We start from the raw sequence: 57,671 nt of genomic DNA, 5'->3' as shown, positions 1-57,671 counted from the left end.
CCGATGCCGATGGCGGCACCAAGAAGCAGGTGTTCCTCGAGTTCCTCAACTGGGCGAACTACACCGTCGACATCAGCGGCGCGCCCGGCAGCCCCGGAACGATCAGCTACACCACCGACGTGCTCGGCAATCCCGCAGCCTTCCGGACCGATCCGGGCTGGAGCGGCAACCTCGTCGAGAAGCCGACCAGCGACAAGGAGCGCTATGGCCAGGCCGATCTGACCTTCAAGTTCGACGGCAGCCTCAAGAGCCTGCAGGTCGGCTATAAATATCGTCGCCACGAGACCGGGCAGCGCTATGCCGGTGTCACCGTCGCGGGCGTCAACGTGCCGGCCGGGCAGTTCAACACGAGTCAGGTCAGCGACAACTATCTGCGCGGCTTCAACGGCGTGAACGACCAGATGACCGGCCGCTTCAAGATCGACGGCAATTCGATGGTCGATTATGTCGAGGGCGGCAGCTGGGTGCCCGGCGGTGGCGCAGTGCCGACGCCGTCGCAGTTCGCCGCGGTCGAGTTCGCGGCGGGCAACTGGGATGTCACCGAGGACATTCACGCCGCCTATGCGCAGATCAACTTCGAGCAGGGCGCGCTGCGCGGCAATATCGGTGCGCGCTACGTCAACACCTCGAGCGAGAGCGCCGGTTTCGTCTGCACCTCGGGCACTTGCGCCGCGGCGACGGACTGGGTGTGGCAGGCGACGAACAAGACCTATGAGAACGTCCTGCCGTCGATCAACATCGCGATCGATCTCAAGAAGGATCTGATCTTCCGCGCAGCGGCGACGCAGGTGATCGCGCGGCCCAACTATGCCGACATGACCAACTCCTTCTGGCTGGCGGATTCGATCCTCACCGGCGGCGGCGGCAACCCCGATCTCGATCCCTATGAATCGGACAATTTCAACGCGTCGCTCGAATGGTATTTCGCGCCGCGCGCGATCCTTGCCGGCGAGATTTTCTACAAGAACATCACCAACTACATCCTCTCGCGGACGGTGCCCGAGCAGCATTTCAACACCTCGCGTAACACGATCTCGACCTATAATGTCAGCCGGCCGTTCAATGCCGGCTCGGCGCAGGTGAAGGGCTTCGCGATCGCCTATCAGCAGAGCCTGCCCTATGGGTTCGGCGTGCTGGCCAACTACACTTATTCGGATGGCAAGGGTCAGAACGACGCGGATCTGCCGTTCAACTCGCGGCACCAGGTGAGCCTGAGCCCGTTCTTCGAGAGCGGCCCGATCGCGATCCGGGGGACCTACACCTGGCGGTCGAAATACTTCACCGGGATCGATCGCGGCGACAACATGTTCGTCCGCGACACGGCGAACGTCGATCTCTCGGCGACCTACAACATCACCGAGAATATCGGCCTCACCATCTCGGGCATGAACCTCACCGACAGCGAATATTACGCCTATGCCAACACGCCGCGTCTGCCGCGTGGCGTCTACCGCACCGGGCGCCGGGCACTCGCCTCGGTGAACGTCAACTTCTAACCGGGCGGAAGGGCATGGCCGGGCGGCGGAGATCCACGATGTTTCTCCGCCGCCCGATTTTTTTCTGCTCGGTCGGCGCCGCAGCGCGCCGATTGAGCGACGCGCGAAACCGCCTAAGTTCGACGCGCATCATCGTCGGGAGCCGTGCTTGATCTTCTTGTCTCGATCGTTGGTGGCGCTCGGCGCCCTGCTGGCGGCAACGCCGGCGCTGGCGCAGGTCCCGAAGCTGTTGCCGCTCCCCGCTGAACTACATGCGGGGCAGGGGCGCCTCGCCGTTACCGGCGCAACTGGCATCACGGTGCCCGCCGGCGATGCCGGGGCGCGGAATGCCGCCGAGCGCCTCTCGGTGCTGCTCGATGAATCGCGCGGGCTTCGGCTGGCGATCGGAACCGCCGGCAAGGGCGCTTCGATCCGCTTCGTCCGCGCCGCGACCGGCAAGCCAGAAAGCTATCGGCTCGACGTGACGCCCCGCGGCGCGACGATCACCGCAGGCGACGATGCCGGGCTGCTCTACGGCGCGGTGACTTTGTGGCAGGCGCTGACGCAGACGCCGGGCCGCGGCCCGGTGACGGTTTCGGCATTCGACGTCGCCGATGCGCCGCGCTTCGGCTGGCGCGGGCTGATGCTCGACAGCGCGCGGCATTTCCAGTCGCCCGACTATGTGCGGCATCTGATCGACTGGATGGCGGTCAACAAGCTCAACACGCTGCACTGGCATCTGGTCGACGATCAGGGCTGGCGGATCGAGATCAAGAAATATCCGAAGCTCACCGAGATTTCGGGCTGGCGCCATCCTGCCACCGCGCCGGGCGCGCCGCAACTCCCGAAGATCGGCGGCTTCTACACCCAGGACGAGATCCGCAGCATCCTTGCTTATGCTGCGCAGCGCAACATCACGATCGTCCCCGAGATCGAGATGCCGGGGCACGCGCTCGCCGCGATCCGCGCCTATCCCGAGCTCGGCACCGGCGTGCCGATCCCGCCGGGCACCGAGAGCGATTGGGGCGTGTTCCCGTGGCTCTACAATCTCGACGACAGCACCTTCGGCTTCCTCGAGGACGTGCTCGACGAGGTCATCGCGCTGTTTCCCTCGAAATTCATCCATGTCGGCGGCGACGAGGCGACCAAGGAGCAGTGGAAGGGCTCGGCGCGGATCCAGGCGCAGATGAAGGCGCTCGGCATCAAGGACGAGACGGCGCTGCAGGCCGCCTTCATGCATCGCATCGCCGGGCATCTGACGAAGCGCGGCCGCAAGCTGATCGGCTGGGACGAGATCCTCGAGGGTAATGAAGTGCCGCCCGACGCGACGATCACCTCGTGGCGCGGGATCGAAGGCGCGATCACCGCGGCCAAGGCCGGGCACGACGCCGTTCTGAGCCCGGCGCCGACGCTCTATTTCGACAACCGCCAAGGCTTCAGCGACACCGAGCCCCCCGGGCGCGGCAATCTGATCGACCTCAAGACCGTCTATGCCTTCGATCCGGTCCCCGACGCGATCCCGGCGGCGCAGCAGCATCATGTGCTCGGCGTGCAGGCCAATCTGTGGACCGAGCATGTCCGCACCGAGGCGCGCGCGGCATGGCAGACTTTCCCGCGCGCGTCCGCGGTGGCCGAGAAGGGCTGGTCGGCGAAGGGGGCGAGCGATTTCGGCGGCTTTGTCGACCGCGTGATCCCGCAGATGACGCGGATGCGCGACCTCGGGCTCAACGCCTCGTTCAGTGCCTTCGAGGTGCAGCCCAGCTATGATTATGCGCCGGGCAGCGACAGCGTGACCGTCACGCTCGCCAATCAGGCCGGCCTCGCCATGCGCTACACCGTCGATGGTGGTGCGGTGACCGCGAACTCGCCGGCCTATGCCGGGCCGTTCAAGGCGACGCTGCCGGTGGCGCTCAAGGCGGCCGCGTTCAAGGGCGACCGCGCGGTGCCCGGCGAGATCACGCGCACGATCACGCTGCAGAGCCTGCGCTGGCGCAGCGACGAGGCGCTCAAGACCTGCACCAGCCGCGTCGTGCTCGCGCTCGAGGACGATTATCCCGCCACCGGCAAGCGGGCGACGTTCGTCAGCGATATCTTCAACCCGTGCTGGCTGTGGGAGAAGGCGCCGGTCGGCGGCGCACGGCAGATCGCGATCACCGTCGGGCAGGTCCCGTTCAACTTCCAGGTCGGCAAGGACCGCGACGGCATCAAGTTCGAGGCACCGACGACGCCCGAGGGCGAGTTCGTCGTTCACGCGGGGACCTGCGAGGGGCCGCGGGTGGCGGTCCTCCCGCTCGCTCCGGCCGTCGGCAATCCGGGGCTGACCCGGCTGGTCGGTACGCTCGCGCCGCGCGCGGGCAACGAGACCTTGTGCATCCGCTACACGGCCAGGGGCGTGGAGCCGATATGGGCAATCGACGCGGTCGAGCTGGTACAGTGAGTGGTATGATCGGCGATAGTGTAACTCTGGTCGCGCCCTTTGCGGGCTGGCTCGCGCCGCTGGACAGCGTGCCCGACGCGGTATTTGCCGAGCGGATGATGGGCGATGGCTTCGCGATCGATCCGGTCGAAGGCCTGCTGCGCGCGCCCGCGGCGGGCGAAGTGCTGTCGGTGCCCGCGACGGCGCATGCGGTTACGCTGCGCCTCGACAATGGCGCCGAACTGTTGCTGCACATCGGGCTCGAGACCGTCGCGCTCGGCGGCAAGGGCTTCGACGCCCGGGTCGAGGCCGGCCAGCGCGTCGCCGCGGGCGATCCGCTGATCGCCTTCGATCTCGATGCGGTCGCCGAAGCGGCCAAGGCGCTGATCACCCCGGTGGTGCTCGCCAGCGAAGGCTATGTGCTGACGCTCGACGCGACCGGCCGGCTGGTCGAGGCCGGGGCGAGCGTCGCGCGGATCGCGCGCGCCGAGCCGCGCGAGGCAGCGCGCGCTGCCTCGGTCGACGAGCGGTTCGAGCGTGAGGTGATCGTCGCCGCCACGCACGGCATCCATGCGCGGCCGGCGGCGCGGATCGCCGCGGCGCTCCGGCCGTTCGTCGCCGAAGTCGCGCTGGTCGCAGGCGACAGGCGCGCCAATGCGCGCAGCACCGTGGCGCTGCTCGGGCTGGGCGTGACTTCGGGCAGCTGCGTGCGGATCGTCGGCGCCGGCGCGGATGCGCGTGCCGCGGTGGAGGCGGTTGCGGAACTGATCCTGTCGGGGCTGGGCGAGGAAGGCGCGGCAGCGCCCGCGGCGCCTGCGATCGTGACTCAGGGTCCGGTCTGCGCCTCGCCGGGTTTGGCGATCGGCCAGGCGTTGCAACTGCATGCCGCCGATCAGGCGGTTCCCGAATTTGGCAAGGATGCCGCAGCCGAGCGCGCTGCGCTCGACACCGCGCTTGCCGGGATCAGCGCACGGCTGGCCGGCGCGCGCGGTGCCGCGGCCGAGATCGCCGAGGCGCATCGCGCGCTGCTCGACGATCCCGAGCTGCTCGCCGCCGCGAACGCGCAGATCGCCACGGGCCGCAGCGCCGGCTTCGCGTGGCGCGCGGCGACCGTCGAGGCTTCGGCGGCGATCCGGGCGACCGGCGACGCGCTGCTGATGGAGCGTGTCGCCGACCTCAAGGACCTCGAACGCCAGGTGATCGCGGCGCTGCTCGGTACGGCGGAGGCGAGCATTCCGGCGCTGCGTCCGCACACGATCCTGATCGCCGAGGATCTGCTGCCGTCGCAGTTCCTCGCGCTGGACACCGTCAATCTCGCGGGTATCGCCACGGCCGCAGGCGGACCGACCTCGCACGTCGCGATCCTCGCCGCTTCCGCCGGTATCCCGATGCTGGTCGCGGCAGGCGAGGGCGTGCTTGCGGTCGCCGACGGTACCCCGCTGATCCTCGACGCCGATGCCGCGACGCTCACGATCGAGCCGGGCCCCGAGGCGCTCGCCGAAACCAGCGAACGGCTGTCCGCCGTCCGCGAGCGGCGTGCGCGCGAGGCGGCGGAGGCGCACGCGCCCTGCCGCATGGCCGATGGCAAGCGGATCGAGATCTTTGCCAATCTCGGCTCGGTGACCGACGCCGCCGCGGCGGTGGCAGCGGGCGCCGAAGGCTGCGGATTGCTGCGTACCGAATTCCTGTTCCTCGATCGCGCCACCGCGCCCGACGAGGACGAGCAGCGCGAGACCTATTCGCGGATCGCGGCGACGCTTGGCGAGCGCCCGCTGATCGTCCGCACGCTCGACATCGGCGGCGACAAGCCGGTGCCCTATCTGCCGATGGCCGGCGAGGAGAACCCCGCGCTCGGGCTGCGTGGCGTGCGCCTCAGCCTCGCCCGGCCTGATCTGATGCGGCTCCAGCTCCGCGCGATCCTGCGCGGCGTGCCCGCGGGCCAGTGCCGGATCATGCTGCCGATGGTCGCCGATCTTGGCGACTATCGCCCGGTGCGCACGCTGCTCGACGAGGTTCGCGCCGAGCTGGGCATCGCCGAACCGGTGCAACTCGGGGTGATGATCGAGACCCCCGCGGCGGCGATGCTGGCCGGCCAGATCGCCCGCGAAGCCGACTTCCTGTCGATCGGCACCAACGACCTCACCCAATACACGCTCGCCGCCGATCGCGGGAACGCGGCGGTCTCGCAGCGCGTCGACGCGATGCATCCGGCGGTGCTGCGGCTGGTTCGCGAAGTTGGCAAAGGTGCCGCGGCGGCGGGGCGCTGGGCAGGCATGTGCGGGGGGCTCGCCTCCGATCCGCTCGCCGCGCCGATCCTGATCGGGCTCGGCATCACCGAGCTTTCGGCGACCCCCGCGTCGATCCCCGGCCTCAAGGCGGTGGTCCGCAAACTCGATATGAACGCGTGCGTGGCGCTGGCGGAGAAGGCGTGCGACGCCGCGTCTCCCGCCGAAGTGCGCGCGCTCGCCCGTGAGGCACTGGCATGAGCTTTCGACCCGCCACCCTGCTCGCCAAGGCGCAGCCGCTCGGCCGCGCGCTGATGCTGCCGATCGCGGTGCTGCCGATTGCTGCGCTTTTGCTGCGGCTCGGCCAGGCCGACATGCTGAACATCCCGTTCGTCGCGGCGGCGGGTGAAGCGATCTTCTCCAATCTCGGACTGCTCTTCGCCGCCGGCGTGTCAGTCGGGTTGGCGCGCGAGAACCACGGTGCCGCGTCTTTGGCGGGCGTGGTCGCCTATCTGGTCGCGGTCGAGGGCGCCAAGGTGCTGCTGCGGCTTCCGCCCGATATCGCCGCGGCACCCGCGCTCGAACAGGCCGCGTGGCGGGCCAAGGAGATCAGCAAGCTGAGCGTCGCCGCGGGCATCCTGTCGGGGATCGTCGCCGGCGTGCTCTACAACCGTTTCTCGAACATCAAGCTGCCCGACTATCTCGCCTTCTTCGCCGGACGGCGTTTCGTGCCGATCGTCGCGGGGCTGGCGGGCCTCTTCGGCGCGGCACTGTTCGGGCTCGGCTTTCCATGGTTCGAGGCGGGTGTCGACACGCTCAGCAAATGGGTGCTCGGTGCCGGATCGGTCGGGCTGTTCCTGTTCGGGCTCCTCAACCGTCTGTTGTTGATCACCGGCCTCCACCACATCCTCAACAACATCCCGTGGTTCCTGCTCGGCGACTTCAACGGCGCGACCGGGGATATCAAGCGCTTCTTTGCGGGCGATCCGACCGCGGGCGCGTTCATGTCGGGCTTCTTCCCGGTGATGATGTTCGGGCTGCCCGCGGCATGCCTCGCCATGTACCGCAACGCGCTGCCCGAGCGGCGCAAGGCCGTCGGTGGCCTGCTGCTCAGCCTCGCGCTGACGTCGTTCCTTACCGGCGTGACCGAGCCGATCGAGTTCACCTTCATCTTCCTCGCGCCAGTGCTCTACGCCATCCATGCGGTGCTCACCGGCATCGCGATGGTGGTGATGAACGCGCTCGGGGTGAAGCTGGGTTTCGGCTTCTCGGCGGGTCTGATCGACTATGTGCTCAACTTCGGGCTTGCCACGAAGCCGTTGCTGTTGCTGCCCGTCGGCGCGGTCTATTTCTGGATCTATTATGCCGCGTTCAGCTGGTCGATCCGGCGCTGGGATCTGAAGACCCCGGGCCGCGAGACCGACGCGCCGGCGCCGGGACCGCAGCCGGTATCCGGCGAACGCGGGCCGGCGATCCTCGCCGCGCTGGGCGGCAGCGCCAATGTCCGCAGCGTCGACGCCTGCACCACCCGGCTGCGGCTCGTGGTGGGCGATTTCGCGGCCATCGACGAAGCCGGCCTGCGTGGCCTCGGCGCGCGCGGCGTGCTCAAGCTCGACAATGGCGCGCTGCAGGTGGTGTTCGGGCCGATGGCCGACCAGATCGCCGGCGAGGTGCGCGCGGCGATCGCCGAGGGACCCGTGGTGGCGCCTGTCGCGCCTGCCCTGGGCGTGGCGCCGGGCGCCGCACAATCGATCGCTGCACCGACCATTCAGGATTTCGATGCTGCGGCGATCGCGCGTGCGCTGGGCGAAGGCAATGTGCGGTCGGTGCGTGCGCGAGGCACGCGATTGCTGGTCGAGCTGGGCGATGTATCGAAGGTCGATCGCGCCGCACTGGCGCGCGGCGGGGTTCAGGCGCTGGTGATCCCGGCCGATGCCGGGCGGCCGCTGCACCTGATCGCAGGCGACGCCACGGCGGCGCTGGCCGCGGCGCTGCAGCCGGTCAGGTAGCGCGCTGGATCAGCCCGGCGCGATCGGCGGCGACCAGATCGGCATAGGAGACGCGGCCGGTCTCGCTCTCGATCCAGCATTCGGCCTCGCCATAGCCGCCCTGGCGCACCAGCACGACGGCGCAATCGCCGAACGGGCCGAACAGCGCCGTCACCGGTCCGCCGCGCGCGGAGGGCCGGTTCACATAGACTTCGGCAAAGGCGTTCATTGGCGGCAGATTCACGGCGGCGCCGTACATACTGTCCATAACCCCTCCCAGGTCCCCGTTTTTTCGCCACCGATCTGCGGCTCTGGGGCCGCTCGTTTTGGAATCGGTTGGACAGGTTTGGAGTATGCCGCACCCAATCGGCAGGTCAATGGACAAATTGGCCCGAAAAGGTCACGATCTGTCTAACCAATCTGTCGGACCCGGGGCTGGCGCGCCTGGCACGGGACCGCTAGGTTGCTGCGGGGGAAGGGGAGCGCCATTGGCACCAGGCATATCGCAGGCGGGCGAGGGACGGTTGGCCGACCGCGCCTATTCGCGGATCGTCGAGATCATCAACGGCGGCGATCTCGGCATCGGCGATCGGCTGCCCTCCGAGCCGCGGCTGGCCGAGATGTTCGGCATGTCGCGCACGGTGGTGCGCGAGGCGCTGGTCCGGCTCGCGGCCGACGGAATCACCGAAGCCCGGCGCGGCGCCGGATCCTATATCCTGCGCCGGCCCTCGGAACGGCTCGGCGCGCATATGCCGATGGCCGAGCTGTCGGCGACGCTCGGCACCTATGAAGTGCGCTTCGTGCTCGAGGCCGAGGCGTGCCGGCTCGCGGCGATGCGGCGCTCGCCCGAGCAGATGGAGACGATCCAGCGGGCGATGGACGCGCTGCGCGCGGCGCTGCTGTCGAACGGACCCGCGCACGAGGAGGATTGGGTGCTCCACCGCTCGATCTTCGAGGCGACCGCCAACCCCGCCTTCGTCGCTGCGTTCGACCATCTCGAAGAGGGGATCTACCGCATCCTCCGTGCCGGGGTGGACATCTCGCGCGCGCGGCCGGTCGAGGCGATCGGCGCGATGATCATCGAGCATGAAATGGTGGTCGAAGCGATCCGCGCGCAGGATGCCGACGGGGCGGCGCTGGCGATGCGCTGGCATCTCTCGCAGGGGCGGAAGCGGCTGATGCCCTGATAGGATAATCCTCCCTCGCGCAGCGGGGGAGGTGGCGCCGAAGGCGACGGAGGGGGCCTTTCCGCAAAGTCGTCGATCGAGGAGGGCCCCCTCCGTCAGCTTCGCTGACACCTCCCCCGCTGCGCGAGGGAGGATTTTGATTTAGCGCCAGCCGCCGCCGAGCGCCTTGTACAGCGCCACGGCCGCCTGGCCCTTGGCGGCGCGTGCCTGATCCGCACGCCGCTCCGACGCCAGCAGTGACTCGCGGGCGCGGAGCAGGGTGAGGCGGTCGTCCTCGCCTCTGGCCTGGCGCTTCTCCGCCAAAGCATAGGCGGCGCGCTCGCGCTCGAGCGCGGCGCCGGCCTCGGCTTCGGCGGCGCCCGCGTTGAGGAAGCGGTTGATCGCCGCCTCGCTGTCGCCCAGCGCGCCGAGCACGGCCTTTTCGTAGCGCGCGGCGGCACCCTGCGCGCGGGCGTCGGCAGCGCGAATCTGGGCGCGGATCGTCCCGCCCGAGAAGATCGGCCATGAGAAGCTCGGGCCGATCTGCAGCCGGGTGCTTTCCCCCGCGAACAGGTCGCCGGGCGTGCGCGCCTGCTGGCCGATGCTGCCGAACAGGCTGAAGCGCGGGAACAGATCGGCGGTGGCGACGCCGATATCCGCAGTCGCGGCGGCAAGCTCGCGCTCGGCGCGGCGGATGTCGGGGCGGCGCTCGAGCAGGTCGGAGCGGATTCCGACAAGGATCCGGTCGGGGCTGGCGGGCAACGGCGCGGGCTGGCGCAAGCGGGGCGCGACTTCCTCGGGCGCGGCGCCGACGAGGGTCGCGATCCGATAGGCCGCGGCGGCGGCGCGCGCCTCGACATCGGGCATCGCGGCGGCACTCGTCCGCGCGGCTGCTTCGGCGCGTTCGAGCTCGAGCTGCGAAGATTCGCCCACGGTGACGCGGAGGCGCGTGAGCCGGGCGAGCTCGGCGTCGGCGGTGGCGAGGGCCTGCGCGCTGGCGGCATCCGCCTGCGCCGCCCGCAGATCGAAATAGCTCCGTGCGACTTCGCCGATCAGGGTGAGCATCACGTCGCGCTGGCCGAACAGCGCCGCCTCGGCGCGCGCGTTCGCGGCTTCGATCTGGCGGGTGCGGCGGCCCCAGAAATCGAGCTCCCAACTCGCGTCGAATCCGAGATCGAACAGCCGGAACTCGCGATCGACGCCGGGGATGTTGCCGATCGGCAGCTGGCCGTTCTCGCTGAGCCGGTTCTCGGTTGCCGAGCCCTTGGCCTCGACGCCCGGCAGTCGCCCGCCCGCCACGGCGTCGCGATTGGCGCGCGCTTCGGCGAGCCGCGCCTCCGCTTCCTTCAAATCGGGCGCGCTCGTCAGCGCGCGGTGCACGAGCGCCGAGAGCTCGGGGTCGCCGAAGCTGTCCCACCAGGCGAGGTCGACCGCGCCGGGCGCGCCGGGTTCGAGCCACGGCGACTGGCTTGCCGCCGTGGGCGCGGGGCGCTGGTAATCGGGGCCGACGGTGCAGCCGGCGGCCAGCAGGGGCAGAGCGAGGAGAGACAGGCGGGGCATCGGTTACTCCATGCGCGCGCGGAACAGCCATGCCGACGCGGAGAGCGTCGCGCAGGCGATCAGCACGAGCGGCCAGAGCTGGTGGAACACGGCGGTGGCGGGCATCGCCTTGAGGAACAGCCCCTGGACGATGATCAGGAAATAGCGCGCCGGATCGATATAGGTGACGGTCTGGAGCCAGCCCGGCATGTTGTCGATCGGGCTCGCATAGCCCGACAGCAGGATCAGCGGCGTCATGATCAGGAACACGCCGAGGAATGCTTGCTGCATCGTCTTGGACGCCGCCGAGATCAGCATGCCCAGCCCGATCAAGGCGAGCATGTAGACGCTGAGCGAGAGGAAGAAGAGCGCGAGCGAGCCCTTGAACGGCACCCCGAACACGAGGGGCGCGAGGATCAGATAGAGGCTGCCGTTGAACATGCCGAGCAGATAGGGCGGCACCATCTTGCCGATCAGAATCTCGTGCACCCTGAGCGGCGAGACCATCAGCTGGTCGAACGTGCCCATCTCGCGCTCGCGCGCCACCGATTGCGAGGTGATCGCGAGGCCGGCAACCGAGGTGATGATCGCCACCAGCGAGGGCAGCGTGAACCAGATATAGTCGAGCGAAGGATTGTACCAGTTGGTCACGACGCTGCCGCCACCCGCAGCGCCGCGCGGCTGGAGATCGGCGCCGAGCCCGCCGACGATGTTGGTGAGATAGCCCGAGACGATCTGCGCCGCGTTCGAGCGACGGCCGTCGAGCACCAGCCCGATCGTCGCCGGCTGGCCCGAGGCGAGCTTGCGATCGAAATCCTCGTCGATCACCATCGCGGCGATCACCTTCTGGTTGTCGATCGCCGCGCGCAGCTCGTCGGTCGAGCGAAAGGTGCGGATGTCGCGGAAATTGGGGCTGCCCGAGATGCGCTGGACCAGCTCGACCGAATGCGCGCCCGAGCTGCGATCGAGCAGGCCGATATCGACATTGGTGACGTCGAGCGTCGTCGCATAAGTGAAGATGAAGAGCTGGAGGATCGGCGGGACGACCAGCACGACGCGCGACTTGGGATCGCGCAGCACCGCCAGCATCTCCTTGACGATCATCGCCCAGAGGCGGCTCAGCCCGCGTCCCATCAGTCGAGGCTCCTGCGGGTGACCCGGAAGGACAGCGTGAAGAAGAACAGCCCGAAGCCCAGCATCACGCCAATATTGGGGAGGATCAGCCCCCATTGATCGCCGGCGAGGAACACCGTCTGGAGCGAGGGGATCAGATAGCGCGCGGGGACGATATAAGTGATCGCCTGGATCGGCCACGGCATCGACGCGATCTCGAAGATGAAGCCCGAAAGCAGGAAGGTCGGCAGGAAGCCGGCGAGCGTGGCGATCTGGCTGGCGACGAACTGGTTCTTGGTCGCCGAGGAGATGAACAGGCCGAGGCCCAATGCAGGCATCAGGAAGGCCGAGGCGATCGCGAACAGGGTGAGCAGTGATCCGCGGAAGGGCACCCCGAACGCCCAGATGCCGATCGCGGTGCACATCGCCATCGAGCAGAGCGCGAGGAGGTAATAGGGCAAAAGCTTACTGACGATGAACTCGACCATCGTGATCGGCGTTGCCATCATCGCTTCCATCGTGCCGCGTTCCCATTCGCGCGCGACGACCAGGGCGGTGAGCAAGGTGCCGATCATCGTCATCACGATCGCTATCGATCCTGGGACGAGGAAATAGCGGCTCTTGAGCTCGGGATTATACCAGAAGCGCGCCGACAGGCTGACCGGCGGGCCGGCGGCGCCGGGATTGCGCTCGAGCCCCTCGGCGGCCGCCCATTGCGCGCGCACGCCTTCGCCATAGGCTGCGGCGAAATTGGCGGTGTTGGGCTGCGAGCCATCGGTGATGATCTGGATCGCAGGCGGGCGGCCGCGCTTCACGCCCGCGCCGAAATCGGACGGGATGACGATGATCGCGCGCAAGTCGCCGCCGACCATCTTCTCGCGCATCGGCTGGATCGTCCGCGCCATCGTCACTTCGAAATAGGGCGAGGTCTGATAGGCCTGCGCCAGCCGCAGCGCGGGGGCGCTCGAATCCTGGAGCACCAGACCGATCCGCGTCCGGCTGGTGTCGAGCGACACCGCATAGCCGAACAGGAAGAGCAGGATCATCGGCAGCACGAAGGCGATCAGGAAGGTGGAAGGGTCGCGCAGGATCTGCGCGCCTTCCTTGCGGACGAGCGCGGCGAGGCGGCGAGGGGAGAAGCCGCTCATGCTGCTTCCTTCGCTTCGCGCTTGCGGTCGAATTCCTCGATCAGCGCGATGAAGGCGTCTTCCATCGTCGGGTCGTCGAGCCCGGCGAGCTTGCCCGCCTGTGCCTTCAATTCATCGGGGGTGCCGGTGGCGATCTGCTCGGCGCGGTAGATCAGGGTGACGCGGTCGCAATATTCGGCCTCGTCCATGAAATGGGTCGTGACCAGCACGGTCACGCCTTTCTCGACCAGCCCGTTGATATGCGTCCAGAATTCGCGGCGCGTCACCGGATCGACCCCCGAGGTCGGCTCGTCGAGGAACAGCACCGGCGGCTCGTGCATCACCGCGCAGGCGAGCGCGAGCCGCTGCTTGAAGCCGAGCGGGAGGGTGCCGGCATTGACGTCGAGCTTTCCCTTCAACTCGAAGATCTCGATCATCGCCGCGATCGCACGTTCGGCGGTCTTGCGGTCGAGATCATAGGCGCCGGCGAAGAAATCCAGATTCTGGCGGACGCTGAGATCGCCGTAGAGCGAGAATTTCTGCGCCATATAGCCGAGCGATGCCCGGGCATCGGCGCGCGAGCGGCGCAGGTCGTGACCGGCGACTGCGCCGCTGCCGCTGGTCGGGGTGAGCAACCCGCACAGCATCTTGAAGGTGGTCGATTTGCCCGCGCCATTGGGCCCGAGCAGCCCGAAGATCTGCCCGCGCGGGATCTCGAAATGCATGTCGCTCGCCGCGACGAAATCGCCGAAGCGCTTGGTCAGTCCTTCGGCCGTGATCGCGCACTGGTCGTTCTCGGGGATGTCGCGATAGCGTTCGGCGAGCGCGCTGGTGCCCTTGGGGCCGCCGCCGAGCCGCTCGATGAAGCCATCCTCGAAGCGGGGCGGGGTGGGTTCGACCGTACCGCCTGCGGCATCGAGCGATTCCGGGGTGGGGGCAGGCGCGTCCTCGGCCATCAGCAGCCGCACCGATCGGCCCTGGATCGTCCCGTCGATCACTTCATCGCGGTCGAGCGTGCGGGTGAGGAAATGGCGGCGGCGGTCCTTGAAGCCGGTGACGCGGAACACCCGGTCGCCGACCTTGCCGGTCAGATCGCCTGGCGGCCCGTCGAACAGCAACTTGCCTTCGTTGAGCAGATAGACCGCGTCGCACTTCTCGGCCTCGTCGAGATAGGCGGTCGACCAGAGCACCCCGATCCCCTGATCGGTCAGGTCGCCGACCATCGCCCAGAGCTCGCGGCGCGAGATCGGATCGACGCCGACGCCGGGCTCGTCGAGCAGCAGCACCCTGGGCGCCTTGACCAGCGCGCAGGCGAGCCCGAGCTTCTGCTTCATGCCCCCCGAGAGCTTGCCCGCCAGCCGATCCTGGAAGCGCGCGAGATCGGTGAAGTCGAGCAGCCGGTCGAAGCTCTCCTTGTGCTCGGCCCTGGGCAGCCCGCGCACCTCGGCATAGAGAGTGAGGTTCTCGATCACCGACAGGTCCTCGTAGAGCCCGAAGCGCTGCGGCATATAGCCGAGATCGTCGAGCTTTTGCCCCGCCGGCGCGCCCAGCACCTCGACCTCGCCCCCGCTCGGCGCCATCAGCCCGGCGAGGATGCGGATCAGGGTGGTCTTGCCGGCGCCGTCGGGGCCGACCAGCCCGGTGACCTTGCCCGGTTCGATCGCCATCGACACGCCGTCGAGCGCGGTCAGCGCGTCGAAGCGCTTGACCAGATCGGTGGTGCGGGCGACGGGCCCGTCCATCCTGCTCAGTCCTCGTGGCGCGGGCGGGCGCCGACGACGCGGATGGTGACCGGCTGGCCCTGGCGCAGCGCATCGTCGGGATCGTCGACGATCACGCGCACCTGATAGACGAGGTCGGTCCGCAGATTCTCGGTCTCGACCGACTTGGGAGTGAATTCCGCGCGCGGCGCGATGTAGCCGATCGTCCCGCGATAGGTTTTCGGATTGCCGTCGGCGGTGACCTGCACCTTCATGCCCGGGCTGACCCGGCTGAGATCGGTCTCGGCGACATAGGCGCGCACGCGCATCGGCCGATCGATCGACAGGGTCAGCACGGTCTCGCCCGGCTGGACGATCGCGCCGGGTTCGCGCGCCCGCGTGACCACCGTGCCCGCGCTCGCCGCGACGAGCCGCGTGTCCGAGCGATCGGTGGTGACGCTGGTCCGTGCCGCCTGCGCGGATTTGAGCTCGGCGGCCGCGGCCTCGATGTCCTCGCGCCGCGTACCCGCCTGCAGTAGCGACAGCGCCTGACGGGCCTCGGCGAGCTGGGCAGCGGCGCGGTCGCGGTCGGCGCGGGTCTGCTCCCAGAGTCCCCGGCTGATCGCGCCGGGCTCGACCAGCGCCTGCCGCCGGGCATAGTCGCGCTGGGCGTTGTCATAGACCGCCTGCGCTGCGGCGACGCGAGCGCGTGCCTGCCCGATATCCTGCGCCCGGGCGCCGTTGCGCGCCTTGTCGTAGCCCGCCTGCGCCTGCGCGACCCGCGCATCGGCCTCGGCGACCCGACTCTCGATCGTCGCGGTGTCGAGCGTCGCGAGCAGCTGGCCGCTCGTCACCCGCGCGCCTTCGTCGACTCCGATCGCGGCGATCCGGCCGCCGACGCGGAAGCCCATATCGACTTCGCGAATATCGACATTGCCGAACAGGCTGAGCTCGGTCTCGGGACGCCCGGGCATCAGCCCGAAGCCGCGGGTGAAGATCCCGACGAGCAGGAGCACCACGACGACGGCGAGCACGATCAGGCGGCGTCGGTTCATTGCGGCTTCTCCGAAAGAATGCAGAGCATGTTGGCGCGCAGGCGCGCACGCAACAATCGGGATGTTTCCTCGTCGATCTGCTCGACCTGCAGCGCCCGGCACACCGCGGCGCGGCCCGCGCGCAACACCATCGCCTGGCCGAAAAGCAGGATCGCCATCGCCACTGCCTCGCGCGGGGCGAGATCGGGGCGCGCGCGTGCGATCAGCTCGATGAACGCGTCGAGCACCGGCTGCATCACCCGGCTGAACAGCCGATCGAATGCCTCGGTGGGGAATTGCTGCTCGCGGATGATGAAGCGTGACCAGGCCTCGGTCTCGGGACGCAGCATCATCTGGGCGTACCCGTCCAGAATCGTCGCAAGCGCCTCGATCGCCGCCGTGCGCGATTCCCGCCCCGCGGCGACGGCGCGCGCGACATTCTCACTCTGCAACGCGCGAATCGATGCGGCAATATGCTCCGCCGCGGCGAGATACAGGCCCTGCTTGCCGCCGAAGTGATAGGTGATCGAGGACATCGCCGTGCCCGAGGCGCGCGCGATCTCGCGCGTGCTCGCGCCATCGAATCCGTAGCGTCCGAACTGGTCGATCGCGGTGTCGAGAAGCATCGTCGAGACCATGTTTGCCCCGTCGTTCGTTCGAACGAACAGTGCATAGGCTTGCATATTTCCAGCTGCAACCCCTTTTAACGCTGGCGGTTCGCACCCGTTTGTCCGACTACGCGTTAATACTAGTGATTTTTCCACACTTTGTGATTATATACCGATCATTATGAAACTTGCTATCTGCTCCGCTCCGAAAGGGCGCCCGCGCGAATTCTGCGTCGACGAGGCGCTCGCCCAGGCGCTGCGCGTCTTTTGGAGCAAGGGATATGAAGGTGCGTCGCTCACCGATCTGACCGACGCGATGGGGATCACCCGTCCCAGCCTCTACGCCGCGTTCGGCAACAAGGAGGCGCTCTTCCGCAAGGCGCTCGACCTCTATGAGCGCGAGAAGCTCTGCTACATGTCGCAGGCGCTCGACGCGCCGACCGCGCGCGACGTTGCCGAACGGCTGCTGCGCGGCGCGCTCGAGATGCAGGCGAGCGATTGCGAGCCGCGCGGCTGCCTGCGGGTGATCAGCTCGGTCGCCTGCGGGGTCGAGGCCGAATCGATCCGCGACGAAGTGATCGCCCGGCGCAAATCGTCGATGGAGGCGTTGATCAAACGCTTCGAGCAGGCCGAGGAAGCGGGCGAGCTGCCCGATCACATGGATGCCGAGGGGCTCGCGGCCTATCTCGGGGCACTGCTCCAGGGCCTGTCGCTGCAGGCCGGGGCGGGGGCCAGCCGCGAGGAGCTCGAACGGCTGGTCGAGACCAGCCTCGCCGTCTGGCCGACGCGCTAGGCGCGCACCGGCCGCTGCGCCGCGCGGGCGGGCTTCGGCCGCTTGAACCAGAAGCTCCACACCGCGAGCGAGCCGAGCAGCATCAGCGTAAGGCCCGAGACCGTCATCACCAGTCGCCAGCCGAGCCCGCCCACCTTTGCCGCGTGGAGCGGATAGGCGCCGTTGAAGACCTGCGCGCCCCTGGGCAGCGCGAGCGCGTCGCGCGCGGCGAGGACATGGCCGTCCTGCGCGTCGATCCACAGGGTGGTGCGGCCATTGGGCAGCCATTCGCCGGCGCGCTTCATCCGGATGGTGATCGGCTCGCCGGGCTTGCGCGGCAGCGCGAGGATGCGGATCGTTGCGTCGGGAAAGCGTGCGTGGGCGCTGCGCAGGATCGGAGCCCAGTCGAGGCGCGGCGCGAGCGGCCCGCTCTTGACCTTGGGCGCCTTCAGTGACGTCGTCACGATGCCATAGCCGCTGAACGGCGCGACCACGGTTTCGGCCACCGGGCGGAAGATCATCATCGTGCCGGTGAGCGCCGAGAGAAGCAGCAAGGGCGCGACGACGATGCCGAGATCGCGATGGTGCATCACGATCGCCGGGCGGCTCAGCCGCTTCGGGAGCAGGCGGAACTTGAAGGTCCGGCGGGTGCGCCACCAGAGGATCGCACCGGTGATCACGAAGAGCAGCGCCGCGAGGCCGGCGATCCCGATCACCGTCTCGCCGGCATCACCGGAGAAGAGATGGTGGTGGAAGTCGAACAGCCAGAGCTCGGGCCGCTGCCATTGACTGGACCAGCGGGTGACGATCTCGCCCGTCTGATCGGCGTATAGACCGGCGCCTTCGCCGGTGCGCAACTGGTGCAGACCGAAGCGGTCACCCGCATAGACGATGCTCTGCGCGCCCGGCTCGGCGAGCAGCTTCGCGGTGGCGCGCGCGATCGCATCGGGATCGCGGACCAGCGCATCCCCGGCGTGCGGCAGCGCGATCCAGCTCTCCTTGTGGACTAGGATCGCGCCGCTCAAGCCGAGCAGCGCCAGCACGAGACCGATCAGCCCGCCGGTCCAGCGATGGAGAAGGTCGAGAAGCCGGATCAGAAGCGATAGTCCCAGCCGAGCGTGATGGTGCGGCCGCGGCCGGCGAAATAGCTGAGATTGTCGGTCGGCAGCCGGGTGTCGCTCGAATAGTCGATGTAGAATTTGTCGAAGAGATTCTGCGCGCTCAGGCTGATCGCGCCGATCCCGGTCTCATAGCGGACCGTCGCGTCGGTGATCGCATAGCCGCCGAAATCGTTGCGCGGATCGACCTTCGGGCCATCGAATTTGCGCGAGAGGAAGAATTGCGTCTGGAGGCGCGCCGAGAGCGGGCCGCGGACATAGCTTGCCGCGAGGTTGAGCCGATCCGGCGAGATGTTGGTGCCGTCGAGATCGGTGTCGACCTTGCCGTCGGGCACCGTGTCGCTGTCGTAGCGCCCGTCGAGATGGGCATAGCCGATCGAGACGCGGGCACCCGGGATCGGCAGCGCCACCCCCAGATTGATCTCGAGCCCCTCGATCTCGGTGCGCAGCCGCTGGACGTCGAAGATCCGGTCGGGGCGGGCGATGAGCAGCTGGCCCTTGTCGCTCGACGACCAGAAATAGGCGACGCTGGCATCGAGCGGGCCGCGCTTCACCTCGAGGCCAATCTCGCGGTTGTTCGAGACGATCGGGCTGATGTCGAGATAATTATCGAGGCTGATGCCCTGATCCCGGATCGCGCGGGTGATGCGGCCGACATCGGGCATGGTGAAGCCCTCGGCATAGCTGACATAGGCGCGGATGCCCGGCATCGGCTCGACGATCACGCCGCCATTGAGCAGGGCGTCCTGGAAGGTCGGCCTGCCGCCGGCGACCGCGACGCCGCCGAAGGTCGCCGGATTACGACCGTCATAGGTAGTCGAGGCGAGCGTGTGGAAATCGTCGATCCGGATCGCGACATTTTCCCAGCGCACGCCGCCGGCGAGGCGGAGCTTCTTGTCGAACAATGCGAGGTTGAGCTGGCCGAACGGGGCGAGGCTGCGGAAATCGGCGGGTGGCACCCAGATGCGGTCGGTGGCGATCAGCCGTTGCTCGGTCGAGTCCCAGAGCGCGTCGAAGCCGATGATCGCAGTGAGCGCCTCGAAGCCGGGGACCCCGCGCTCATAGCTGATCTTGCCGCCATATTTACGCGAGCGGTTCTCCGATTGGTCGAACAACGTGCCGACCGGCGCGATTACCGGATCCTGGAAGGTGGCGATCGGCGCGAGCTCGCCGCCGAAGGTGTCGTGGGTGCGATTCCAGAAGATCTGGCTGACGAAATTGCCGCCCCACAGGCTGGTGTCGGTGAGCGACAGCGCGAGGCTCTCGGTGCGGCTGGCGGCGGGCTCGCCCGGAGGCGTGCCCTTGACGGCGCTGGTGGGAATGCCGAGCGCGCGGTTGCCGGGAAGCGCGACGAAATCCCCGTCGCCGTCGAGCTGGAAGCGGCTGGCGATCAAGTCGATCCGCGCGGTCTCGCCGAGTTCGTAGCCGAAGCGGCCGAACAGCGACCAGCTGCGCGAATCCTGCGTCTCGCCCTGCGTGAGGTTGAGGCCGATGCGGCGGCCCTCGCCGTCGAAGAACACACCGCGCCGGTCATAGGCGGCGCCGACGCTCGCGTCGAAACGGCCGGCCTTGTACTGGACCAGCCCCGCGGCCTTGCCGCCCAGCCCATCCTTGTGGAAGTCGCTGTCGGCGGTGCCCTGGAGCAGGACGCGGCCGGTGAGCCCTTCGGTCCTGGGCGCGCCGACGGTAACCTGATTGACGATGCCCCCGGTGCCGCCGATGCCCTGCAGCGCGTTCGAGCCGTAGATCAGCTCGACCCGGTCGACGAAGAAGCCGTCGATCGTGAAGCCGTCGCGGCTGCCGTCGCGCAGCGGAGTCGATTGCGGGATGCCGTTGATCGCATAGAGCGGCGAGCGGCCGCGCAGCGTCTCGCCCGCGCCCGACAGCTTCTGACGGGTAGGGGAGAAGCTGGGGGTGAGAGTCGACACCGCGTCGGTGACCGAGCCCGAGATCGCGATCTGCTGGTCGAGCGTCGCCTTGTCGATGATGTCGATGGTTAGCGGCAGCGCGCTGGGCGGCAGCACCGAGCGCGCCGCGGTGACGACCACTTCGTCGCCGGCTCCGGAATCCTGTGCCGGGTCTTCCCCGGGCGGCTCCGTCTGTGCCCAGGCGGGCTGGATCATCAGCAGCAGCGCGACACCCGCGAGCAGCGGTCGCCGGTAATCTTTCGAACGCATCTTTACCCTTTCGCTCACGCGCAGCCCGGTAGGCGTGGCGCGGGGTTATTGCAAGTCAGTTGCAATTGCGATGCGAGAAGGTGCGAAACGTTCGCAATGGGATGGGCCTGAGCGGCGGTCTTTACGCTTTGCTTATGCCGTGCCCGATCTTCCCCGTGGAAGCTTAACCCGCCTCGGCACCATGTCGCTCGCCATCGGCAGCCGGAGCGAAGCGAGTGCGTGCGAGTCTGCATCGTCTGGAAGCGGGGGAGCGCTGCTGGGGCGCGGAATGCCTGTTGCACGGGTTCGGCGCGGCGCTGCTCGGGCTGTGCGGGACGGCTTCCTGGTGGCTGCACCGCGCGCTCGGCGGCGCGCACGGACCCGGGCCGCTCGAATTCGCGGTCGCCGCGCTGGCGGTCGCCGCGCTCGGTCTCGGGCTCGCTTTCGCGTTCGAGGGACCGGCGCTGTTCCGGCTGCTTCCGGTGCCGGGCCGACATTTCGATTTCACGCCATGACAGGGGACAAAGATCGTGACCGACTTCATCTGGCTCGCGGGGGTGGCGGGGCTCTTCCTGCTGACGCTCGCCTTCATCCGCCTCTGCGACAATGCGTGAGGCGGCGGCGATGACTCTCCACCTCGCGCTCGCCGGGCTCACTGCACTGGGCCTGCTCCTCTATCTCGTGGCCGTGCTCGTCCGGCCCGAGCGTTTCTGAAAGCACCTGCCATGACGCTCCAGGGCTGGACGCTGATCCTCGTCTTCACTGCCATCCTCGTCGCGCTCGCCAAGCCGATGGGGCTGTGGCTGTTCGCACTTTACGAAGGGCGGCGGACGCCGCTGCATGTCGTGCTCGGGCCCATCGAGCGCGGTTTCTACAAGCTCGCCGGGATCGATCCCGCCGCCGAGATGGGCTGGCGCCGCTACGCGCTGCACCTGCTGTTCTTCAACCTCGCGTTGCTGTTGTTCACCTATGCGGTGCTGCGGCTGCAGGGCGTGCTGCCGATGAACTCGCGCGGGCTGACCGGGCTGGGCGCGGACGGCGCGTTCAACACCGCGATCAGCTTCACCACCAACACCAACTGGCAATGGTATTCGGGCGAGGTCGTGCTTTCGAACCTCAGCCAGATGCTCGGGCTGACGATCCACAATTTCCTCAGCGCCGCGACGGGCATCGCCGTCGCCTTCGCGCTGTTCCGCGGGTTCGCCCGGCGCAGCACGGGGACGCTCGGCAATTTCTGGGCGGATGTGACACGCGTCACGCTCTATCTGCTGCTGCCGATCTGCTGCGTCTATGCGCTGTGGCTGATCGCGAGCGGGGTGCCGCAAACCTTTCTCAGCACGGTCGACGCGACCACGCTCGAGGGCGTGAAGCAGACGATCATCCTGGGCCCGGTCGCCTCGCAGGAAGCGATCAAGATGCTCGGGACCAATGGCGGCGGATTCTTCAACGCCAACAGCGCGCATCCGTTCGAGAACCCGAGCGCGCTCACCAACCTTGTCGAGATGCTGTCGATCTTCGCGATCGGCGTCGGGCTGACCTGGACCTTCGGCAAGGCGGTCGGCAATCCGCGGCAAGGCTGGGCGATCCTCGCGGCGATGCTGATCCTGTTCGTCGCCGGCGCAGGCGTGACCTATTGGCAGGAAGCGGCGGGCAATCCGATGCTCCACCAGCTCGGCGCCGCGGGCGGCAATATGGAGGGCAAGGAAGTCCGCTTCGGCATCGCCGCGAGCGCCCTGTTCTCGGTCGTCACCACCGCGGCCTCGTGCGGCGCGGTCAATGCGATGCACGACAGTTTCACTGCGCTCGGCGGGATGATCCCGCTGTTCAACATGCAATTGGGCGAGATCGTCATCGGCGGCGTCGGCGCGGGGATCTACGGCTTCCTGCTCTATGCTCTGCTCGCCGTGTTCGTCGCCGGGCTGATGGTCGGCCGCACGCCCGAATATGTCGGCAAGAAGATCGAGAGCCGCGAAGTGAAGCTGGCGGTGCTGGCGATCGCGGTGCTGCCGCTGTCGATCCTCGGCTTCACCGCGCTCGCCGCGGTGCTGCCGCAGGGGCTGGCCGGGCCGCTCAACAAGGGACCGCACGGCTTCACCGAGATCCTCTACGCGTTCAGTTCGGCGACCGCGAACAATGGCTCGGCCTTTGCCGGGTTGAGCGCGGGTACGCCCTTCTACAACGCGCTGCTCGGCATCGCGATGTGGATCGGGCGGTTCTTCGTGATCGTCCCCGTCCTCGCCATCGCCGGGTCGCTCGCCGCGAAGAAGCACACGCCGGAGACCGCGGGCTCGTTCCCGACCACCGGCGCGCTGTGGATCGGCCTGCTCGTCGGGATCATCCTCATCGTCGGCGGGCTGACCTTCCTGCCCAGCCTCGCACTCGGACCCGTCGCCGATCATCTCGCGATGATCCACGGCCAGCTCTTCTGAAGGCATCTCCCATGACCACTCCAACCTCGATGTTCTCGGCGATGCTTATCGGCCCGGCGATCGGCGACGCGTTCCGCAAGCTCAACCCCGCCGAGCTGGTGAAGAACCCGGTGCTGTTCACCACCGCGGTGGTGGCGCTGCTGCTCACGGTGCTGCTGGCGATCGGCGGCGACGCATTGTCGGTGCCGTTCCAGCTCCAGCTGATCGTCTGGCTGTGGCTGACGGTGCTGTTTGGCACCTTCGCCGAGGCGCTGGCCGAGGGGCGCGGACGCGCCCAGGCCGCTTCGCTGCGCGCCGCCAAGTCCGAGCTCACCGCGAAGCTGGCCGACGGCAAGACCATTCCCGCCGCGCAGCTCCACAAGGGCCAGATCGTCCTCGTCGACACCGGCGATCTGATCCCCGCCGATGGCGAGGTTGTTGAGGGCGTCGCCAGCGTCAACGAAGCCGCGATCACCGGCGAGAGCGCGCCGGTGATCCGCGAGGCAGGCGGCGATCGCTCGGCGGTCACCGCCGGCACGCGGGTGATCTCGGATCGGATCAAGGTGCGCGTGACGCAGGAGCCCGGGCAGGGATTCCTCGATCGGATGATCGCGCTGGTCGAGGGCGCCGAGCGGCAGAAGACGCCCAACGAGATCGCGCTGACCGTTCTGCTGGTCGGCCTCACGATCATCTTCCTGATCGCCGTCGCCACGATTCCGGGCTTCGCCAGCTATGCCGGGGGCAACATCCCGGTGGCGATCCTCGCGGCGCTGCTGATCACCCTGATCCCGACGACGATCGCGGCGCTGCTATCGGCGATCGGCATCGCCGGGATGGACCGGCTGGTGCGCTTCAACGTGCTCGCCAAATCGGGCCGCGCGGTCGAGGCGGCGGGCGATGTCGACGTGCTGCTGCTGGACAAGACGGGGACGATCACGATCGGCGACCGCGCCGCGAGCGAGTTTCGCCCGCTCGCCGGCGTGCCGATCGATACGCTCGCCGGCGCCGCGCTGCTCGCGAGCTTCGCCGACGAGACGCCGGAGGGCCGCTCGATCGTGGCGCTGAGCCATGGCAAATATGGCCAGTCGCGAGACGCACTGCCCGCCGATGCCGAGATCATTGCGTTCACCGCACAGACGCGCATTTCGGGGATACGCACGGCCGGGAGCCTGATCCAGAAGGGCGCGGTCGATGCGGTGCTGCGCGCCAATCCCGGCGTGGGCGAGACCGCGGCGGCGACCGAGCTTCGCCGGATCACCGACGAAGTCGCACGTTCGGGCCAGACCCCGCTCGCCGTGGCGCAGGACGGCCGGCTGCTCGGCATCGTGGCGCTCAAGGACGTGGTCAAGGCTGGGGTGCGCGAGCGCTTCGCCGAGCTGCGTCGGATGGGCATCCGCACGGTGATGATCACCGGCGATAATCCGCTTACCGCCGCGGCGATCGCCGCCGAGGCCGGCGTCGATGATTTCCTTGCCGAAGCCACGCCCGAGGACAAGCTCGCGCTGATCCGCAAGGAGCAGCAGGGCGGCAAGCTCGTCGCGATGTGCGGTGACGGCACCAACGACGCACCCGCGCTCGCCCAGGCCGATGTCGGCGTCGCGATGAACACGGGAACGCAGGCCGCGCGCGAGGCGGGCAACATGGTCGATCTCGACAGCGATCCGACCAAGCTCATCGAAGTGGTGGGGCTCGGCAAGCAGCTGCTGATGACCCGCGGGGCGCTGACCACCTTCTCAGTGGCCAATGACGTGGCGAAGTATTTCGCGATCATCCCGGCGATGTTCGTGGGGCTGTATCCGGGGCTCGGGGTGCTCAACGTGATGGGGCTGGCCTCACCGCAATCGGCGATCCTCTCGGCGATCATCTTCAACGCGCTGATCATCCCGTGCCTCGTCCCGCTGGCGCTGCGCGGCGTGACCTACAAGCCGATGGCGGCGGGGCCGCTGCTCGCCCGCAATCTCGCGATCTACGGCCTTGGCGGCCTGATCGCCCCGTTCGTCGGCATCAAGGCGATCGATCTGATCGTCGCCGGTCTCAACCTCGCCTGAGGACAGGAACATGCTCAAGGATTTCACCACCGCGCTGCGCCCGGCGATCGTGCTGACGCTGCTGTTCGCCGCCTTGCTCGGGCTCGCTTATCCGGCGCTGCTCACCGGCATCGGGCAGACGGTCTTTCCGGCACAGGCCAATGGCAGCCTGATCGAGGACGATGGCCGCATCATCGGTTCGGCACTGATCGGACAGGGCTTCGCCGCCCCGGGCTATTTCCACGGCCGCCCCTCCGCGGCGGGCAGCGGCTATGACGCTTCGGCCTCGGCCGGGTCGAACCTCGGCCCGACCAGCCAGGCCCTGGCCGACCGTGTCCGCGCGGACGCTGCAACCCTCGCGAAAACACCAGGAGCATCGGTCCCCGCCGATCTGGTGACTGCCTCCGCCTCGGGGCTCGACCCCCATATCAGCCCCGAGGCGGCCTTTTCGCAGGTGGCGCGCGTCGCGGCCGCGCGGGGGCTCGCGGCGGGCCGCGTCGAGGCGCTGGTGCGGCAGCAGGTCGAGGGGCGGCTGCTCGGCTTCCTCGGCGAACCGCGCGTCAATGTGCTCGCGCTCAATCGGGCGCTCGACAGGCTGGCAGCGGAAGGGGCAAAAGCCACCCGGTGAGCGACACGCCATCACCCGACGGCCGCCCCGACCCCGAGGCCCTTCTGCGCGCCGCCGCGCAGGAGGGCCGCGGGCGTTTGAAGGTGTTCCTCGGCGCGGCGCCGGGGGTGGGCAAGACCTATGAGATGCTGAGCGAAGGCGCGGCGCGCAAGCGCGCGGGCGTCGATGTGGTGATCGGCATCGTCGAGACGCACGGGCGCACCGAGACCGAAGCGCTGCTCCACGGCCATGAGATCCTGCCGCGCCGGCAGATCCCCTATCAGGGCCGGATGCTCGACGAACTCGACATCGACGCGATCCGCGCGCGCGCGCCGCAACTGGTGCTGGTCGACGAGCTGGCGCACAGCAATGCGCCCGGGAGCCGCCACGACAAGCGCTATCAGGATGTCGAGGAGCTGCTCGCGGCCGGGATCGACGTCTACTCGACAGTCAACATCCAGCACCTCGAAAGCCTGAACGACGTCGTCGCGTCGTTCACCAAGGTCCGCGTGCGCGAGACGCTGCCCGATCGGGTGCTCGAGAATGCCGAGATCGAAGTCGTCGACATCCCGCCCGACGAGCTGATCGAGCGGCTCAAGGAGGGCAAGGTCTATGTGCCCGAGGAAGCGAGCCGGGCGCTCGGGCATTTCTTCTCCAAATCGAACCTGTCGGCGCTGCGCGAGCTCGCGCTGCGGCGCGCGGCGCAGGCAGTCGACGCGCAGATGCTCGACTATTTGCGCGCGCATGCGCTGGCGGGCAATTGGGCGGTGGGCGAGCGGCTGGTGGTCGCGGTGAGCGAGCTTCCCGGCGCGCCCGAGCTGGTGCGCGCGGCCAAGCGCACCGCCGATGCCCTGCGCGCGCCATGGACCGCCGTCCATATCGAGACGCCGCGCGCCACCCGCTTCAGCGATGCCGAGAACGGGCGGGTCGCGGCGACTTTGCATCTCGCGACCCAGCTCGGCGGCCAGGTCGCCTCGGTGCCCGCCGAATCGGTGCTGGAGGGATTGAAGTGCTTCACCAGCGAGGCACGCGCCACCCAGTTGATCGTCGGCAAGTCGCTGCGCTCGCGCTGGTTCGAACTGCTCCACGGATCGGTGGTCGACCGGCTCGTGCGCGAGACGCCCGGCGTCGCGGTGCATGTGCTGCCGATGGCGGAGAGTGCGCCGCGGGCGGCCGGCGCAGCGCCGCGGCGCGCCGGACGCGGCTGGGGCAAGCCGGCGGGATATGGGGTGGCGCTGGGGCTGGTGCTGCTGGTCACGCTGCTCGGCGTCAGCATTCTCACTGCCGGCAACATCACCAATATCGGCTTGCTCTATCTGCTGCCGGTGATGGTCGCCGCCACGCGCTACGGGGTGCGGACCGGCGTCGTGACCGGGCTGGTCTCCTCGCTGGCCTATAATTTCTTCTTCATCCCGCCGACCCGCACTTTCACCATCCAGGATCCGCAGAACATCATCACCGTGCTGGTGCTGCTGACGGTGGCGGTGGTCAGCAGCCAGCTCGCCGCGCGGGTGCGCGATCAGGCGATGCTCGCCCAGCGCAGCGCCGCGCAGAACAGCTCGCTCACGGGTTTCGCGCGGCAGCTCACCGGAGTGAGCGAGCGCGACGCGCTCGGCCAGCTGCTCTGCGCCGAGGTCGGGCGACTGGTCGATGCCGATGCGGTGCTGCTGCTTCCGGTCGACGGCACGCTCGAGCTCAGCGCCGCGGTTCCGCCCGAGAACCGGCTCGAGATGATCGAGCAGGCGGCGGCACGCTGGGCATTCGAGCATAATGTGCCGGCGGGGCGAGGCTCCGATACGCTGACTGCGTCGGAATGGCTATTCCATCCGCTCGCGGCGGGCGGGCGCGTGCTCGGGGTGATGGGGCTCGCGCGCTCCGATGCGGGCACGCCGATCCGCTCGGACCAGCTGCCGCTGCTGCTCAGCCTGCTCGACCAGGCGTCGCTCGCGCTCGAGCGGATCGCCTTCGAGGCCGAGATGGCGACGGTCACCCAGCTCAAGGAGCGCGACCGGCTCCGCGCGGCCTTGCTCTCCTCGGTGAGCCATGATCTGCGCACTCCGCTCACCACCATCCTCGGCATGCTGGCCGAGATGCGGCCCGCCTCCGACGAGCAGGCCGGCCAGCTCACCGCAGCGCGCGGCGAGGCCGAACGCCTGCGCCGCTTCGTCGCGAACCTGCTCGACATGGTGCGCATCGAATCGGGGGCACTGCGCCAGGCGGTCGAGCCGGTCGACCTTGCCGATGCGGTCGCGGCCGCGGTGCACGATCTGCGCCGCACGCTCGAAGGTCATGCCATCCAGCTCGATATCTCGCCCGAGCTGCCCTTCGTCACGGTCGACCCGCAGCTGTTTCACCACTGCCTGATCAACCTGCTCGAGAACGCCGCCAAATATGGCGATCCGGAATCGCCGATCCTCGTCGCGGCGCGGCGTTTGCCCGACGCGCTGACGCTGAGCGTGCTCGATGAGGGGCCTGGCCTGCCTGCCGGCGAGGAGGCGCGGATCTTCGAGACCTTCGCCCGGATCGAGGGATCGGACCGCAAGGGCGGCACCGGGCTCGGCCTCGCCATCGTCAAGGGTTTCGCCGAGGCGATGGGGCTTTCGGTCAGTGCCGCAAACCGGAGCGACCGGCGCGGCGCCGTGTTCACGCTGCACATCCCCGCGAGCCACCTCAAGAAAGGCGTGGCGGGCGAATGAGCCAGCAGCCCAAGATCCTGGTGGTCGACGACGAGCCCGCGATCCGGCGGCTGCTCGGCGCGAGCCTCAAGCGCGCCGGCTATCGCGTCGTCGAGGCGGGCAATGCGCGGGAGGCACTCACCGGACTGCAGATCGACAAGCCCGAGGCGGTGTTGCTCGATCTCGGCCTGCCCGATCGCGACGGGCTCGAGCTGGTGCCGCTGGTCAAGGCCATGGGGGCGGCGCTGCTGGTCGTCTCCGCGCGCGACGCGACCGGGGAGAAGGTGACTGCGCTCGATCTCGGCGCCGACGATTACATCACCAAGCCGTTCGATACCGAGGAGGTGCTCGCGCGCGTCCGCACCGCGCTGCGCCACCGGCTTTCGGCGGAGACCGCGGCGCCGGTGCTCAGAGTGGGCGACATCAAGATCGATCTCGCCGCGCGGCTGATCCGCAGGGGCGGCGAGGAAGTCCATCTCACGCCCAAGGAGTTCGGCTTCCTCGCGGAGCTCGCCAAGCATCCCGGCCGGGTGGTTACGCATGCCCAGCTGCTCCGCAACGTGTGGGGGCCGGGGCACGAAGGCGACGTCGAATATCTACGCGTCGCCGCGCGCGGGGTCCGCCGCAAGCTCGAGGGGGAGACGCCGTCCGGGCTGATCCGCAACGAACCGGGGGTCGGGTACCGGTTGATGGCCTGAGCGGGCGGCGATCAGCGCGCCTCGATCGGGACCGCGTACAAGGCGTGATGCGTCAGGACGAAGAGCGTCCGCCGATCCTCGCCGCCGATCACCAGCTGTAGCGGCCGCTCGGGCAGGTCGATCCGGCGGATCGGCTTGCCGTCGGGACCGTAGACGAACACCTGCCCGTTCGCGACATAGAGGTTGCCGGCCGCATCTCGCGCGACGCTCTCGCCGCCACGATCGGCGGCGATGCGCAGATCGGTGACGGTGCCCGCGCGACCGACCAGCCCGCTATAGGTGCGGTTCTCCGACGCATTGGTCAGGAAGATGCGCTCGCCCGGTCGCGCGGTGACGAGGCCATGGGCGTCGAGCGAGTCCGACCAACGCCAGCCCTGATGGTCGTCGGGCCCCTGGTTCCACACCCGGAACGCAGGGAGCACCAGCGATCCGTCGGGCGAGACATATTCCCTGGCCTTGGGCGTGCCCATCGCGTCGGTGAAGAACGCTGCAATCGGCGGGAACTCGTAGCTGACCGGATCGATGCGGTCGGCGAACTCGCCATTGGCCCACAGGTTCACCGGCAGCGCGGTGGCCGCGTCGGGGCGCATCTTCACCGGCGTCGGCGCGATCACCCGCACCTCTGCCGGTTTCGCCGGATCGATGCTGTAGACGCTGGCATCATGGCCGGCCGAGGAGAGCACCATCAGGTCGCCCGAACGATCGATCGCGAGGTTCACCGGGTCGAGCGGCGCATCGGCGACAATCGTCAGCCCCTCGCCGCGCGACCAGCCATGGATGCGGTGGTAGAAGCGGTCGACGAAGTAGAGCTTCCCCTTCGCATCGACCGCGGCGCCGGCGATCGAATAGAAGCCGTCGGCGAGCTTCTCGACCCCCGGCGACACCGGAACCCCCGAGACGGCAGCGGCGGTCACTGGCCCTGCCGGCACGTCGAGCCGGGCGAACTCGCGCTCGCGCACCTCCAACTGGCGCGTCACGTCCTTGATCGCGTTCTCGAACGGAAATTTGCTGGCGCGGAGATAGGTGCCGCAGCCCTTGTCGTCGCAGCTGGCGAAGGCGCTCTCGGCGTTCACATGGACGTTGCGGAAGCGGATGTCGCGCGAGTTGATCAGGCGGATCGCGGTGTCCATCGGCTTGATCGAGCGGGTGACGCGATAGCCGTGATAATTGGCGAACAGGATGTTGCGCGAGTTGCGGAACTCGGTGGAGATCGCATTGACCCCGTCGCGGACCTCCTGCTCGGTCTGCGGCGCGAGGAACTCCCAATTCTCGACATTGTCGAGCACGATCTCGGCGCGATAATGATGCTCGGCCGAGAGCTCGTAGACGAAGCCGGGGGTCTTCGTGTTCGAGACCTGGAAGCCGGCCGAGGCGAGGGTGTTGGGCGACCATATAGCCGCGAAGGTGCCGCCGCCGCCATCCGTCACCCAGATGCTGGGATGCTGGCCGTCGAAGCGTGCCCTGGGATCGCCGAACCCGATCGGACTGCCCTTGGTCAGCACGGTACCGCCGCCGCCCTGGATCTTGACGTCGTTGACCATCGAAGCGGCGCCGGCCTTCCACAGCAACGCGGTCGCGCGGGGATTGACCCCGCCGGTCCACAGGCCGAGCCCTGAGACGATCGCGTCGCCGCCCTTTGCGCTCTGGAGCAGCGCCCTTGCGCCGCCGACACCGGCATAAGCCGGCGTTTCGTCGGGCAGATAGAGATGGGTGAGGCTGGGATGGAGCGCGATCAGCACGCTGTCCGGTCGCAGCTTGAGCGTGTCGGTGACGCGGTAGCGGCCCATCGGCAGATAGAGCACCCGGTGGCTGTCGATCGCGCGTTGCAGCGCCGCGGTGTCGTCGGTCTCGTCGTCGCCTTTCACCCCGAGATCGCGAACATTGGTCCAGTCGCGTACCGGCGGCAGCGCGCGGATCGCCGGCGCCCGGCGCGCAGGCATGCGGGACAGCGGGGTGATCGTGACGTCGGTGGCAAATTCGCCCATCATCCCGAGTGCCGGCAGCTTGAGGCCATGGCTGAAGTCGCCGACGCGATAGTGCCGGCCTTGCCCCGGCACCGTCTTTCCGCTGTCGCGGAAGCGGGCGAACACCGGCGTGTTCGCTGCGATCGCATTGTCGAAGCCGATCTGGGTGAACACGCTGTCCTCGTTCGAGATCAGCACGCCGGCGTTCGAGACATTCTCGAACCGGACGTCCTTGCCCCACAGCGAATCCGAATAGCCGCGGTCGATCTCGATCCCCACGGGCGTGTTGCGGATCGCGACGTTGACGAGCGTCAGATCGACTTCGTGCTCGCGGATCGCGGCGTCGCGCTGGCCGTCGAACTCGGAATCGATCAGCGTGAACTGCCAGGCGGGCGAGGTCTTCTCGGTCAGGATCCCGTACCGGCCGCCGTAGAAGCGCAAATTCTCGCATTCGTTGCCGGCCTGATAGATGCCCGCCAGCCCCGAGCTGAGATGGAAGTCGATATGGCGGAGGAAGCCGTGCTGGGCGACGCGAAAGCGCACGGCGACCGCGCCGGAATTGCCGCGTCCGATCTCGAAATCGACGTTCGACAAGGCCGAATAGAAGGTGCTCGAGGTCGCGTCATAGATTGCGGGATTGGCCGGCACGCTGGTGGGCGGCGGCACCGGGACCTTGCCGACGCGATACTGGTCCTCGCCGGTGAAGCTGATCATCGCGGCCACGCCCGCGCCGAAGCCGGGCGTGCTGTCGCCGAGCAGGATCACCGGCCGGGTGGCGCCGACGCCGAACACGCGCACCGCCGAGCGTACGAACACCGTGCGGCTGATCCGGTAGCGGCCCGAAGGCAGGAAGACGATTCCGCCATGACCACCGGCAGCCGCAGCATCGATCGCCTGCTGGAGCGCGGCGCTGTCGTCGGCGCGACCATCGCCGACGCCCTTGACCGTGATCGCGCGCGGATCGTCGGGCGCGCTCAGATAGACCGAGGTCGATTTGGCGAAGGCTGCGGGCGCAAGCAGCAACGCCACGCAGAAGAGGCCGAATGCCTTCATCGTCTTCCCTCCGGATCGACTGATATCGTGATGTGAAGCGCCTGCGCCGGACGTCGCGCCGCGAGCTTGTCGCCTGCCGGCCCCTGCGGGCCGGGAAATCAGAGGATGTGCGGTGCGAGCGTCTGCGCGGCGATCGCGACCTGCGTGCGGTTGCGCACGTTCAGCTTACGCATCAGCGCGGTCATATGGGCCTTCACCGTCGCCTCGGCGATGCCGAGCTCGTACGCGATCTGCTTGTTCAGCTGACCCGAATGAACGCCGCGCATTACCTTGATCTGGGTGGGCGTCAGCTGGACCGCCGTCGTGGCGTTGGCGGGAGTCGCCGGGTCCGCGCCGTCTTGCTGGAAGTTCCCCTTCATCTGATCCTCGCTCCCTTGGCTCATTGGCCGGTCATCTTGCGGAACCTTGCCCGGGCAGCTCCGGTTGATCCGGAATCAGTCAGACAGATTTTGGTTATGTTCTGCGATTGTGCCCGGATGCAAGCGGTTTTCGCCCGAAATCGGTAAAAATCTGTCCAACAGATCGTAGAGAGTCGTCCGACAATGTTGTCAGAGAGCTGATGGCCGCAGCGGCGCGGGACGGGGCGTCAGGCGCATGATCGATGGCTTCCGCGCCGGTCGGCGCAGGCAATTTTCGGGATTCGGACGGCCCTTAGCGTTGCGCCGCGGTCGCCATGTCGCGCGCCCATGCGAGAACGGCGGCGCGGAGCTCGGTGAGCGGCTGGTAGCAATGCAGCGCCAGCGCGGGCTCATCGTCGGTCGGGCGCTCGAGCGTGGCGAACTGGCTGTCGAGCAGGTTGGGCGGCATGTAATGCCCCGTGCGCGCGCCGAGCCGCTCGGCGATCTCGGCGCGTTCGCCGTCGAGCAGCACGAACAATAGCGGCACCCCGGCCGCGGCTTCGAGCCTTTCGCGATAGCTGCGCTTGAGCGCCGAGCAGGCGGCGACTGCGACACCGTTGTCAGTGACCGCCGCGCCAATGGCCGCGCCGAGCCGATCGAGCCATGGCCAGCGATCGGCATCGTCGAGCGGCCGTCCCGCGCGCATCTTGGCGATGCTCGCCGGGGCGTGAAAATCATCGCCTTCGAAGGCGGGGCACGCCCAATGCCGCGCGAGATGCGCGACCAGGGTCGATTTGCCGCAACCGCTGACGCCCATCGCGACGATCCCACAGGGCGGCAAGCCGGGATGGTTCTGCTCTACTCGCACGCGCGTCCTCGGCTTTCCTCAAAGCGGCGCGTTTCCGCGGCCCGGCAGAGCTATTGGGCGTACCGCCGGCTTTGACCATTGCGACCTTTGTCGCAGTCGCCGCGCGGATCGCGCCCGCCTATCCCGCAGGATGACCGCGCGTCGGTTTCGGAGAGGATGCAGGATGGCGAGGGTTTCGGGCGTGATCGCCGCATGTCTGGTGGTCGCTGCGCTGCACGCCGGCTCGCCAGCCGCGGCGCAGCGCACGTCGTCGGCGTCGGTCTTCGCGGTCGCGCCGCCCGATCCGGCTGCGGTCACGGTCAAGGCCCGTGGGGATGGCGTGGCCGACGACAGCGCCGCGATCCAGGCGGCGATCGACGCGGCGGCGGAGAAGCCCGGCGGCGGCATCGTCTTCCTGCCTTCCGGTCGCCACCGCATCACCCGCACCCTCTACATGTGGCCGGGCGTGCGCCTGTTCGGCGTCGGCAAGACGCGTCCCGTGTTCCTGCTGGCGCCCGCGACGCCGGGCTTCCAGCGCGGCGTGGGCAGCATGGTCTTCTTCACCGGCAACCGGCCGGGCGCCGCACCGCCGGTCCCGGGCGGTGGCCCGTTGCGCGGCAGGGTGCCGGTGCCGCCGCCGACCAGCGTGCCCTTCGATCCGGACATCGCCGATGCCAATTCCGGGACGTTCTATTCGGCGATGGCCAATGTCGATTTCGAGATCGGCGAGGGCAATCCGGCGGCCACTGCAGTGCGCTTCCACACCGCGCAGCACAGCTATCTGAGCCATATCGATTTCCGCCTCGGCTCGGCGCTGGCGGGCATCTATCAGGTCGGCAATCTCGGAATGGGCCTGCGCTTCTTCGGCGGGCGCTACGGGATCCTTGCCGAAAAGACCTCGCCCGCCTGGCAATATACGCTGCTCGACTCGCAGTTCGAAGGCCAGCGCGACGCCGCGATCCGCGAGCACGAGGCGGGGCTGACGCTGGTCAACACGGTGTTCCGCAACGTGCCGGTCGGGATCGAGATCGACCGCGGCTATGGCGACTGGTTGTGGGGCAGGGACGTGCGCTTCGAGAATGTCGCGCGGGCAGGGGTGGTGATCAGCAACGAAGGCAATGTCTTTACCCAGATCGGGCTCGACAATGCCGTGGCGAGCGGCACGCCGGTGTTCGCGCGCTTTCGCGACAGCGGCCGGGAAGTCGCGGGCCCGGCGCCGCACTACAAGGTCAAGGAATTCACTTATGGGCTGACGTTGCCCGCGCTCGGCCAGCCGGGCAGCTACCAGACCCGCATCGACGCGGCCCCGCTGGCGAGGCTGCCGCGCCGGATCGCACCCGCGATCCGCGCCTTTCCCGCGGTCGGCGCATGGAGCAGCGTGCGCGACCTCGGGGTGAAGGGCGACAACGCCACCGACGATACCGCCGCGCTCCAGCGCGCGATCGATACGCATCGCGTGCTCTATTTCCCGACGGGCTTCTACCGGGTCAGCGACACGCTCAGGCTGCGTCCCGATACGGTGCTGATCGGCCTGCATCCGAGCCTGACCCAGATCGTGCTGGCCGAGGACAGTCCCGCCTATCGCGGGGTCGGCCCGGCAAGGGCGCTGATCGAGAGCGCCAAAGGCGGCGACGCGATCGTAACCGGGCTCGGCCTTGCCACCGGCGGGATCAATCCACGCGCGACGGCGCTGCTCTGGCGCGCCGGCGAACGCTCGCTGGTCGACGACGTCAAGTTCCAAGGCGGGCACGGCACCAACCTCGCCGATGGCAGCCGCTTCGATCCCTATAATGCCAATCACAGCGCCGATGCCGATCCGAAGAAGCGTTGGGACGGCCAATATGCCAGCCTGTGGGTGACCGATGGCGGCGGGGGAACGTTCAACGGGCTGTGGACGCCGAACACCTACGCCCAGGCCGGTTTATATGTCTCGAACACCGCGACGCCCGGCCATGTCTATCAGATGTCGGCCGAGCACCATGTCCGCGCCGAGATCGTGCTCGACGGCGTGCGCAACTGGCAGTTCCTCGCGCCGCAGACCGAGGAGGAGACAGGCGAGAGCCGCAACACCGTGGCGCTCGAGGTCCGCAATTCGCGCGATCTGCTGTTCGCCAATTTCCACGGCTACCGCGTCACGCGCTCGCTCCAGCCGGCGCCGGCAGCGGTCAAGCTCTATGGTTCGACGGGCATCCGTTTCCGCAACGTCCATGTCAACGCCGAGAGCGGCTTCGCGACCTGCGACGCCAATGGCTGCGGCACCTATTTGCGGGCGAGCAAATATCCCTACGCGAACGCGATTCAGGACGTGACTCGCGGCGCCGAGGTGCGCGAGCGCGAGTTCGCGGTGCTCGACGTGACCGACACGCCGGTCCCTGCCGCGGCGCCTGCGCTCACCCCCGTCCGGCAACTCGCCGCGGGCTTCTACGCGCTGGGTGGCGGCGCGGTGGACGCCGACGGCAAGCTCTATTTCGTCGATCGGCAGTTCCATCGCATCCATGGCTGGTCGGAGAAGGAAGGGCTTTCGGTCGTCGCCGACGCGCCGCTCGACCCGATCAATCTCGCGGTCGACCGATCGGGGAACCTGCTGGTGTTGTCGTCGGACGGGCCCGAGGCCACGGTCTACAGCATCAGGCCGGGCGCGTCCGAGGCGGTGCGGGTGATCGCGTCGACGCCGGTCGCGGCGCGCGTCGGCGCCACGGTCGCGCTCCCGGCGAGCTTCTGGAACAATGGCGAGTTCCGCGATCAATATGATCCCGCGCAGGATCGCTTCACAACGCTCGCCGAGATGTTCGCGCGCGATGTCGCGGTGCCGAAGCCGCGCGAATATGTCTCGCCCGACGGTAGCCTTGTGCTGCCCGCGTTCCGCGTCTGGCAGCAGGGCCCGTCCAACCATCTCGGCTGGCGCTTCTCCGACACGCTCGACAGCTATGGCTGGATCAGCGGCAAGGTCGGTCAGCGGATCCATGTGGTCAACGGTTCCGAGAACCGCACCTATTCGGGCGTGCTCGGCGCAGGCGGGGCGGTGACCGATCTCAGACCCTTCGCGCCGCGTGGCGGCGAGGGCGTCGCGACCGGGCCCGACGGGCGGGTCTATGTCGCGAACGGACAGGTGTTCGTCTATGCCCCCGACGGCAGCGAGCAGGGGCGGATCGACGTGCCCGAGCGGCCGCTGCAATTGCTGTTCGGCGGCGCCGACGGACGCACCCTGTTCATCCTCACTCATCACGCGCTCTACGCCGCCCAACCCTGAGCGAGCCCATATCTGCGACCATGGTCGTAGATGTTGGGACCGGTTCGATCCGATAAGACTCGCCATCGTCGCGGACCTCAGAACAAGGCGCGCGCATAAAAACGACAAGGTGGGGATGGAGATGATGGCGAATTTCTGGTTCGACCGCCGCAGGAACGCGGCGGTGCGTGGTACCGCTACCAGTCTGGCGGCGCTCGCGACGTCGCTGAGCTTCACGCCAGCGCATGCACAGACGGCGCCCGCCGCGCCCGCGGTCCAGGAGGCCGAACAGGCGCCCCCGGCCGCGCCCGCGCAGGAAGCCGAAGCGCAGCAGGGCGACATCATCATCACCGGCACGCGAATCATGTCGAGCGGGTTCACTGCGCCGACGCCGACCACGGTGATCGGCGAGGAGGAAATCGCGCGCAACGCCCAGCCCAATCTGTTCAACACGGTGATCCAGCTGCCCTCGCTGCAGGGCTCGACCGGCGCCGCCACCGGCACGTTCAGCACGTCGAGCGGCCAGCAGGGACTGAGTTCCTTCTCGCTGCGCGGCCTCGGCACGATCCGCACGCTGACTCTGCTCGATGGTCAGCGCGTCGTCGGCGCGAACGTCACCGGGGTTCCCGATATCAGCATGTTCCCGCAGCTGCTGGTCAAGCGCGTCGACGTGGTCACCGGCGGCGCCTCGGCCTCCTATGGTTCGGACGCGGTCGGCGGCGTGGTCAACTTCATCACCGACACGCGCTTCACCGGCTTCAAGGCCAACGCCCAGGCGGGCATCACCACCTATGGCGACGACAAGCAGGCGCTCGTCCAGGCGGCGTTCGGCACCGCGCTGCTCGACAACCGGCTGCACCTGATCGTCAGTGGCGAATATGATCATGAGGATGGCGTCGGCCCGGGCAATTTCGGCATCGATCTCGCCGGCGACCGCGACTGGCACCGCGCCTCGACCTTGCTCAACACCGGCATCACCAACAACGGCCTGCCGCAGTTCAACTACCGCGACTATGCGCAGCCCTATCAATATGCGCTGTACGGCCTGATCAACAACGGGCCGCTGCAGGGGATCGCGTTCGACGCGAATGGCGCGCCGTTCAACTTCAACTATGGTTCGAACGGCCAGCCGCTCGGCAATGGCCGCGTCTCGAATTGCTTCCCGGGCAACAGTTTCTGCGTCGGCGGCGACCTGAGCGGGGCGCCGGGCTCGGGCGCGTCGCTCAAATCGGCGCTCGAGCGCATCAACGGCTACGGCCGGATCGGCTTCGACTTCGCCGATAATCACGAGATCTACTTCACCGCCAACGTCGCGCAGGTGAAGACCAGCAACCAGCCGAGCCCGGGTTACAACCGGCCCAATTTGACCGTCCAGTGCGCCAATCCGTTCCTGCCGCAGCTGATCCGCGATCGCTGCGTCACCGCAGGCATCACTTCGTTCAATTTCGGGTCGAGCAACGGCAGCTTCCCCGATCCCAAGGTGCACACCGATCGGCGCCAATACCGCTTCGTCGGCGGCTTGAAGGGCCAGTTCGACTTCGCCGCGGGCGATTGGAGCTACGACGCCTATTACGCGCACGGCACCACGATCTCGGACATCAATGTCGACACGATCGTGCTGCAGAACCGCTATGTCGCCGCGACCAACGCGATCACGCTGAACGGCGCGATCGTCTGTGCCGATGCGGGCGCACGCGCGCTGGGCTGCCAGCCGATCAACATCTTCGGCGGTTTCGCTCCGTCTTCGGCAGCGCTCGCCTATGTCACCCCCGAGAACGGGCCGTTCCAGCACACCAGGCTGACCCAGGACGTCGCGAGCATCAACATCTCGGGCGATCTGATCAATCTCTGGGCGGGTCCGCTCGCGCTGGCGTTCGGCGGTGAATATCGCCGCGAATTCTACCGGGTGAACGCCGATCCCTATGGCGCAGGCGTCAGCGCGATCAGCCCCAACAGCCCCGAATATCCGGCCGATCCGCTGCTCAACGCGGCCCAGGGCAGCAACTGGGCGGCGGGCAACTACAAGAATGGCGGCGGCAAGTACGACGTCTATGAAGGCTTTGCCGAGCTCAACCTGCCACTGTTCAAGAGCGACGGGGCGGGCAGCGCCAACCTCAACGGCGCCGCCCGCGTGACCCACTACAGCACCTCGGGCACCGTCTGGGCATGGAAGATCGGCGGCACGTGGGAGACGCCGCTCGACGGCATCCGCCTGCGCGCGGTGACCTCGCGCGACGTGCGTGCGCCGAACCTCTCCGAGCTGTTCGCCGCGCCCACCGTGACGACCTTGCCCAACTTCAACGACCCCTTCCGCAACGTCGCGGTGCAGGCGTTCCAGAACACGATCGGCAACCCCGATCTCAAGCCGGAGATCGCGCGCAACACCGAAGTGGGCGTCGTGCTCTCGCGGCCGTCATGGGCGCCGGGGCTGAGCCTGTCGTTCGACTATTACAGCATCAAGCTGCGCGGCGTCGTCTCGACGCTGACCGCCGACCAGATCGTCCGCTTCTGCTTCGAGGGCAACCAGGCGTTCTGCGGCGGCTTCGTGCTCGACAGCCCGACCCAGGGCGGCAATTTCATCAACGTCCAGCCGTTCAACCTCGCGTCGTGGAAGACCAGCGGGTTCGACATCGAGGCGAGCTATCAATGGCGCCGGCCGCTGGGCCTGCCGGGCGACTTCACCATCCGGGCGCTCGGCACGCATGTCCGCGAGTTCCTCGTCAGCGCCGGCATCGCGGGCGTCGACACGGTCGATCAGGCCGGCGCCAACACCGGCAACACGCCCGACTGGAAATGGCTGGCGGTGCAGACCTACAGCAACGACAGCTTCAGCCTGACGCTCCAGCAGCGCTGGTTCAGCGACGGGGTGTTCGGCAACCAATATGTCGTGTGCACGGCGAGCTGCCCCACCTCGACCGCCAACCATCCGACGATCGACTATAACCGGATGAAGGGGGCGTTCTATTTCGACGTCGGCGGATCGGTGAACGTCACCAAGGCGATCGGGGCCTATTTCAAGGTCGACAATCTCTTCGATCACGATCCCACGCCGTCGCCGCAGACCAATACCGGTCTCGATGTGAACCCTGCGCTCTACGACACGCTCGGCCGCACCTATCGACTGGGCGTGCGCATGCGCTTCTGACCCCTTTCACGATCCTCCCTTGGCCTGGCGGACGACGGACTCCGCCAGGCCATTTTTTTAGCCATTGGCGAAGCCCGCGTCAGCGGCCGCGGTCATCCGCGGCGGATCAGAACTGGAAGTTCACCGCCAGTGCGAAGGTGCGCCCGAAATAGGCAGTGTAGAGCGGATCCTGCCGCACGGTATCGACGGTCAGGCGATTGGTCTCGTTGGTGATGTTGCTCACCTCGGCGATCAGCTTGATGTTGTCGCTGAGATTGTACGAGGCCGAAGCGTCAATGAAGACCGAGCTCGCGTTCGACGTCGAGTCCGCGTCGACCGATCCGCTGGGCACTGCAGTGAGGAACGCCGCACGGTAGTTCACGGTCGAACGGATGCTGAACTTGCTGTCTTCGTAGTAGAGCGTGCCGCTTGCCGTCTCCGGCGACAGGCCGACCAGCGGGGCGGTGCGCGAGAGCGTCGGCGAGATGACGTAATTGATGTTCGAGCGAACCCGCGTGTAGTTGGCGAGCGCGCCGAAGTTGCGCAGCGCGCCGGGCAGGAAGCGGAACGGCAGCTGCACGTTCAGCTCGAACCCGCGCAGTGGCCCGCCCGGCGTATTGTTGCTCCGCTGGACGGTGAACTGGTCGGTCGGACGCAGCTGCGTGCCGTTGAGCAGGGTGAGCGGCAGGCCGATGTCCTGGAACGCGACCTGCTGGCTCGTCGTCTGGATATAGGTCTCGATATCCTTGTAGAAATAGGCGGCCGAGATCAGCGATCCCGGTGCGAAATACCATTCGAGTGCCGCGTCGAAGGTGTTGGCGCGGATCGGCTCGAGGAACGGATTGCTGAACGACGCGGTCTGGATGACGAGGTTGGCGGAGCCGGCCGGGATCAGCTGCCCGTAAGAGGGCCGCGACATCACCCGCGCGGCAGACGCACGCGCGATCAGATTGGGCGTGATGTCGAGCGCGACGTTGACCGACGGCAGCCAGTCTTCGTAGCTACGGCCCACCTCCGAGATGACGAAACGCGAGGGGTAGGTAGATCCCGCGGGCGCGGCGGTGGTGATCGGGCCGTAGGTGTCGAGCCTGGTATGGACGTAGCGCACGCCGGCGTCGCCGCGCAGCGCGAAGGGCAAGGTCTCCTCGGTGTTGAACTTCACCATCAGATAGCCCGACTTGTACTTCTCGTCGACGCCGCCATAGGTGCCCTTGGCGCATTCGACGCTGCAATAGACATAGCTGTCAAGGCCGACGGCGGCGCGGAACTTGTCGGGATCGACCGAGACGAAATCCTGCAGCTGCCCGTCGAGATTGCTGCCGACCCCAGTGGTCACCGTGGTGAAGCTCGACAAGGCGACGCCGGCGGGCAACGCGAGCGGCGTTCCGGTGGCGAGCTGGCGCTCGCGCGCGGTGTATCGGTTGGTGCGATACTGGCCGCCGGTCTGGATCGTGAAGCCGGGTGCGACCTTCCATTCGGTGTTCAGCTCGAAGGTCTTGCTGGTGATCGTATTGCGGCGGATGAAGTTGGAGAGCTGGCCCTGCTGGTCGCCGTTCGCGAGCGGCGGGCCGTATCGGAACAGCGCGGCATTGGTGGTGTCGATGCCGTAGCCGATCTTCGGGATGTCGGGATTGTCGCGGAAATCGATCGAGAAGTTGCGGCTGTCGTTCGAATCGATCGCCACCTGCAGGCGGTTCACGTCGAGCTTCGATTCGTTGATGCCGGCGAGGCCGAAGACGCGGAAGCTGTCGGAGAAGCGGTGGTCGAGGTTGAGGTTGACCTGCCGGTAGGTCGAGGTGAACCTTTCGTCCTGCATTTCCGAGCGCAGGTCGACGCCGTCGAACAGGCCGTGGATCAGCGACCCATTGTCATCGACCTCGATCTCGCGGACCGACGTCAACGGCTGACCGTTGTTCGAGATCGCTCGGCCGAACGAACGCCCGTCGAACATCTGGTCTAGCCGGTTGACCTTGAAACGCGAATAAAGGCCGTCGATCGAGATGTCGGTGTCGTCGGTCGGCTTCCATTGCAGCGTCAACGTGCCGGCGATCCGTTCCTGATCCTGCGTGCTCTTCACCGGCCGCGGCAGGCGCGGCAGGTACACGCCGCCACCCGGGCGGCCGTTCACGCCGGTGCGGCTCATGATATAGTCATAGGCCGCCTGCGTGCCGGTGCGCGGATTGCCGGTGCTGCAATTGTTGGCGTCCGAGCCGATCGGGGTGCCGTTCGGCTGGGTATAGCCACCTACCGGGCTCGAGACCGGCGCACCGTTGTAGACATATCCGACGGGCGTGCAGAACGGGAAGATCACGCCGGCGTTGGCGCTGCCGGCGGGCTGCGCCAGACCATAGACGGTGGTCGGCACGACATCGACCGCCGAATAGGCGTATTCCTCGATATGGCGCTTCGAATAGGCGGCGCTGGCGAGCACGCCGAAGGCGTCGCCGAACTTCTTCGAGACCAGCGCCGAAAGGCGCGGATCCGCCTTCTTCGAAATGTCGTTGTAGATGCCCCGTACCGTGCCCGAAAAGACGAAGTCTTTCTTCTGATCGAACGGCTTCGGCGCGCGAAGATCGACCGTCGCGCCGAGCGAGCCTTCCTCGACATCGGCCGAAAGGGTTTTCCGCACCGCCAGCGAGGAGAAGATCTCGGTCGGGAAGGTCACGAAGTCGAATGAACGCCCGGTGGCGACGCCGCCGCGAATGTCGCTGCCGCTGACCTGCGACACGCCCTCCATCCCGTTGATGCGCACGCGGGTGAACTGCGCCCCGAGGCCGCGAACCGAGATGTTGCGGCCCTCGCCGCCGTCGCCGCGCGACAGAGCGACGCCGGGGATGCGCTGCATCGATTCGGCTAGGTTCGAATCGGGGAACTTGCCGATGTCTTCGGCAACGATGCTGTCGACCGCCGCGGTCTCCTGGCGCTTCAGATTCAAGGCATTGTCGAGCGCGGCGCGGAAGCCGACGATGACGATGTCCTGCTCCTGCGGGGGCGCATCGGCAGCGGGCGATCCGGCAGGTTGTTGGTCGCTCGACTGGACCGGTTCCGCCGTCGGCTGCGGCGCGGTCTGGCTGTGAACGGGCAACGCCATCAACAGGCTCGTCAGACCCGACGAGACCAGCAGCTGCCGCGTGAACTTATTGCGCCTCATTCCCCTCTCCCGATGGTCTGGGCGTGCGTTGACCGCCGCCCTTTAAGGTAACCGCAGACAATTCGGACATTTACTTTATTTATGGGCAGGGGCTAACACTGTCAGACAGGGTTGGCAATAGTGGCCTGACCAACATGCCGATGACATCGTGCCGGTCGTCGCAAAAAGGCCTGACAGGGCTATTGCATGTGGCCTGACCGACAATTACCGTCGGGAAAAGAAAGCCGTCGATCGAGGTCGGCTGCGAACGAACGGCGAGGATGTTATGAGAGCGGCAGCACCAGCGCGATGCGTGACACGCATTTCCGGCGACATTCCGGCCTCCCGGGCGATGGCGCTCGTGGCTTCCATGGCATTGCTGGCTGCGTCCGCCGCGATCCCGATCTCCGCAACCGCGACGATGCGGGAGGAGGCGCCGTGGCGTGATGTGACGCCCGGTGTCGGGATGGAGGGTTGGCACAAGGCTGGTGGAAACGCGCCCTACAGCATCGAGAATGGCGAGCTGGTCGGCCGCGCCGCGGCGGGATCGGCGAACAGCTGGCTCGTGTCCGACGCGCAATATGGCGACTTCATCCTCGAATTCGATGCGAAGACCGATCCCAGGCTGAATTCCGGGGTAATGATCCGCGGGCAGAGCCGACCGGATTATCGGCAGGGCGTGGTCTTTGGATACCAGGCCGAGATCGACCCGTCGAAGCGCGGCTGGAGTGGCGGCATCTATGACGAGCAGCGCCGCCAATGGCTCTACACGCTCGGTCGCAACGACGCGGCGCGGCAGGCCTTCCGCTCGGGGGACTGGAATCATTATCGCGTCGAGGCGATCGGCAATCGTCTTCGGACATGGCTGAACGGCGTGCCCGCGGCCGACGTGGTCGACGATGTCGATGCGCGCGGGTTCATCGCATTTCAGGTCCATGCCATTTCCGATGCCGAAGCCAGTCGTGCCCCCGAGGTGCGGTTCCGCAACGTCCGGATCCTGAGCGACAATGCCGCGCGTTTCGCTTCGCCGGCGACGGCGCTGGAGCCGCAATCCTGGCTGGCCAATCGCCTGTCCGACGGCGAGCGGCGCGCCGGCTGGAAGCTGTTATGGGATGGCAAGACCGGAGCGGGCTGGCGCAGCGCGAAAGGCGGCGCGTTCCCGGCCAAAGGCTGGGCGATCCGCGACGGGGTTCTCTCGGTCGAAGGCGGGGGCGGCGACATCGTGACCGAGCGCGACTATGGGGATTTCGAGCTGTCGGTCGATTTCCGCCTATCGCCCGGCGCGAACAGCGGGATCAAATATGGCCTCGAGGGCAACGGTTCCTCGATCGGGCTCGAATATCAGCTGCTCGACGACGCGCGCCATCCCGATGCGAAGATGGGCCGCGACGGCAACCGCACGCTGGGCTCGCTCTACGATCTGATCGCGGCGCAGAATCTTTCGGATCCCGATAGCCCGGGCAAGCGGATCAATCCGCCCGGCGAATGGAACCGCGCGGGGATCGTGGTGCGTGGGCAGCATGTCGAGCATTGGCTCAACGGCTTCAAGGTCGTCGAATATGACCGCGGTTCGCCCGCGTTCGGCGCGCTCGTCGCGCAGAGCAAGTTCGCCGGACGGCCCAATTTCGGCGCGGCGATGCGCGCGCCGATCCTGCTCCAGGACCATGGCGACCGAGTCGATTTTCGCTCGATCAAGCTGCGCGCATTTTGAAGGGAGTGACGATGCTCGACCGTCGAACCGTGATGAAAGGGGCCGGTGCGGCCATGGGAGTGGCGATGAGCGCTCGCAGCTATGCGCAGATCAAGGGAGCCAATGATCGATTGCGCGTCGCGATCGTCGGCGTGAATGGCCGTGGTCAGGCGCATATGAGTGCCTTCTCGAAGCTGCCCAACGTCGCCGTCACGCATTTCGTCGACGTCGATTCGCAGATATTGGCGAAGCGCGCCGCCGAGTTCGCCGCAAAGGGCCATCCCGCGCCGCGGACCGGGCACGACTACCGCCGGCTGCTGGACGGCAAGGCGGTCGACATCGTGACCGTCGCCACCCCCGATCACTGGCACGCCAAGGTCGCGATCGACGCGATGGATGCCGGCCACCATGTCTATTGCGAAAAGCCGATCGGCATCGCGCCGGCCGAGGGCGAGGCGCTGATCGCTGTGCAGAAGCGCACCGGGCGGAAGCTCCAGGTCGGCAACCAGCAGCGTTCGAGCGCCGAGACGCAGCAGCTCGTCGCGCTGGTAAAGGCCGGCGCGCTCGGCGACGTGTACGAGGCGCAAACCTGGTATGCCAACAACCGCGTGTCGATCGGGCGGGGACATGAGATGGCGCCGCCCGCGCACCTCGACTGGGATCTGTGGCAGGGTCCGCGCCCGCGCGGACCCTATCGCTCCAATCTCGTTCCCTACAACTGGCACTGGTTCTGGAAGTACGGCACCGGCGAGACCTGCAACAACGCGATGCACGAGCTCGACGTGGCGCGTTGGGCGATGGGGCTGGAATTTCCCGAGAAGGTCGTCGCGCGCGGATCGCGCCAGTTCTTCCGCGGCGACGATTGGGAGATGTACGACACGCTCGCGCTCGATCTCGCCTATCCGGACGGGCGGACGATCCGCTGGGACGGGAACAGCTGCAACGGCATGCTGCGCTACGGCCGCGGGCGGGGCGTGCTGCTGCTCGGGACCAAGGGCTCCGCGGTGGTCGACCGCAATGGCTATGAGCTGTTCGATCTGGCGGGCAAGTCGCTCCGCGAGGTCAAGGCTCCGGCGACCTCGGAAACCACCGGCACGGTGGGCGAGGGCGCGCTCGACGTCTATCATGCCGGCAATCTCGTCGACGTCATCCGCGGCCGCGCTCCGGCGCTCGCCTCGCCGATCCGCGAGGGGCATATCAGCACGACGCTCTGCCACCTCGGCAACATCGCCTATCGCACCAATTCGGTGCTCACCCTCGATCCGGCGACTGGCAAGCCGTCGAGCACCGAGGCGATGAAGCTCTGGTCGGTCGACTATGAGCCGGGCTGGGAGGTGAAGGCCTGATCCCGATTGCCGCCATGTCCGGGGTCGAGCGGTTTGCGGCGATGGGCACGCGTGTCGAGCTGCACCTGTTCGGTGCCACCGGCAGCGATGCGCTTGCCGTAGCGCGGCGAGCGATCGAGGCAGTCGATGATGCGCTCACCATCCATCGGCCTTCGGCGACGACTGCGCTCAATGCCAGTTTGATGGCGGGGCGATCGCACGCCGTCGACGATCCGTTGCTGCTCGCGGCGCTGATCGAGATCGAGGCGGCGCATGCACTGACCCTGGGCCTGTTCGATCCCGCCGCGGATGCCGCACGCCCGGGCGCCGGGTGGAACGCGATCCGCGTCGACCGCGACGCTGCGCGCATCGAAGCCGCGCGTCCGTTGGCGCTCGATTTCGGCGGATTCGGCAAGGGCTTCGCGCTCGATCAGGCGTGCGATGCGCTGCGCGCGGCCGGCGTCGCCTCGGCATTTCTGGTCGCGGGAGAGAGTTCGATCGCGGTGATGGGCGAACACCCGCTCGGCGGCGGCTGGCCGGTTGCTATACCCGATCCGCTTGCGCCGGATCAGTCGCTGGTGGAACTCGAGCTTCGCGACGCGGCACTCTCGATCTCATCGACCTTGGGCGCGGGGGCGGAGGCGCCCGGGCGCGCGCCGATGATCCGTCCGAACGACGGTAGCTGCGTCACGGCGGCGCGCACTGCCATCGCCATCGATCGCCGCGGCTCGCGCGCCGAGATGCTGAGCACGGCGCTGCTCGTCGCCGATGCGGGACAGGCCATGCGCCTGATCGCCGAAGCGCCAGCCCACCGTTTCCTATTCAATTTCAGTCGTACGGCGGCGGCCGTCGTTCAACCGCGAGAGGTAGTTGCATAATGACCGACAAGGATTTCGACTTCACGCGACGCGCGTTCCTCGACGGCGTGTTGAAGGCGACGGCGGGGGCGGGGGTGGCGGCCGCCGCGCCTTGGGCGGTCTCCGCCGCATCGGCTGCGCCCCTGAGCGGCGATCGCGTGCGGCTGGGGGTGATCGGGACGGGGGATCGCGGCCGGACGCTGATCCGCAACATCCTCAAGACCCGCAACTGCGCAGTCGCCGCGGTCTGCGACAATTTCGCGCCGCATCTGGCGAAGGCGCAGGCGATCGTCGGGGCGAACGTGCCCGCCTTCGCCGATCATCGCGCGATGCTTGACGCGCGTGGTCTCGATGCGGTCGTCATTGCGACGCCGCTCGATTTTCATGCTCCGCTCGCCTTCGACGCGTTCGGCGCGGGCCTCCACGTCTGGTGCGAGAAGGCGATGGCGCGGACGATCGCCGATTGCAGCGCGATGGTGAAGCGATCGCAGGATAGCGCGAAGGTGCTCCAGATCGGGCATCAGCGCATGTTCCATCCGACCTATCTCAACGCGCTCAAGCGGGTGAAGGCGGGCGAGATCGGCCCGGTCACCCAGATCCGGGCGAGCTGGCACCGCAACACCAGCTGGCGCCGCCCGATCCCGCCGGGGAGCACCGACCGCAAGATCAACTGGCGCCTCTATCGCGAGGCGTCGGCGGGGCTGATGACCGAGCTGGCGACGCACCAGCTGCAGGTCGGCAACTGGTTCCTCGACGCTGTGCCGACCCGCGTGATCGGTTCGGGCAGCATCTGCTTCTGGAAGGACGGGCGCGAGGTCTATGACCATGTCGCGCTGGTCTATGAATATTCGGATGGCCGGAAGTTCGTCTACACCTCGCATCTGAACAACGCCCGCTATGGCTGCGAGGAGCAGATCCAGGGCAGCAAGGGCACGATCGAGCCCGAGCTCGGCCGGATCTATCAGGAAGTGCCGCCCAAGGTGCTCGCGCTCCAGCGCATGCAGGAAGATGTGAAGCGCGGGCACAAGCGCACCGTTCCGATCGGCGGCGCGACCTGGTTCCCCGAGCTGCCGGTGACCACGCCGGGGGACTCGCTCGGCTGGGGCGAATATGACGAGACCATGCTGCAGTTCGAGGGGTTCGGCGAGGCAGTCCGTGCGGGCAAGCCGCTGCCGGGCATGCTCGCCCAGGCCTATGCCGCGAGCGTCGCCTCGCTGCTTGGCGAGCAGGCCATGGACCGCGGCGAGGCCGTGACCTGGCCGACCGATCTGATCGCGGTCTGACCCGGCCGCAGCAAAAAATCCGCTATTCGAGGAAACCGCCGTGACTCAATCCAGCCGCCGTGAACTTCTTGGCCTGTTGTCCGCGGGTGTCGCCACGGGCCTTACCGCCGACGCGCTCGCACAGTCCGTGACTCGCGGCGACGCGCCAACCGAATCCGCGCAGGCGCGGCCGGCGCCGGAAGCCAGACATCGCGTTCCCTTCGCGGTGATCGGGCTCGACCATAATCACATCTATGGCATCACCGACGCCGTGATTCGGGGCGGCGGCGTGCTCACCAGTTTCTACGCCACCGATCCCGGGCAGATCGCGATGTTCCGCAAGCGCTATGGCGATGTTCCGCTGGCGCGCTCGGAGGACGAGATCCTCGACAACCGGGCGATCAAGCTGGTCTGCAGCGCCGCGATTCCAAGTCTGCGCGCGCCGCTCGGCATCCGGGTCATGCGCGCGGGCAAGGACTATCTGAGCGACAAGGCGGCGGTCACCTCGCTTCGCCAGCTCGCCGAGGTTCGGCGCGCGATCAAGGAGACCGGCCGCAAATACGGGATCATGTATTCCGAGCGGCTGGAAGTGCCTGCCGCGGTCATGGCTGGCCAGCTCGTCCATGACGGGGCGATCGGCCGGGTGATCCAGACGGTCAATCTCGCGCCGCACCGGCTGGCCGCGCCGACGCGGCCTGCCTGGTTCTGGGATCCGGATCGCAACGGTGGTATCCTCACCGATGTCGGCAGCCATCAGGCCGATCAGTTCGTCTATCTGACGGGCAGCAAAAGCGCCCATGTCGTCGCGTCGCAGACCGGCAATTTCCATAATCCCGAGCATCCGAAGTTTCAGGACTTCGGCGACATGATGCTGAACGGCGACGGCGGCGCAGGCTATGTCCGGGTCGACTGGTTCACGCCGAACGGTCTTCCCACGTGGGGCGACGGCCGGCTTTTCATCCTCGGCACCGAGGGCTTCATCGAACTGCGCAAATATGTCGATGTCGCCGGAAGGCCCGGGGGGAACCATCTGTTCATCGCCGACCGGAACGGCACGCGTTATCTCGATTGCTCGAAAGTGCCCTTGCCGTTCGGCCCGCAATTCGTGAACGACATCGTCGAAGGCACGGCGATCGCGCAGGATCAGCAAGGCGCGCTGCTCGCCGCCGAGCTGGTGCTCACTGCTTCGGCAACCGCGAAGCCGGCGGTCGCGCCCGCCCGCTAGCAGCTCGATCCGCCGCGCCACCCGGGTCAACGCGCCGGCACGGAACATCGTCGGGGAGTAGGTGGGCTCGATCGGCCGCGCGCGGTCCGGCGCGCCTCGACGGTGACGCGCGCAGGCGCACGCTTCGAGAGGCGCGAGGTGATTGCTTGACGGCCGCCGCCGCAGATGATCGAAGCGGGCCGTGAGTGAAAGTCCTTCCGGTCCCGATCCGTCAGCCGCGGCTGAGGCAAGTGTCCGCGCCGAGGCGCGTGCGGCGGAAGCCGTTGCCACCCGGCGGCGCTGGATCACGCTGGCCGAAGTGCTGGCTGTAGTCGCCGTCCTCATCTCGGGACTGACCTTGTGGAACAGCTGGAGCGAGCGAAGCGACAGCAAGGCGGTCAAGACCGCGGAGGCCGAGCGAGCCTCCGCACGCGCCGCGACGCTGGTGCTGATCGTCGCCGACCGCGGGGAACGTGCATTGTCGCTGAAGCCTGCCGCCGCCGAGCAATCGGTCCAGAGCCAGACGATAACTTTCCCGACGCCACTTGGCGCGGCGCCTGCCCAGACCACCGGCGAGCCCAGGATCGAGGCGGGGTGGTTCGAGGGCGCGCTCAAAAAGGCGCGCGAGGCGGCCGGCCTCCCGGACAACAGCCGCGGCGACGAGCAGCTGCCCGTCGTCATCAGAACCCGCTTCCTCGTCGATGGTGAGCCGCACGACGACGTCGCCCTGTACGATATCGGCTATACGATTTCGGGGCGGTTGCTCGCCGGGCACAATGTCAAGCTTCGCGGGCTTTCTCTCGTCTCGCGGCTGAACGATGTGGACGCGCAAACGAAGCTGGACGCGCGCTGGAAACGGCTTCTCCCCTCCCGCTAGGTCGTTATCCGAAGGGCGGGGTCGATACCCGGCGGTCGCCCCCGCGACCGCCGGCGAGAGATCAGAAGTGGAAGCTCAGGGTGCCGCCGATCGTGCGGAATGCTTCGGGGCTCACGATCCGGTTATAGCCGCCCGGATTGAACGTCGCGGTCGCGGCGTAGGGGGCATAGAATTGCCTGTCGAGCAGGTTGCGGGCGTAGATCCCGACGCGCCATTGCCCGTCATTCCCCGAGATGCCGATCGTGCCGTTGAGCAGCCCGTATGCGTCGATCCGCGCCTTGGGGTCGCCGAGCACGGCCTGGGTCGCGTCGCGCCATGCCCAGTTCGCGCCCGCGTCGAGCTCGAGATCGCCGCCGAGCGCGGCCTGATAATCGGCGCGCAGCGTGTAGGACCATTTGGGCGCGTTAGGCAGACTGTAGCCGGCATAGTCGGCAACGCGCACCGTCGCGGAAGCGGGCAGCAGATAGCAGCCGGTGCCGACGACCGACGAGTTCGCCTGACCCGAATAGCAGGGGCCGATGAAGCTGCGATAGGTGGCGTCGCTGTACGAACCGCTCGCCGAGACATGGAAGCCGCGGGCGATGCGCAGCCGCGTCTCGAGCTCGACGCCGCGCGAGCGCAGCCCGCCGGCGTTGGTCAGGATGAAGGCCGGCGGCGTCAGGCTCATGTCGAGCGCGGTGGTCTGGAAGTTGGTGTAGTCGGCCCAATAGGCCGAGGCGTTGAACGTCATCCGGCCATCGAACAGGCTACTCTTGAGGCCGATCTCGTAGCTCTTGACGGTCTCGGGCTCGACTTCGCGAACGATGCCGCCCGTGCCGTCGATCGCCGGGCCCTTATAGCCGGTCGAGAAGGTCGCGTAGAGCATCAGGTCGCGGCTCGGCTCGAACTGCACGCCGACCTTGCCCGAGACATTGTCCGCATCGACCGTGCCATCGTAGGGCAGGGCGACGCTCGCGATCACGGCGGGGAAGGGGAGCTTGGTGATCGCCACTGAACCGTGGTTGCGATCGTTGGTGTAGCGCAGCCCGCCGATCAGCTTGAACGTGTCGCTGAGCCGATAGGTAAGCTGCCCGAATGCAGCGAGGCTGCGCACATCGTTGACCTGCGTGCGCAGGCCGCTCGCGATCACCACCGGCACGCCGTAGATGCCGTAGAACCGGCCATATTGGGCGATGTCGCCGCGGTTCTCGGTGCGGTAATAATAGAGGCCGGCGACATATTCGAGCGGCTTGCCGGCGGGCGACGTCAGCCGCAGTTCCTGCGAGAACTGGTGGCTGTTCACCCCGCCGTCGCTGTGATTGAAGATGTCGATCGGCGCGCCGTCGATGTCTGAGAGCTGGGTTACCTTGAGCTCGCGATAGGCGGTGATCGAGGTCAGCGTCGCTTCGCCGATCGCGTAATCCGCCTGCAGCGAGGTTGCCCAGAGCGAGGTGTCCGCGGTCCAGTCGCCGTCATTGTACGCGAGATAGACGCCGTGGCCCGGCTTGACCGGGAAGCGATTGAACTGGGCGTTGTAGGTGGGATTCACGCCCAGCGATTCGATCGTCTGGCCGTCGCGCGCGAACGCGGTCTGATATTCGCCCGAAACCAGCAGCGAGAGATCGGCACTCGGCTCCCACAGCAATTTGGCGCGCACGCCATTGTTGTTGCGGTCGCCCACGCGCGTGCCGTTGACAACATTGGGGATCGCGCCGTCCTGGCCGTTGGAGAAGCCCGAGACGCGCAGCGCCGCCTTGCTACCGAGCGGCAGGTTCATCGTCGCACGGGCGATGCGATCGTTGCGCTCGCCATAGCTGAAGTCGAGATCGAGCCCGTAGCGATCGAGCTCGGGCCGGCGGGTGATCACCTGGATCACGCCCGCGGATGAGTTCTTGCCGAACAGGGTGCCCTGCGGTCCGCGCAGCACTTCGATCCGTTCCACGTCGGAGAAACCGGTCGCCCCGGGATCGCGCGACAGGCCGATGACGACGCCGTCGACGACGAGGCCGACGGTCTGCTCGACGCTGCTGTCATAGGTCTGGGTGCCGACGCCGCGGACCTGATAGCCGCCCCCGTTCGAGACCGGATTGGTCGCCGAGAAGGTGACGTTGGGCGCCAGATACTGGATGTCGGTGACTTCCTTCAGGCTCGATCGGGCGAGATCGTCGCCGCTCACCGCGGTGACGGAGAGCGGCACGTCCTGTAGCCGCTCTTCGCGCCGGTTCGCGGTCACGACGATCTCGTTGCCGTCGCGCGCCTCCGCTTCGGGTGCGGCCGGCGCCGTCTGCTGCGCCAGCACCGGCACCGCCGCGACCAGCCAACCCGCCGCCGAACCGATCAGCGCCGCGCGCGCCCTGTTCCGCTTAGCCATTTCCCCACTCCCTGATGATTCTCGTTGGTGTCGGGAAAAGGTGGATTTCAATTTACAGTCAGTCAAGCCCGTTTGTTTTATGGCGGAGCGATGTTCGCGCTTGCCACGTCGGAAATGGCCGCATAGGTTTACGGTCAGAATTGTTTGTAAGTTTCAGGGCGAGGAGTTGACTGATGAGCGAGGTTCGTCCCCGGCGCACCCAGGCGGAGCGGAGTGCCGGCACCCGCAAGGCGCTGCTCGACGCCACGATATCGGCGCTGCACGAGCATGGCTATGGCGCGACCACGACCTTGCTCGTCGCCGAGCTGGCGGGGGTCAGCCGCGGTGCTATGCTCCACCAGTTCCGCACCAAGGCCGATCTGATGACCTATGTCGTCGAGGCGGTCTTCGAGGAAGAGATCGCGCGTTACGAGGAGCGGCTGGGCGACATCGCTGATCCCCAGCAGCGCTTGCTCGCTTATCCCGAGCTGGGCTGGGACGTGCTCAGCCGTCCCTCGGGGGTCGCAGTGCTGGAGATCCTCCAGGGCTCGCGCAGCGATCCCGAGCTCGCCGAGAAATTGGGTCCGGTGCAGGATCGCATCGAGCATGACGCGCTGGCGCGCGCTGGTGTGGCATTCAGCGCCGATGCGCGCAGCGCGGTGGCGATGATGCGGCTGATCGTCTGGGCGGTGCGCGGGCTCTCGATCGCACAGGTGCTCGCGCCTGAGCCGGGTGGGGTGAAGGATTCGATCAAGCTGCTGCGCAAGCTGATTGAGGCGGGCTTCCAGACGGGGCTGCTTTCGCTGGATGCGCCGGCGGCGCGACCGGAATCGGGAAAGGCCGCAAACCAGTGAAGCGCGGCAAGGCTATGGCTGCGGCGCTGGCGATCGCCGCGGCCGCGCCCGTGTGCGCACAGGATAAGGCGGCGGGGAAGCAGGTGAACCAGCAGGAAGGCGCCTCGCCCGAGGCGCGCGCGACGGCGATCGTCGATGCGATGACGCTCGAGCAACAGATCGGTTTGCTCCGCTCGAAATCGGGCGCTAGCCTGCTCGATCTCGGGGTGCCGCTGCCCTCGTTCATCCCCGAGCCCATGCGCGCGCCCAAGCCGAAGGGCGCGATCGGCACTGCGGGCTTCGTGCCGGCGATCCCCGAGGCGGGGCTGCCGGCGCTGCATCTCGCCGATGCCAGCCTCGGCGTCGCGGACATCGGCTATCTGCGTCCCGGCGATCAGGCGACGGCGTTGCCCTCTTCGCTGTCGCTCGCATCGACCTTTGATCCGGGAATGGCGCGCGAGGCCGGCCGGCTGGTGGGGGCGGAAGCCTTTGCCAAGGGAATCAACGTCCAGCTCGCCGGCGGCGTCAATCTTGCCCGCGAGCCACGCAACGGCCGCAATTTCGAATATTTCGGCGAGGATCCCCTGCTCGCCGGACGGCTGGTCGGCGAGCAGATCGCCGGGATCCAGGATCGCCACGTCGCCTCGACGATCAAGCATTTCGCGCTCAACGCGCAGGAGAGCGGGCGTTTCGTCCACGACGCGCGGATCGGCGAGGCGGGCCTGCGCGAATCGGACCTGCTCGCATTCGAGATCGGCATCAAGCGCGGCAAGCCCGCCTCGGTGATGTGCGCGTACAACAAGGTCAACGGCGCCTATGCCTGCGAGAGCCCCTATCTGATCGCGCAGGTGCTGAAAGGGGATTGGCGCTTTCCCGGCTGGGTGATGTCGGATTGGGGGGCAGTCCACAGCCTAGAAGGTTCGATTGCGGCCGGGCTCGACCAGCAGTCCCCGCAGGACAAGGATTATTTCGCCGATCTCGCCGCCGCGGTCGAGCGCGGCGCGATCCCGCGCGAGCGCGTCCGCGATGCGGCGCTGCGTATCGTGCGCGGCATGGCGGCGGTCGGCGCCCTCGATCATGTCGCCCGGCCCGGTGGCGCGATCGATCGCGAAGCGCACGCGGCCCGCGCGCAGACGATGGCCGAGGCGGGAATGGTGCTGCTCAAGAATGACGGGCTGCTGCCTTTGGCGGCGACGGCGAAGCGCATCGCCGTGATCGGTCGCCATGCCGACAAGGGCGTGCTCGCCGGCGGCGGCTCGTCGCAGGTGATCCCCTATGGCGGCGTCTATCGCGACGCGCCGGGTGCTAATCCGCTCAGCGCCTTGCTCGCGCCGAGCTACGGCCTGTCGTCCCCGCTCGCGGCGTTGCAGGCCGCGCTTCCGGGCACCGAATTCCTGTTCGACGACGGTAGCGATGCCGCCCGCGCCGCGCAGGTTGCGAAGTCCGCCGATCTCGCGTTGGTCTTCGCGGTCAAGCCCGAGGTCGAGGGCGTCGATCATGCCGATCTTTCGCTGCCTTATGGCCAGGACGCGATGATCGCCGCGGTCGCCGCCGCCAATCCGCGCACCGGCGTGGTGCTGGAGACCGGCAATCCGATCGCAATGCCGTGGCTGGACCGGGTCGGCGCCGTGCTCGAGGCATGGTTCCCGGGGCAGCGCGGTGGGGAGGCGATCGCGGCGATCCTCACCGGCAAGAGCGCGCCGCAGGGCCGGCTGCCGATCAGCTTCCCCGCCGCGGTTGCGCAACTGCCGCGCCCGGTGCTGACCGGCTTCGATCCCGCGAAACAGCGCCCGCTCGGGATCGGCGTGACCTATGCCCCGTTCGCGATCGATTACGGCGAAGGGAGCGATATCGGCTATCGCTGGCTCGACCGGAACGGTGCGACGCCGCTGTTCGCGTTCGGCCACGGGCTCACTTACACCAGCTTTGACTATTCGCGGCTCAAGCCGCGCGGCGGCGCCGATCTGACGGTGCGGCTGCGCATCACCAACACCGGCAAGCGCCGGGGCACCGAAGTGGCGCAGCTCTATGTCGCGCCGCCCGGGCGGACGCATCGCCTCGCCGGCTGGGCCAGAGTCGAGCTTGCGCCGGGGGAGAGCCGCGAGGTGGCGATCTCCGCCGATCCGTGGCTGCTGCTTTCGTGGGACGACACGGCGCGGCGCTGGGCGCGGCCCGCGGGCGACTATCGCTTCTTCGTCGGCAAGTCCGCCGGCGACCCCGTGCTGAAGGGCGTCACGCGCCTTTCCGCCGCCAGCCAGTCGAAGGAGCGCTGACATGCGCGCGGTTCTTGCCCTGGGCGTCACGGCATTCACCTTGATCGCCGCGAACGACCCGGCGCCGCACGTCACGGTCGATACCGGCAAGATCGCCGGCAAGGCATCGGGCGACGTCGAGGCGTTTCTCGGCATCCCCTATGCCGCGCCGCCGGTCGGTCCGCTGCGCTGGCGTTCCACCCAACCGGCCGCGCGCTGGAGCGGCGTGCGGCCCGCCGATGCGCTCGGTCCCGATTGCATGCAGGCGCGCGACCGTGCCGACGATCATCGCCCGCTTTCGGAGGATTGCCTGACCGTCAATGTCTGGCGGCCGGCGCAGCGCACGGCCCGCGCCCGGCCGGTGCTGGTATGGATTCATGGTGGTGGCTTCGTCGCCGGGGGGAGCCAGGATCCGCAGACCTGGGGCGACGCCCTGGCCCGCCGCGGGATCGTGGTGGTGACCTTCAACTACCGTCTCGGCCGGCTCGGCTTTTTCGCGCACCCGGGGCTCAGCGCCGAGCATGCCGAAGATCCCATGGGCAATTACGGCTATCTCGATCAGATCGCCGCGCTCAAATGGGTCCAGCGGAACATCGCTCGCTTCGGCGGCGATCCGCGCGCCGTCACGGTGATGGGCGAATCCGCAGGGGGCGAGTCGGTGCTGGCTCTTGCCGGCTCGGCCATGGCGGAGGGATTGTTCGCCCGCGCGATCGTCCAGTCGGGCGGGGGTCGCGAGCCCTTGCTCGGACGCCGGCTGCTGCGCGGCGACCTGCCCGAACGGGTTTCCGCCGAGAAGGCGGGCCTCGCCTTCGCGAAAGCGCAGAACATCGGCGGAGAAGGACCGGAGGCGCTCGCCGCGCTTCGCGCGCTGCCCGCCGAGCAGGTCAACGCCAGGCTGACCATGGCATCGCTGATCTTCGGCGAGTTGGAGCGCTTTGCCGGCCCGATCGAGGACGGCCGGATCGTCACCGCGCGCCCGGCGGCTGCGCTCGCCACGGCAAAGGGTGCCATCCCGATGCTCGTCGGCACCACCGGCGCCGATCTCGGTTTCAACCTCGCAGCGAGCAAGGACGCCGCTTTCGCGCAGTTCGGCGACGGCGCGGCGGCGGCGCGTGCGGCCTATGATCCCGATGGCAAAGTGGCGCTGCCGCTGGTCAACACCCGGATCGGCGCGGACCGGATCATGCAGGAGCCGGCACGCCTCGTCGCGCAGACGCTCGCGGCGCGCGGCGCGCCCGCATGGCGCTTCCGCTTTTCCTATGTGGCCACGGGATTGGCCGGCAAACCGACGCCGGGCGCCGAGCATGCGAGCGATGTCGCTTATGCCTTCGACACGCTCGACGTGCCGCTGGCCGGCAAGCTGACACCCGGGGACCGCGCGGTGGCGCGGATGCTCGGCGGCTATTGGCTCAACTTCGTCCGCAATGGTGATCCGAACGGCCCCGGCCTCGCCAATTGGCCGCGGGTCGACAAGGCGGGCGAGCCGATGCTCGAATTCGAAGCGGACGGCAAGGCGGTCGCCAAAGCCGATCCGTGGAAGGTCCGGCTCGATCTGGCGCAGGCGAACGCCGCGAGCAAACCATAGGCTGGCGCCGGGCCGGGGCCCGGCGCCGCCCGATCACTTCTTGATCGCCTTCAGTCCGGCATCGACCCGGGCGAGTTCGTCGTCGGTGATCGCACCCTGCGAATAGGGCTGGAGCTGCTTGAGGCTCATGCTCTTGAACGAATCGTACATCGCGTGGGTCAGCAGCGTCGGCATTTCCTTTTCGAGCACGGCCTTGCCCGCCGGTACCGCGACGATCGCCTCGATCGGCGTGTCGATCGTCAGCGCCGCGGCGGCTGCCGGAGCGGGGGCGGTCTGCGCCGGTAGCGCGGCGGGGGTGAGCGTGGTGAGCAGCGCGAGCGCGAGCCTGAGCATCGATGATCTCCTCTTGCCGCCGGCAATGCGCCGGTCGGTGCCGATCGATCTTGCCGGTCTTGCACAATACAGTCAAACCTGTTTGTAAGTTACGCGTATTGAGAGGAGAGCGATGATGTGGGCGATGGGCGCGATGCTCGCGGGGGCGATGGCGGGAATGTCCGCGGACGCGACGCAACCCGATCTCATGCCGCTGCCGAGAGCGGTGGTGACGGAGCCGGGGGCGCTGGCTGTGCGCGGGGCCTTCGCGGTGCGATGGGCGGGCTGCGGGAACATGTCCTTTCTCGACAGCGCCATACGCCGCCTGCAGACGGACGTAACCCGCGAGACGGGGCTGATCCTCGATGGGCAGTCGGCGGTGCCCGTCACCGTCCGTTGCCGCGATGCCCGCGCCGGGGTGGATCTGGGCGAGGGCTACACGCTTCGAGTCACCGCCACGGGCATCGCCATCGAAGCCGAGGGGCCGATGGGCGTGCTTCGCGCCTTCGCGACCCTGCGTCAGCTGGTCGGCCTTTCCCCACAGGCGATCGCGCTGCCTCTGGTGACGATCACCGACGGCCCGCGTTTCGCGTGGCGCGGGGTGATGC

40 protein-coding genes (2 of these 40 running past the window's edge) are annotated in these 57,671 nt (G+C 67.8%); 25 read left to right on the top strand and 15 right to left on the bottom strand.

What is annotated here, in order from left to right; all coding sequences use genetic code 11:
• From E5A74_RS03905 to nagE, 4 genes are all read left to right on the top strand, one after another.
• A protein-coding gene (locus E5A74_RS03905; protein ID WP_135982920.1) for a TonB-dependent receptor crosses the window boundary here: on the top strand, positions 1-1,496 show its 3' portion. The gene continues 1,219 nt to the left of window position 1, outside the view; 1,496 of the gene's 2,715 nt are visible here — the last part of the coding sequence; its start codon lies off the left edge, out of view; its stop codon occupies positions 1,494-1,496.
• Positions 1,497-1,644: 148 nt separating this feature from the next.
• A complete protein-coding gene (locus E5A74_RS03900) occupies positions 1,645-3,912 on the top strand; it encodes a beta-N-acetylhexosaminidase (RefSeq protein ID WP_135982919.1) in 2,268 nt (755 codons plus the stop codon).
• Positions 3,913-3,917: 5 nt separating this feature from the next.
• Positions 3,918-6,377, top strand: a complete 2,460-nt coding sequence (gene ptsP, locus E5A74_RS03895; RefSeq protein ID WP_135982918.1) for a phosphoenolpyruvate--protein phosphotransferase — start codon at positions 3,918-3,920, stop codon at positions 6,375-6,377.
• Positions 6,374-8,125: an N-acetylglucosamine-specific PTS transporter subunit IIBC gene (gene nagE / locus E5A74_RS03890; protein ID WP_135982917.1), complete on the top strand. Its 1,752-nt coding sequence runs from the start codon at positions 6,374-6,376 to the stop codon at positions 8,123-8,125. Before ptsP ends, nagE begins: the two co-directional genes overlap by 4 nt.
• On the opposite strand, the gene E5A74_RS03885 is transcribed toward nagE, so the two are convergent.
• Entirely contained in the window at positions 8,118-8,372 is a 255-nt protein-coding gene (locus E5A74_RS03885; protein WP_135982916.1) for a hypothetical protein, read from the bottom strand. The genes nagE and E5A74_RS03885 overlap by 8 nt on opposite strands.
• A 220-nt stretch (positions 8,373-8,592) precedes the next feature.
• Between E5A74_RS03885 and E5A74_RS03880 the strand changes: the two genes are divergently transcribed.
• Positions 8,593-9,291 (top strand): FadR/GntR family transcriptional regulator, encoded by a 699-nt coding sequence (locus E5A74_RS03880; RefSeq protein ID WP_240699630.1) that lies wholly within the window; start codon positions 8,593-8,595, stop codon positions 9,289-9,291.
• 141 nt (positions 9,292-9,432) lie between these two features.
• Here E5A74_RS03880 and E5A74_RS03875 read toward each other — a convergent pair whose 3' ends face one another.
• Genes E5A74_RS03875 through E5A74_RS03850 form a run of 6 tightly spaced genes read right to left on the bottom strand, consistent with a single transcriptional unit; the run spans position 9,433 to position 16,409 of the window.
• Positions 9,433-10,830, bottom strand: coding sequence for an efflux transporter outer membrane subunit (locus tag E5A74_RS03875; RefSeq protein ID WP_135982914.1), 1,398 nt, complete (start codon positions 10,828-10,830; stop codon positions 9,433-9,435).
• A 3-nt stretch (positions 10,831-10,833) separates the two neighbouring features.
• The gene (locus E5A74_RS03870; protein WP_135982913.1) at positions 10,834-11,943 is read right to left on the bottom strand and encodes an ABC transporter permease; all 1,110 of its coding nucleotides are present in this window, start codon (positions 11,941-11,943) and stop codon (positions 10,834-10,836) included.
• Complete coding sequence (locus E5A74_RS03865) at positions 11,943-13,070, bottom strand: ABC transporter permease (protein WP_135982912.1); 1,128 nt, start codon at positions 13,068-13,070, stop codon at positions 11,943-11,945. Before E5A74_RS03865 ends, E5A74_RS03870 begins: the two co-directional genes overlap by 1 nt.
• Entirely contained in the window at positions 13,067-14,791 is a 1,725-nt protein-coding gene (locus E5A74_RS03860) for an ATP-binding cassette domain-containing protein (RefSeq protein WP_135982911.1), read from the bottom strand. Before E5A74_RS03860 ends, E5A74_RS03865 begins: the two co-directional genes overlap by 4 nt.
• 5 nt (positions 14,792-14,796) lie before the next feature.
• Positions 14,797-15,804 carry a secretion protein HlyD gene (gene hlyD / locus E5A74_RS03855; protein WP_135982910.1) on the bottom strand — a complete coding sequence of 336 codons (1,008 nt, stop codon included), beginning with the start codon at positions 15,802-15,804 and terminating at the stop codon, positions 14,797-14,799.
• Positions 15,801-16,409 carry a CerR family C-terminal domain-containing protein gene (locus E5A74_RS03850; protein WP_166745589.1) on the bottom strand — a complete coding sequence of 203 codons (609 nt, stop codon included), beginning with the start codon at positions 16,407-16,409 and terminating at the stop codon, positions 15,801-15,803. Before E5A74_RS03850 ends, hlyD begins: the two co-directional genes overlap by 4 nt.
• 163 nt (positions 16,410-16,572) lie before the next feature.
• Between E5A74_RS03850 and E5A74_RS03845 the strand changes: the two genes are divergently transcribed.
• Entirely contained in the window at positions 16,573-17,184 is a 612-nt protein-coding gene (locus E5A74_RS03845) for a TetR/AcrR family transcriptional regulator (RefSeq protein WP_135982908.1), read from the top strand.
• Here E5A74_RS03845 and E5A74_RS03840 read toward each other — a convergent pair.
• Together E5A74_RS03840 and E5A74_RS03835 are read right to left on the bottom strand one after the other, a co-directional pair.
• Positions 17,181-18,257, bottom strand: a complete 1,077-nt coding sequence (locus E5A74_RS03840; RefSeq protein ID WP_135982907.1) for a PepSY-associated TM helix domain-containing protein — start codon at positions 18,255-18,257, stop codon at positions 17,181-17,183. The genes E5A74_RS03845 and E5A74_RS03840 overlap by 4 nt on opposite strands.
• Positions 18,257-20,404, bottom strand: coding sequence for a TonB-dependent receptor (locus E5A74_RS03835; protein WP_420822481.1), 2,148 nt, complete (start codon positions 20,402-20,404; stop codon positions 18,257-18,259). The genes E5A74_RS03840 and E5A74_RS03835 overlap by 1 nt, the downstream gene beginning before the upstream one ends.
• A gap of 329 nt (positions 20,405-20,733) precedes the next feature.
• Here E5A74_RS03835 and E5A74_RS03830 point away from each other — a divergent pair, with 329 nt between their 5' ends.
• From E5A74_RS03830 to E5A74_RS03800, 7 genes are all read left to right on the top strand, one after another.
• The gene (locus E5A74_RS03830) at positions 20,734-20,952 is read left to right on the top strand and encodes a hypothetical protein (protein WP_135982905.1); all 219 of its coding nucleotides are present in this window, start codon (positions 20,734-20,736) and stop codon (positions 20,950-20,952) included.
• 109 nt (positions 20,953-21,061) lie between these two features.
• Positions 21,062-21,151 (top strand): potassium-transporting ATPase subunit F, encoded by a 90-nt coding sequence (locus E5A74_RS03825; RefSeq protein WP_135982904.1) that lies wholly within the window; start codon positions 21,062-21,064, stop codon positions 21,149-21,151.
• 11 nt (positions 21,152-21,162) lie between these two features.
• On the top strand, positions 21,163-22,866 hold the full coding sequence (kdpA, locus tag E5A74_RS03820; protein WP_135982903.1) for a potassium-transporting ATPase subunit KdpA: 1,704 nt from the start codon (positions 21,163-21,165) through the stop codon (positions 22,864-22,866).
• A gap of 11 nt (positions 22,867-22,877) precedes the next feature.
• Entirely contained in the window at positions 22,878-24,893 is a 2,016-nt protein-coding gene (kdpB, locus tag E5A74_RS03815; protein WP_135982902.1) for a potassium-transporting ATPase subunit KdpB, read from the top strand.
• Positions 24,894-24,903: 10 nt separating this feature from the next.
• On the top strand, positions 24,904-25,500 hold the full coding sequence (gene kdpC / locus E5A74_RS03810; protein WP_135982901.1) for a potassium-transporting ATPase subunit KdpC: 597 nt from the start codon (positions 24,904-24,906) through the stop codon (positions 25,498-25,500).
• Positions 25,497-28,175 carry a sensor histidine kinase gene (locus E5A74_RS03805; protein ID WP_135982900.1) on the top strand — a complete coding sequence of 893 codons (2,679 nt, stop codon included), beginning with the start codon at positions 25,497-25,499 and terminating at the stop codon, positions 28,173-28,175. Before kdpC ends, E5A74_RS03805 begins: the two co-directional genes overlap by 4 nt.
• On the top strand, positions 28,172-28,852 hold the full coding sequence (locus E5A74_RS03800; protein ID WP_135982899.1) for a response regulator transcription factor: 681 nt from the start codon (positions 28,172-28,174) through the stop codon (positions 28,850-28,852). The genes E5A74_RS03805 and E5A74_RS03800 overlap by 4 nt, the downstream gene beginning before the upstream one ends.
• Positions 28,853-28,863: 11 nt before the next feature.
• On the opposite strand, the gene E5A74_RS03795 is transcribed toward E5A74_RS03800, so the two are convergent.
• From E5A74_RS03795 to E5A74_RS03785, 3 genes are all read right to left on the bottom strand, one after another.
• Positions 28,864-31,869 (bottom strand): glycosyl hydrolase family 28-related protein, encoded by a 3,006-nt coding sequence (locus E5A74_RS03795; RefSeq protein WP_135982898.1) that lies wholly within the window; start codon positions 31,867-31,869, stop codon positions 28,864-28,866.
• Between the two features lie 98 nt (positions 31,870-31,967).
• Positions 31,968-32,228 carry a helix-turn-helix domain-containing protein gene (locus tag E5A74_RS03790; RefSeq protein ID WP_420822480.1) on the bottom strand — a complete coding sequence of 87 codons (261 nt, stop codon included), beginning with the start codon at positions 32,226-32,228 and terminating at the stop codon, positions 31,968-31,970.
• A gap of 292 nt (positions 32,229-32,520) precedes the next feature.
• Positions 32,521-33,024: a gluconokinase gene (locus E5A74_RS03785; protein WP_135982897.1), complete on the bottom strand. Its 504-nt coding sequence runs from the start codon at positions 33,022-33,024 to the stop codon at positions 32,521-32,523.
• 214 nt (positions 33,025-33,238) lie between these two features.
• Between E5A74_RS03785 and E5A74_RS03780 the strand changes: the two genes are divergently transcribed.
• Positions 33,239-36,304 carry a glycosyl hydrolase family 28-related protein gene (locus E5A74_RS03780; RefSeq protein ID WP_135982896.1) on the top strand — a complete coding sequence of 1,022 codons (3,066 nt, stop codon included), beginning with the start codon at positions 33,239-33,241 and terminating at the stop codon, positions 36,302-36,304.
• 124 nt (positions 36,305-36,428) lie between these two features.
• A complete protein-coding gene (locus E5A74_RS03775) occupies positions 36,429-39,428 on the top strand; it encodes a TonB-dependent receptor domain-containing protein (protein ID WP_240699660.1) in 3,000 nt (999 codons plus the stop codon).
• A 106-nt stretch (positions 39,429-39,534) separates the two neighbouring features.
• Here the strand turns inward: E5A74_RS03775 and E5A74_RS03770 are convergent, their stop codons facing one another.
• Positions 39,535-42,558: a TonB-dependent receptor gene (locus E5A74_RS03770; protein ID WP_135982894.1), complete on the bottom strand. Its 3,024-nt coding sequence runs from the start codon at positions 42,556-42,558 to the stop codon at positions 39,535-39,537.
• Positions 42,559-42,907: 349 nt separating this feature from the next.
• Between E5A74_RS03770 and E5A74_RS03765 the strand changes: the two genes are divergently transcribed.
• From E5A74_RS03765 to E5A74_RS03740, 6 genes are all read left to right on the top strand, one after another.
• A complete protein-coding gene (locus E5A74_RS03765) occupies positions 42,908-44,248 on the top strand; it encodes a 3-keto-disaccharide hydrolase (RefSeq protein ID WP_240699628.1) in 1,341 nt (446 codons plus the stop codon).
• Positions 44,249-44,313: 65 nt separating this feature from the next.
• Complete coding sequence (locus E5A74_RS03760) at positions 44,314-45,573, top strand: Gfo/Idh/MocA family protein (protein WP_240699627.1); 1,260 nt, start codon at positions 44,314-44,316, stop codon at positions 45,571-45,573.
• A 14-nt stretch (positions 45,574-45,587) separates the two neighbouring features.
• Complete coding sequence (locus E5A74_RS03755; RefSeq protein ID WP_135982892.1) at positions 45,588-46,430, top strand: FAD:protein FMN transferase; 843 nt, start codon at positions 45,588-45,590, stop codon at positions 46,428-46,430.
• Complete coding sequence (locus E5A74_RS03750; protein ID WP_135982891.1) at positions 46,430-47,692, top strand: Gfo/Idh/MocA family protein; 1,263 nt, start codon at positions 46,430-46,432, stop codon at positions 47,690-47,692. The genes E5A74_RS03755 and E5A74_RS03750 overlap by 1 nt, the downstream gene beginning before the upstream one ends.
• Positions 47,693-47,819: 127 nt before the next feature.
• A complete protein-coding gene (locus tag E5A74_RS03745; protein ID WP_240699626.1) occupies positions 47,820-48,896 on the top strand; it encodes a Gfo/Idh/MocA family protein in 1,077 nt (358 codons plus the stop codon).
• Positions 48,897-49,077: 181 nt separating this feature from the next.
• Positions 49,078-49,752 (top strand): hypothetical protein, encoded by a 675-nt coding sequence (locus tag E5A74_RS03740; RefSeq protein ID WP_206365752.1) that lies wholly within the window; start codon positions 49,078-49,080, stop codon positions 49,750-49,752.
• 61 nt (positions 49,753-49,813) lie between these two features.
• Here the strand turns inward: E5A74_RS03740 and E5A74_RS03735 are convergent, their stop codons facing one another.
• Positions 49,814-52,102, bottom strand: a complete 2,289-nt coding sequence (locus tag E5A74_RS03735; protein ID WP_135982889.1) for a TonB-dependent receptor — start codon at positions 52,100-52,102, stop codon at positions 49,814-49,816.
• 173 nt (positions 52,103-52,275) lie between these two features.
• Here E5A74_RS03735 and E5A74_RS03730 point away from each other — a divergent pair, with 173 nt between their 5' ends.
• Genes E5A74_RS03730 through E5A74_RS03720 form a run of 3 tightly spaced genes read left to right on the top strand, consistent with a single transcriptional unit; the run spans position 52,276 to position 56,751 of the window.
• On the top strand, positions 52,276-52,935 hold the full coding sequence (locus E5A74_RS03730; protein ID WP_135982888.1) for a TetR/AcrR family transcriptional regulator: 660 nt from the start codon (positions 52,276-52,278) through the stop codon (positions 52,933-52,935).
• Positions 52,936-52,949: 14 nt separating this feature from the next.
• Positions 52,950-55,187 (top strand): beta-glucosidase, encoded by a 2,238-nt coding sequence (locus E5A74_RS03725; RefSeq protein ID WP_135983195.1) that lies wholly within the window; start codon positions 52,950-52,952, stop codon positions 55,185-55,187.
• A 1-nt stretch (position 55,188) separates the two neighbouring features.
• Positions 55,189-56,751: a carboxylesterase/lipase family protein gene (locus tag E5A74_RS03720; RefSeq protein WP_135982887.1), complete on the top strand. Its 1,563-nt coding sequence runs from the start codon at positions 55,189-55,191 to the stop codon at positions 56,749-56,751.
• 33 nt (positions 56,752-56,784) lie between these two features.
• Here E5A74_RS03720 and E5A74_RS03715 read toward each other — a convergent pair whose 3' ends face one another.
• Positions 56,785-57,084, bottom strand: a complete 300-nt coding sequence (locus E5A74_RS03715) for a hypothetical protein (protein ID WP_135982886.1) — start codon at positions 57,082-57,084, stop codon at positions 56,785-56,787.
• A gap of 112 nt (positions 57,085-57,196) precedes the next feature.
• Between E5A74_RS03715 and E5A74_RS03710 the strand changes: the two genes are divergently transcribed.
• A protein-coding gene (locus tag E5A74_RS03710; RefSeq protein ID WP_135982885.1) for a beta-N-acetylhexosaminidase crosses the window boundary here: on the top strand, positions 57,197-57,671 show its beginning. 1,658 nt of this gene lie beyond the right edge of the window; only the first 475 of its 2,133 coding nucleotides appear in the window; the start codon lies at positions 57,197-57,199; its stop codon lies off the right edge, out of view.

It is taken from the genome of Sphingomonas naasensis, assembly GCF_004792695.1.
Taxonomy (GTDB): Bacteria; Pseudomonadota; Alphaproteobacteria; order Sphingomonadales; family Sphingomonadaceae; genus Sphingomonas; species Sphingomonas naasensis.
This window is presented reverse-complemented; position numbering and strand designations above follow the sequence as displayed.

Excerpts from the sequence above, each read along its gene's own strand:
- ptsP (WP_135982918.1), top strand. The coding sequence starts at position 3,918 with ATGATCGGCGATAGTGTAACTCTGGTCGCGCCCTTTGCGGGCTGGCTC.
- nagE (WP_135982917.1), top strand. The coding sequence starts at position 6,374 with ATGAGCTTTCGACCCGCCACCCTGCTCGCCAAGGCGCAGCCGCTCGGC.
- E5A74_RS03885 (WP_135982916.1), bottom strand. The coding sequence starts at position 8,372 with ATGGACAGTATGTACGGCGCCGCCGTGAATCTGCCGCCAATGAACGCC.
- E5A74_RS03875 (WP_135982914.1), bottom strand. The coding sequence starts at position 10,830 with ATGCCCCGCCTGTCTCTCCTCGCTCTGCCCCTGCTGGCCGCCGGCTGC.
- E5A74_RS03870 (WP_135982913.1), bottom strand. The coding sequence starts at position 11,943 with ATGGGACGCGGGCTGAGCCGCCTCTGGGCGATGATCGTCAAGGAGATG.
- E5A74_RS03865 (WP_135982912.1), bottom strand. The coding sequence starts at position 13,070 with ATGAGCGGCTTCTCCCCTCGCCGCCTCGCCGCGCTCGTCCGCAAGGAA.
- E5A74_RS03860 (WP_135982911.1), bottom strand. The coding sequence starts at position 14,791 with ATGGACGGGCCCGTCGCCCGCACCACCGATCTGGTCAAGCGCTTCGAC.
- hlyD (WP_135982910.1), bottom strand. The coding sequence starts at position 15,804 with ATGAACCGACGCCGCCTGATCGTGCTCGCCGTCGTCGTGGTGCTCCTG.
- E5A74_RS03850 (WP_166745589.1), bottom strand. The coding sequence starts at position 16,409 with ATGCTTCTCGACACCGCGATCGACCAGTTCGGACGCTACGGATTCGAT.
- E5A74_RS03845 (WP_135982908.1), top strand. The coding sequence starts at position 16,573 with ATGAAACTTGCTATCTGCTCCGCTCCGAAAGGGCGCCCGCGCGAATTC.
- E5A74_RS03835 (WP_420822481.1), bottom strand. The coding sequence starts at position 20,404 with ATGATCCAGCCCGCCTGGGCACAGACGGAGCCGCCCGGGGAAGACCCG.
- E5A74_RS03825 (WP_135982904.1), top strand. The coding sequence starts at position 21,062 with ATGACTCTCCACCTCGCGCTCGCCGGGCTCACTGCACTGGGCCTGCTC.
- kdpA (WP_135982903.1), top strand. The coding sequence starts at position 21,163 with ATGACGCTCCAGGGCTGGACGCTGATCCTCGTCTTCACTGCCATCCTC.
- kdpB (WP_135982902.1), top strand. The coding sequence starts at position 22,878 with ATGACCACTCCAACCTCGATGTTCTCGGCGATGCTTATCGGCCCGGCG.
- kdpC (WP_135982901.1), top strand. The coding sequence starts at position 24,904 with ATGCTCAAGGATTTCACCACCGCGCTGCGCCCGGCGATCGTGCTGACG.
- E5A74_RS03800 (WP_135982899.1), top strand. The coding sequence starts at position 28,172 with ATGAGCCAGCAGCCCAAGATCCTGGTGGTCGACGACGAGCCCGCGATC.
- E5A74_RS03795 (WP_135982898.1), bottom strand. The coding sequence starts at position 31,869 with ATGAAGGCATTCGGCCTCTTCTGCGTGGCGTTGCTGCTTGCGCCCGCA.
- E5A74_RS03790 (WP_420822480.1), bottom strand. The coding sequence starts at position 32,228 with ATGAAGGGGAACTTCCAGCAAGACGGCGCGGACCCGGCGACTCCCGCC.
- E5A74_RS03785 (WP_135982897.1), bottom strand. The coding sequence starts at position 33,024 with ATGGGCGTCAGCGGTTGCGGCAAATCGACCCTGGTCGCGCATCTCGCG.
- E5A74_RS03780 (WP_135982896.1), top strand. The coding sequence starts at position 33,239 with ATGGCGAGGGTTTCGGGCGTGATCGCCGCATGTCTGGTGGTCGCTGCG.
- E5A74_RS03775 (WP_240699660.1), top strand. The coding sequence starts at position 36,429 with ATGGCGAATTTCTGGTTCGACCGCCGCAGGAACGCGGCGGTGCGTGGT.
- E5A74_RS03770 (WP_135982894.1), bottom strand. The coding sequence starts at position 42,558 with ATGAGGCGCAATAAGTTCACGCGGCAGCTGCTGGTCTCGTCGGGTCTG.
- E5A74_RS03765 (WP_240699628.1), top strand. The coding sequence starts at position 42,908 with ATGGCATTGCTGGCTGCGTCCGCCGCGATCCCGATCTCCGCAACCGCG.
- E5A74_RS03760 (WP_240699627.1), top strand. The coding sequence starts at position 44,314 with ATGAGCGCTCGCAGCTATGCGCAGATCAAGGGAGCCAATGATCGATTG.
- E5A74_RS03755 (WP_135982892.1), top strand. The coding sequence starts at position 45,588 with ATGTCCGGGGTCGAGCGGTTTGCGGCGATGGGCACGCGTGTCGAGCTG.
- E5A74_RS03750 (WP_135982891.1), top strand. The coding sequence starts at position 46,430 with ATGACCGACAAGGATTTCGACTTCACGCGACGCGCGTTCCTCGACGGC.
- E5A74_RS03735 (WP_135982889.1), bottom strand. The coding sequence starts at position 52,102 with ATGGCTAAGCGGAACAGGGCGCGCGCGGCGCTGATCGGTTCGGCGGCG.
- E5A74_RS03730 (WP_135982888.1), top strand. The coding sequence starts at position 52,276 with ATGAGCGAGGTTCGTCCCCGGCGCACCCAGGCGGAGCGGAGTGCCGGC.
- E5A74_RS03725 (WP_135983195.1), top strand. The coding sequence starts at position 52,950 with ATGGCTGCGGCGCTGGCGATCGCCGCGGCCGCGCCCGTGTGCGCACAG.
- E5A74_RS03720 (WP_135982887.1), top strand. The coding sequence starts at position 55,189 with ATGCGCGCGGTTCTTGCCCTGGGCGTCACGGCATTCACCTTGATCGCC.
- E5A74_RS03715 (WP_135982886.1), bottom strand. The coding sequence starts at position 57,084 with ATGCTCAGGCTCGCGCTCGCGCTGCTCACCACGCTCACCCCCGCCGCG.